We start from the raw sequence: 56,753 nt of genomic DNA on the forward strand, positions 1-56,753 counted from the left end.
CGTGACATTGGCACGGCGAGCGAATGCGTCGAGCCGGCCTGACGCTTCGCAAACAGCTTCATGACGAACGAGTTCATGGAATTCCAGACGATGTTTCAGTCGATTGTAACGCGGTCGCTAAAATACCGGCACACTCGTCCCAGCAAGTCTCTCTCCAGAAAAATGCCCGAACTGCCGGAAGTCGAAGTCACCCGCCGGGGAATCGAACCGTATGTCGCCGGACGGCGCGTCGAGCACGTCGATGTCCGCACGCCCGCGCTGCGCTGGCCGATCCCGCAGCATCTTCCGAAGACGCTCGATCATCTGAAGATCGAGAAGGTCGAGCGGCGCGGCAAGTATCTGCTGTTCGAAACCGTCGAAGGATGGCTGATCGTTCATCTCGGCATGACGGGCACATTGCGCGTGCTGCGTCACGTGCCGAAGCCGCCGGAAGCGGCGAAGCACGATCACGTCGATATCGTGTTCGACGAATTCATCCTTCGTTTTCGCGATCCGCGTCGCTTCGGCGCGATCCTCTGGCATCCGCGCGCGGACGGCGACGTGCTCGATCATCCGCTGCTCGCGACGCTCGGCGTCGAGCCGTTTTCGCCGGAATTCTCCGGCGCGCTGCTGTTTCGCGCGACGCGCGGGCGCAAGGTGTCGGTGAAGCAGGCGCTGCTCGCGGGCGGGATCGTCGTGGGCGTGGGGAATATCTATGCGTCGGAGAGCCTCTTTCGCGCGGGCATCCGGCCGACGACCGCGGCGGGCCGAATCTCGCTCGTGCGCTACGATCTGCTGGCGGATGCGGTTCGCGTGACGCTCGCGGCCGCGATCGAGAAGGGCGGCAGCACGCTGCGCGATTTCGTCGGCAGCAACGGGGAGTCCGGCTACTTTCAGCTCGACTATTTCGTCTATGATCGCGCGGGCTTGCCGTGCCACGTCTGTGGAACGGCGATCAAACAAATCGTCCAGGGACAGCGCTCGACTTACTTCTGCCCGCGCTGCCAACGCTAATTTCCGATGCTCGCTCTCACCGATTTTTCGTCGCGCCTCATCGCGTGGCAACGCATTCACGGCCGCCACGAACTGCCGTGGCAGAACACGCGCGATGCGTATCGCATCTGGCTGTCGGAGATCATGCTGCAGCAGACGCAGGTTTCGACGGTCATCCCGTATTACGCGCGGTTTCTCGAACGCTTTCCGACGGTGACGGCGCTCGCCGACGCGCCCATCGACGACGTCATGGCGCTCTGGGCCGGGCTCGGCTACTACTCGCGCGCGCGCAATCTCCATCGCTGCGCGCAGGTCGTCGCGCACGAGCATGGCGGCGCGTTTCCGCAGACCGTCGATGCGCTCGCGATGCTGCCGGGCATCGGACGCTCGACGGCGGCGGCGATCGCGTCGTTCGCGTTCGGCGCGCGCGCGACGATTCTCGACGGCAACGTGAAGCGCGTGCTCGCGCGTGTCTTCGGCGTCGAGGGATTTCCGGGGGAAAAGCGCGTAGAGAATGCGATGTGGGCGCTCGCCGAATCGCTGCTGCCGGACGCGGCGAACAAGGACGATGTGACCGCCTACACCCAAGGCCTGATGGACCTCGGCGCAACGCTGTGCGTGCGCGGCAAGCCGGATTGCGCGCGCTGTCCGTTCGCATCGGATTGTGTGGCGAAGGTCGAAGGACGCCAGCGCGAGCTGCCCGCCGCACGCCCGAAGAAAGCCGTGCCGACGCGCAAGACATGGATGCTGATCCTGCAGGACGGCGATTCGATTCTTTTGCAAAAGCGTCCGTCGATGGGCATATGGGGCGGACTGTGGAGTCTGCCCGAGGCCGCCGACGAAGCCGCGCTGGCGGAAGTCGCGCGCGATCTCGGCGCCGACGAACATCTTCAGCGTCTCGCGCCGCTCTCTCACACCTTCACGCACTTCAAGCTGGATATCGAGCCGCGTCTCGGCGAAGCGCGCAACGCGCCGCGCGAGTTGATGAGCGCGGAAAGCGTCTGGGCGCCGCTAGCCAAGATCGACGCCTACGGCGTGCCCGCGCCCGTGCGCAAGCTGATCGACGCGCTGAGCGGCTCGCTCATCTAAAGCAGTTGATGATGCTGCATGTAGTGATGCACCACGTCGATACGCGCGCCGGCGTCCGTCAGTTCCATGAGCTTCTGGCGGGCGCGCATCGGGATCGGCAGGATTTCGGCGAGGCGGTTGGATACCCAGGTGGGATCGTCGAATAGATATGGCTCGACGAACGGCAGGTTTTGCGGCTCGCGCTCCCTGATCGTATCGATGATGCGCTCCAGCACTTCCGCGCACGCGCCGAACTTCGCGAGCGCTTCCACGCCGCGCAGCGGCTGATCGTCGCCCAGCAACTCCGCCGTGCCGACGAGCAGATTGCTCGGCTCCACACGATGATCCGTCAGCCTGAAGCGCTCGGTGCCGCGTGCCTGAACGAGCAGTAGGCCGAAGGTATCGACATCGCATTCCGAAATCTCGGCAAGACAGCCGATGTTCTCCGGCACCGACGGATCGCCCGGCGACGCGACTTCGTGCCCGCTCTTTAGCAGACACACGCCGAACGGCGTTTTCTCGCGCAGACACTCGCGCGCCATATCCAGATAGCGCGCTTCGAAAATCTTGAGCGGCAGCAGGCCGCCGGGAAACAGCACGGTGTGAAGCGGAAACAGCGGCAAGTCAGCCAGAATGGGATTCGAAGACATCGCGCCCCTCCAGGGTGGACCGCCGGCGCGGCGATCGGGTTCGCGTGTGAGGCGCGCTGTCACCCAGCCGGGATGGGCGCGTCACGATGCCGCACGATCACATTTGCCGTCTCGCAAAAGCGCGCGGCGAGCGCCTCCGCGATGAACACCGAGCGATGCTGCCCGCCCGTGCAGCCGATCGCGACGGTGAGATAGCTGCGGTTGTCGTCGCGAAAACGCGGCAGCCATTTGCCGACGAACGCGCCGATGTCGTCGATCATCTCGCCCACGAGCGGCTGCGCGGAAAGGAAATCGATGATCGGCTTGTCGAGGCCCGTGAACGGGCGCAACTCGCGGTCGTAATACGGATTGGGCAGCGTGCGCACGTCGAACACGAGATCGGCGTCGAGCGGCACGCCGCGCTTGAAACCGAACGATTCGAACATCAGCGTGAGATCGGCAGCGTCCGTCTCGACGAAGCGCTTGACCCATGCGCGCAGCACGTTCGCGCGCAGGTTGCTCGTGTCGATCTGATGGCCGTACTCCGCGAGGCCCGCAACCAGTTCGCGCTCACGCTCGATCGCTTCGGCGAGCGAGTTCAGCACGCCGACATCGGCTTCGCGCATCGGCGGGCCGGACAGCGGGTGACGCCGGCGCGTCTCGGAGAAGCGCTGAATCAGCGACTGCGTGCTCGCGTTGAGGAACAGCACGCGCAGGTCGTAATCGTCCGAAAGCTTGCGGATGATGGCCGGTACGTCGTCGAGCGAGTGGCTCGAACGCGCGTCGATCGCGACGGCGAGACGCGTCTGGCCTTCTTTCGCCAGATAGCCGGCGAGTTCGGGAAGAAAGCGCGGCGGCAGGTTGTCGACGCAATAGTATCCGCCGTCTTCCAGGGCGTTCAGCGCGACGGACTTGCCGGAACCGGATATGCCGGTGATCAGGATGATACGCATGGGTCTCGAGGGATTCGCTTTCTCTTAGCTTAGCACCTGCGCCCGATTCGTTTCGGCACGCGCGACGTTCCGCGGTCAGATCAGCTTGCCGGGAAACTGGCTGTCGGGGTCCTGCATCGCGAGGCGCTGACGGTCCATGAAGTCGCGCAAAGTATCGATGCCGCGCAGTTGCAGGATCGTGTTGCGCACCGCCGCCTCGACCAGCACGGCGAGGTTGCGGCCCGCCGCGACCTGAATCGTCACCTTGCTGATCGGCAGGCCGAGCACATCGACGGTCTGACTTTCGAGCGGCAGGCGCTGGAATTCGCCATCCGGCCGGCGCACGAGCTGCACGATCAGTTTGAGCTTCATCTTCCGGCGCACGGCGGTTTCACCGAAGATCGTCTTGATGTCGAGCAGGCCCAGGCCGCGCACTTCGAGCAGATTCTGCAAGAGAGGCGGGCAGCGCCCTTCGACGAAATCGGGGCCGAGGCGCACGAAATCGACGGCGTCATCCGCCACGAGACCGTGGCCGCGGCTGATGAGTTCCAGCCCGAGTTCGCTCTTGCCGAGACCGGAGTCGCCGGTGAGCAGCACGCCCATGCCGAGGATGTCGATGAACACGCCATGCAGCGTCGCGCGCGGCGCGAGAATGCGCGACATGTACGCGCGCAGGCTGTCGATCACGGCCGCCGCGGACATGCGCGTCGTGAAAAGCGGCGTCGACGAACGCGTGCAGCGCAGAACGAGTTCCGGCGGCGCGCCGACTTCGCCCGCGACGACGAGAAACGGCGGTTCGAGCGCGATCAATTCGGCCATGTGGCGCGAACGGTCTTCGTCGGACTGGCGTTGGTAGTAGTTGATCTCGGCGTCGCCGAGCACCTGGATACGGTTCGGGTGAATCAGGTTCAGGTGGCCGACGAGATCGGCGCTCGACGTCGCGTTTGCGACCGTCTCGCTCGAAAAGCCGCGTTCCCAGCCTTCGTGCCCGGTGAGCCAACTGAGCTTCAGAGCGGCGGCGTTGTCGTCAAAAATGCTTTGAGCGTTGATGCTGGACGTATCCATGAGACCGGAACTCCGTTGGAAGCCGGGAGCAGCCTTTGCGTAACGACGAAGCGGGTCGCTTCAGTACGCCGCATGGCGCCGCGTTTGACCGATTGTGCCCCAGAAGCTCTACGTAAGCGAGGCGCGCCCGGCGCGAAAGCTGCACGGACGCGCCTCCGACGCGTATCGCTAGATTCGGGTGGCTGTTACGGTTGCCATTGCGTGAGCACTTGATAAAGCGCCTCACGATTTTCTTCCTTGTGCAGGCGCTCGCGCGCCTCGCTGTCGGAGAGCAGTTGCGCGATCTCCGAGAGAATTTCAAGATGCTGCTGCGTTGCCTGCTCGGGCACGAGCAGGAAGATGAGCAGAGAGACCGGCTGGCCGTCGGGCGATTCGAACGCGACGGGTTCGGCCAGGCGCACGAAGGCGGCGAGCGGTTGCTTCAGCCCCTTGATGCGGCCGTGCGGAATCGCGACGCCTTCGCCGAGGCCGGTCGAGCCGAGACGCTCACGCGCGAAGAGATTGTCGGTGACGGTACTGCGTGCGATGCCGTTCTGGTTCTCGAAAATCAGGCCCGCTTGCTCGAATACGCGTTTCTTGCTGGTAACGGACAATCCGAGAACCACGTTCTCGAGGGGAAGAAATTTGGCTAAACGATTCATGTTGGCAGGCTGATGCGTGGCCTGATAGCTCCTCATCGTGGCCGCTGTCTGAAAGCGCTCACGGCGATGGTGATACGGAAAGTGCGCTGGCGGCGTTCCCTGCAGCGTGCCTGTCGTGCGACCCCGAAAATAACCGGATCATTATAGAACAGGGTACTGCCCGATGGTGCGCCGCGCAATTGCACCGATTTGCGATCCAATGTGCAGGACAAAGCCCTGAAAATCAATGTCTTGCGGCTCTCTACGGCGAAAATCCAACAAAAAAGCCGCCAGTCGGGGGCGGCTTCGGTTTGGTGCATGCCCGGATCGATCGTTTCCGGATAGTCGAGGACTTCCTCGAATCATGCCCGCCGTCCTGTGGCGGCGGGTGTCGCTGTCATCCGCGGATCAACCGGCGAGCGTGCGTGCGCTCAGGGCGACGGTGCTTCCAGTTCCTGCGGCTCGCCGCGGTACTTGACCGATTCGTGAGCGTGGCCTTGAATCTTGTCCTTGTGCTTGATGACCTGCCGATCCAGCTTGTCGACCATCAGATCGATGGCGGCGTACATATCAGCGTCACAACTCTCGATAAAAATGTCCTTGCCCTTCAGATGCAGGTTGATTTCAGCCTTCTGCCTCTTTTCCTTTTCCCTATGATTGTCGACCGAGAGGACAACGTTGCCATCGATCACTTGATCGAAATGACGGAGCACCCTGTCCAGTTTCGTGATCACGTACTCGCGCAACGCAGGCGTCAATTCGAGGTGGTGTCCACTGATCTTCAGATTCATAGTTGCTCTCCAAGCTAATGGCCGTGAGATCACGTCGGCTCGTCCGAAACCGGGCGGCGATGCGTCCCGTCAGCGCGTCATCCTGGCGCGACTGAAAAACGGGATGCATCGGCCGGCACGTCCGCGCTCTCGCGATGCGGCCGGTAAACGCCCATCGCAACACGCGATGGACTACAGAGACGGGTCATAGAGACTTGCGCAGATTCACTGCCGGGATCTTGAGGGCTTCGCGGTACTTGGCGACGGTGCGCCGCGCGACCACGAATCCTTGTTCCGCCAGCAGTTCGGCGATGCGGCTGTCTGAAAGAGGAGTTTTGGGGTCTTCCGCTCCTATCAGTTGCTTGATGAGGGCCCGGATCGCCGTTGACGATGCCGCGCCTCCTGTGTCGGTCGAAACGTGCGATCCAAAGAAGTACTTAAATTCAAGCGTCCCGAATGGGGTGAGCATGTACTTGCCTGTGGTCACACGAGAAACCGTCGATTCGTGTAATCCCAGCGTATCAGCAATCTCCCGCAAAACCAAGGGCCGCATGGCGATTTCGCCATGTGCAAAAAAGTTCTTCTGACGCTCCACGATCGCCTGCGCGACACGCAGAATCGTCTCAAACCTCTGCTGAATATTCTTGATGAGCCAGCGCGCTTCCTGGAGTTGCTGACGCAGCGAGCCGCTGCCCGGATCGCCGCGATTGTTGCGCAGGATGTTCGCGTACAGATGGTTGATGCGCAGCTTCGGCACGATCTCCGGATTCAGCTCCGCCGTCCATCCGCTCGCCGCCTTTCGCACGAGAATGTCCGGCACGACATAGTCCGCTTCGCTTTTGCCGTACGCCGCGCCTGGGAAGGGTTCGAGCGATCTGATCAGCACATGCGCGTCGCGCAGCGCGTCGTCGTTGGCCTTCAGTTGCTTGCGCAGACGCGTGAAGTCGCGCGCCGCGAGCAGTTCAAGATGATTCGTGACGATATCGAGCGCGAGCGTGCGCGTGGGCGAGCCGTCGAGCCGCAGCAACTGCAGCTTCAGGCATTCCGATGCCGATCGTCCGCCCACGCCGGGCGGATCGAAGCTTTGCAGCAGCGCGAGCGCCGCGCTCAACTCGTCGAGATCGACTTCGAGCTCTTCGGGAAGATCGGTCTGAACTTCATCGAGCGATGATGTCAGATACCCGTCCTCGTCCAGCGATTCGATCAGAAACGTGACGAGCGCACGATCGCGCTGATTCGCCGCGGTCATGCGCAACTGCGAGGTCAGATGGTCGCGCAGCGTCGTGGTCGATTCGTGGATTTGCAGCGGCGGGAGATCGTCGTCGTCGGACGCGTTGTTCGAACGGCCGTAGTCCTCGAGGTTCCACGAACTGGAATCCTGAGCGCTGTCCGAACCCATTCCGTTGTATTCGTCGACGCCCTGCGGTTCGCTATTTTCCGAACGTTCGGAACTGGAACTGCTCGATGACGAGCCGTTGCTCATCATCGAATCGGGCGGCGTGCTCGGCGTGTTCGGCGCCGCGATCAGCGAGCCGTCCGCCGCGACGCGCAGCGGGCTCGTGATCCAGTCGTCGTCATTCTCGAGCAGCGGATTCTGAGCGACGGCCATCGCGACTTCCTGCTGCAGTTCGAGCGTCGACAACTGCAGCAGCCGGATGGACTGCTGAAGTTGCGGGGTCAGCGCAAGATGCTGCGAGAGGCGAAGTTGGAGGCTGGCTTTCATGGCAAGGTTTTATTTCATTGTAGAGAGTTTGCCACGCGCGCGAAACCTCGCGGGGATTCCAAAAAAGCGCATGCCGCCCGAAGGGGCGGCACGTAAGTTTTGCTGCTGTCGCATGATGCGGCGCACGATACTCGCCGTTTTTGCGAGCGTGTTTCACATGCGGAAATGCTCGCCGAGATAGACGCGGCGTACGCTCTCGTTTTCGATAATTTCGCCCGGCGCGCCTGCCGCGAGCACGCTGCCGTCGCTGATGATGTACGCGTGATCGCAGATGCCGAGCGTCTCGCGCACGTTGTGGTCCGTGATCAAAACGCCGATGTTGCGCTGCTTCAGAAACTTCACGATCTTCTGGATTTCCAGCACGGCGATCGGATCGACGCCCGCGAACGGTTCGTCGAGCAGAATGAAGCTCGGATTGGTCGCGAGCGCGCGCGCAATCTCGACGCGACGGCGCTCGCCGCCCGACAGAGACAGCGCCGGATTCTCGCGCAGATGCGCGATCTGCAACTCGTCGAGCAAGGCTTCTGCGCGCTGTGTTATGGCGTCTTTTGACAGGCGTTTGCCCGCTTCGTCGCTCTGCAGTTCGAGCACCGCGCGAATGTTCTGCTCGACGGTGAGCTTGCGAAACACCGAGGCTTCCTGCGGCAGATACGACAATCCGAGGTGCGCGCGCTGATGGATCGGCAAAAGGCTGATCGAGTTGCCGTCGAGGTCGATTTCACCGGCATCGAGCGGCACGAGACCGACGATCATATAGAACGACGTGGTCTTCCCCGCGCCGTTCGGACCGAGCAGGCCGACCACTTCACCGCTCTTTACATCGAGCGACACATCCTTCACCACGGTGCGCGACCCGTATCGCTTCTTCAGATTGCGGACGACGAGCGAACTCGATTGGCCTTCCGGCTTGCGGTGGGGCATGGAGGTCGAATTCACTGCTGCGGGTTTCCTTGAATGGTGTTCGACGGAGAAAGCGTGGCCGGCGAGCCGTTCAGCGGCGCGGCGCCGCCCGAGCGCGGCGCGAGCATTGCGCGCACCCGGCCGTTCGGATTGCCGGGACCGGCCTGGTCCTTGCCCGCGGTCGCCGTGTAGAAGTCCTTCTGGCCGTCGTAGGTGATCACGCTGCCGTGCACTTCGTCCTGAACTTTGGTCAGGCCTTGCAGGCGGCGCACGACGGCGCGTGTCGTGAGCTTCGTGAAGTCGTTCTTGCCGTCGTAGTCGATGCGGACCGCGTTGCCGTCGATGTATTCGTCGAGGCCGTCACGCTTCTGGCGGAAGTACGAGAGATTGTTGCCGCTCGACGTGCCGGTCGCGTACTGATAGCCCTGCGGGTCCTGCGTGACTTCCACGCGGTCGGCCTTGATGACGATCGTGCCTTTGGTCGCGACGACGTGGCCGGTGAAGATGTTCTTCTGGCCGAGATCGTCGTAGGACATGTTGTCCGCTTCGATGTTGAGCGGTTTGTCGCGGTCGGCCTTTTCGGCGTGCGCGGGCAGCGCGGCCAGCGCAGCGGCGATGGTCAGCGCGGCGGCGAGCCCGGCCCGCGAGGCGTGCACGGCGCGGCGCGCGGGCGTTGCGCGCGCATGGCCGCCATCGGGACGAGGGTACCTTTCGTTCATGCAGTCACAATTCGGATGGGAGTGCCGGGATTACTTGGACGAGCCGCCGTTGATATCCGTGGCGGCGATTGCACCGCGCACGTTACCGAAGAGCTTCATTACCCGGGTCACGTTGTTGTAGTTCATGCCAGAGGCGGTCATCACGGACGGGCCGCGCTGAAGTCTAACCGGTTTTTCCGTTTCGATGACATCGTCGTTCACCAGCACGCGAAAATGCTGCGAATCGGCCTGCATCTGCGGATCTCCGTAGCCGGCCGCGCGCACGATGCGTGCGTCGTCGTAAAGATCGACGATCGAGACGTCGCCGTTGACCGTGCCGCGCAGGGCTGTCGCCGTGACGGTCGGCTTCAGCGGCTGGAACATGCGCATTGCGGGCAGCGTCAGGTCGCTGTTCTCGTCGTCTTCGTAATGCACCATCGATTTCGCCGTCAGACGATATTGCGTCGTGCCGGTGGCGTCGAGCTCGGAAACGGAAAAGTTGTTGGCGAAGTAGTCGGGCGTGTGGCGCTTCTCCGGTGCGGGCGCCTGCTGCGCGGGAGGCAGCGTGGCTTGCAGCAGCCAGTAGGTGATGCCGGCCAGCGCCGCCATCGCGACGAGCGGCAGGAGCGAGGCGAGCTTTCCGGGGCGTTGCATGGGCTTCAGCCTCCGAGCGCCGCGGCGAGCAGTTCGTCGTAGCGATGTTGCGCGCGCAGGATCGCGTCGCAGACTTCGCGCACGGCACCGTGTCCGCCGCGCGCTTCCGCGACCCAGTGCACGCGCTGGATCACTTCGGGATGCGCGTTCGCGGGCGCGGCCGCAAAGCCGCAGCGGCGCATCACCGCGAGGTCGGGCCAGTCGTCGCCCATATAGCCGCATTCGTCGGCGGCGATGCCTGTCGCATCGAGCAGTTCGGCGAGCGCGACGGTTTTGTCGGCGACGCCCTGATAGAGATGCGTGATGCCCAGTTCGCGCGCACGCGCCGCGACGATGCCCGACTGCCGGCCCGTGATGATGGCCGTCTGCACGCCGACGGACTGCAGCATCTTCACGCCGTGGCCGTCGAGCGAATTGAACGACTTCATCGCGTCGCCGTCGGCGGTGAAGAAGAGGCTGCCGTCGGTGAAAACGCCGTCGACGTCGAATACCATCAACTTGAGGCGGCTCGCGCGTTCGGCGGCGGTGAGAGGCTTCTGCGCCATCAGATTACCTTCTTGGAGAAGAGGTCGTGCATGTTCAGTGCGCCGATCAAAGTGGCATCGGCGTCCACGACCAGCATCTGATTGATGCGATAGCGCTCCATCAGTTCCACGGCTTCGACCGCGAGATGATCCGGCGCGATCGTGCGCGGATTGCGCGTCATGACATCCACGAGCTTCAGCGCTCGGAAATCGCCGTCGCGCTGCAGGATGCGGCGCAGGTCGCCGTCGGTGAAAATACCGTGGACGTGACGGTTTTCGTCGATGACCGCCGTCATGCCCATGCGCTTGTCGGTGATCTGGAAGAGCGCGTCCGAAACGGTCGCGTCGAGCGATACGACCGGCACTTCGTCGCCCACGCGCATGACGTCGCGCACGTAGGTGAGAAGACGTCGCCCGAGCGCGCCCCCCGGATGCGAGCGCGCGAAGTCGTCGGGGCCGAAGCCGCGCGCATCGAGCACGGCGACGGCGAGCGCGTCGCCGAGCGCCATCGCGGCGGTCGTGCTGGCCGTGGGCGCGAGATTCATCGGGCACGCTTCCTTTTCGACGCGTGCGTTGAGGTGCATGTCGGCCAATTGCGCGAGACTCGATTCGGGACGGCCGGTGATCGCGATCAGCTTCGCCCCGAGCCGCTTGATGAGCGGCAGAATGGCAACAAGCTCCTCGGTTTCGCCCGAATTGGACAGCGCGATGAAGATGTCGTCGGCGGTGACCATGCCGAGGTCGCCGTGGCTCGCTTCGGCCGGATGCACGAAGAACGCGGGCGTGCCGGTGCTCGCGAGCGTCGCGGCGAATTTGCGCGCGACATGGCCCGACTTGCCGATGCCCGATACGACCACGCGGCCGCGACAGGCGAGCAGCGTTTCGACCGCGCTCGTGAAGTTTTCGTCGAGAAGTTCGGAAAGCCCGCGAACGGCGTCGGCTTCGATCTGGATTACGTTGCGAGCCAGCGCCAGTGCCCGGTCGCCATTGATTTTCGCTATCATGCGCGGAGTATAGCAAAGGCGTTTCTCAGCCGCCCCGCCGGGAGCGCGGCGCGCCGCCGCCTATCCGCCCCCGCAAGCCCTGTCGTCAGGGGCCTTTTTAAGATGCCGGAGCGCCTGAAGCACGCGCCTCGGAACACTGACGAACGAGGACGCTAGCCGGATGACCTCTCCGCTCGAAATGACGCTGTTGCTGCTGCTCTGCTCCGTGGCAGGCGTCGTCGTATTTCGCTATTTCAACCTGCCGCCGATGCTCGGCTATCTGACGGTCGGCATCATCGTGGGACCGCATGCAGCGGGTATCGCGCCGGATTCTGACCGCGCGCAGCATCTCGCCGAATTCGGCGTCGTCTTCCTGATGTTCTCCATCGGGCTCGAATTCTCGCTCTCCAAACTGCGCTCGATGCGGCGCATCGTGTTCGGCCTCGGCGCGAGTCAGGTCGCAGCGACGATCGCGCTCGCGCTGATCTTCGGCTGGATCGCCAATTTCTGGATGGAGATGTCGTGGCAGGCGAGCTTCGCGCTCGGCGGCGCGATGTCCATGTCCTCCACCGCCATTGTCAGCAAGCTGCTCGCGGAGCGGCTCGAACTCGAATCGGAGCATGGCCGCAACATCTTCGGCGTGCTGCTGTTCCAGGATCTGGCGGTCGTGCCGCTGCTCATCATCATCGCGGCGTTCGGCAACGGCAATTCGTCTCAGCTCGCGATGTGGCTCGGCATCGCGGCGGTGAAGATCGTCGTCGCGTTGACGGTCCTGCTCTTCATCGGCCAGAAGTTCATGACGCGCTGGTTCGATCTCGTCGCGCGACGCCGCTCGCAAGAGCTGTTCATGCTGAACCTGCTGCTGGTGACGCTGGGCGCGGCGTTCATCACCGACAAGTTCGGCCTGTCGCTCGCGCTCGGCGCGTTCATCGCGGGCATGCTGATCGCCGAGACGCCGTATCGGCATCAGGTGGAAGAAGACATCAAGCCGTTTCGCGATGTGCTGCTCGGGCTGTTCTTCGTGACCACCGGCATGCTGCTGAATCCGCGCGTGATCTGGGAACATCCGCTTCTCGTGCTCGGCTTTTTCGTCGTGCCGATCCTGCTCAAAGCCGTGATGATCACCGGTCTCGCGCGTGCGTTCGGCGCGGCGCCGGGCGTCGCGATGCGCACGGGCCTCGGGCTTGCGCAGGCAGGCGAATTCGGTTTCGTGCTGCTGAACCTGATCCTCGATTCGCATCTCGTCAACTCGACCATCCTGCAGGCGATTCTCTCCGCGATGCTGCTCTCGATGCTCGCCGCGCCGTTCATCATCCAGAACGCGGACCGGATCGTGCTGCGGCTGTCGTCGACGGAATGGATGCTGCAATCGCTGCAGATGACGAAGATCGCAACGCAGAGCCTCAAGCAGAGCGGCCACGTGATCATCTGCGGCTACGGCCGCGCGGGGCAGAACCTCGCGCGCATGCTGGAGCAGGAAGGCATTTCGTATGTCGCGCTGGATCTGGACCCGGACCGCGTCGCGGCGGCCGCGGCGGCGGGCGAATCGGTCGTGTTCGGCGATGCCGGGCGGCGCGAGTCGCTGCTCGCGGCGGGGCTGCATCGCGCGGCGACCGTCGCGATCACCTACGCGAACACGCCGTCCGCGCTGCGCGTGCTGCACAACATTCACGAGCTCGCGCCGACCTTGCCCGTGATCGTGCGCACGGTCGATGACGCCGATCTCGAAAAGCTCACCGCCGCGGGCGCGACGGAAGTGATTCCGGAGATCGTGGAAGGCAGTCTGATGCTCGCGTCGCACACGCTCGTGCTAATGGGCGTGCCGATGCGGCGCGTCGTGCGGCGCGTCGAGGAAATGCGCGACGCGCGCTACAGCCTCCTGCGCGGCTACTTCCACGGCGCCGACGATGTCGACGACGACGATGGCCACGAGCAGGTGCGGCTACAATCCGTACCGATCGACGCAAATTCCGAAGCCGTCGGGCATTCGCTCGACGATCTCGGACTCGTCGGCAATGGAGTCGAGGTGACCGCGATCCGGCGCCACGGCATCCGGGGCGTCGAACCCGACCCCGAAACCAAGCTGCGCGCGAACGATATCGTCGTGCTGCGCGGCCTGCCCGAAGTGCTTGCGCAAGCCGAGGAACGGCTCTCGCGCAACCGCCGGGCGGCGTAGTCATCCTCTTTTGTCACCAAGGCGAACGCGCGGCCTCACGGCGCGGACTCCGGAGAAGTCATGTCCATTACCCCCTCGAACGCACCGCTCGACGCCGCGCGTTTCATCAAGGAGCGCGTGCGCACCGTCGAGAACTGGCCGCAGCCCGGCGTGCAGTTCCGCGACATCACGACGATCCTGCAAGACCGTAAGGCGCTGCGCATGCTGATCGACCTGTTCGTGCAGCGCTATATCGACGAGAACGTCAACGTGATCGCCGGCATGGATGCGCGCGGCTTCATCATCGGGCCGATTCTCGCGTACGAACTGAGTCTCGGCTTCGTGCCGATCCGCAAGAAGGGCAAGCTGCCGCACAAGACGCTCTCGCAGTCGTACGACCTGGAGTACGGCAGCGCGACCGTCGAGATTCACGAGGATGCGTGCAAGCCGGGCGATCGCGTGGTGATCGTCGACGATCTGGTCGCGACAGGCGGCACGATGATGGCCGGCAAGATTCTGCTCGAACGGCTAGGCGCGGAAGTGGTGGAAGCGGCCGCGATTATCGATCTGCCGGATCTCGGCGGCTCGAAACTGCTGCGCGCGAACGGCGTGCCGCTCTATACCGTGTGCGAATTCGGCGGACATTGAGATGCCCAACTTTCTGCTCTTTCTTGCAGCATCGGTCGCGATCACGGTTGCGCCCGGCCCGGACAATCTGCAAGTGCTCGCGCGCGGCATCTCGCAAGGACGTCTCGCGGGCGTCGTCGCCGCGCTCGGCTTCGCGTTCGGCGTGATCTTCCATACGACGCTCGCCGCGCTCGGCATCGCGGCGCTGCTGCGGTCGTCGCCGGTCGCGTTTCAGGCGGTGAAGCTCGCGGGCGCGGCGTATCTCGTCTGGATCGGCATCAAGGCGCTGCGCAGTCATGGTCTCTCGACGGCGCACGCGCGCCCGAGCCAGCCGCTTTCGACCGTGTTCCGCCAGAGCGTGATCGGCAACATGCTGAATCCGAAAGTCACGCTGTTCTTCATCGTGTTCCTGCCGCAATTCGTCGATCCACACGGCGCGCAGAGCGTGATGCTTCAGATGTTCGAGCTCGGCGGATTGTTCATGTTGCAGACGGTCGTCGTGTTTTCGCTCTTCGGCATCGGCGCGGGGATGATCGGCGTATGGCTGAAGCGCCGTCCGCGCGTCGGCGTATGGCTCGACCGGCTCGCGGGTGCGACGTTCATCCTGCTGGGCGTTCGCGTCGCCTTGCGCTGACCGGGGTTTGTGCATGACGCTGCCTGCCATTATTTCCGCGCGCCATTTCGATGCCGCCGCGCACGCGCCGTTTTTCATCGGCGATGAACGCGTCGGCTGGATTCGCCGCACCGATGTCGACGCGCTGCGGCGCTGGCCCGACGTCTTCGAGATCGACGAAACATCGGTTCGGCTGAACGCCTCGCTCGCCGATGTGAATACGCGCAGCGCCGCGCTCGGCGCGGTCATCGGCGCGTTGTACGCGGAAGGCCGGATTCCCGGCTGGCGCGACGAAACCTACGCGATCCGCAACGACTTCGACGCGCCGCCGCTCGCGTTCATCGAGCGTGCGGCGTCGCGCTTCTTCGGCACGATGACCTACGCGGTGCATCTGAACGGCATCGTAAAATATCGCGATAAGGCGCCGCAGTTGTGGATCGCGCGTCGCAGCGAGACGAAGGCGACCGATCCCGGCATGCTCGACAACATCGTGGCGGGCGGCATCGGCTGGGGCTTCGAGCTGATGCCGACGCTCGTGAAGGAATGCTGGGAAGAGGCGGGCATGAGCGCCGCGCTCGCGCAAACCGCCGAGCGCGGCCGCACGCTCCATGTGCTGCAATCTTTGCCCGAAGGCACGCAGGCCGAGCAGATCTTCGTCTACGACGTCTCGCTGCCACCCGATTTCGCGCCGCACAACCAGGACGGCGAAGTCGGCGAGCATCGTCTTGCACGTATCGAAGAGGTCGCGCGCTGGATCGAGGAGGGCAAGCTCACCGTCGACGCCAGTCTCGCGACGCTCGATTGCATGCTGCGCCACCAGTGGATCGACGAAGACGCGTGCGAAGGTATCGACACGCTCTTCGATCCGCCGCCGCTCTGAACACAAAGAATCAAACGAACGAGGAAAGGTCATGTCGACCGAACATAGTTTCTATCTGAAGTTGTCGTGCCCGGACCGGCCGGGAATCGTGCATGCCGTGTCGGGTTTCCTGTTCAACCTCGGCGCCAATATCCTCGACTCCGCGCAGTTCGGCGACAGCCGCACGGGCGAGTTCTTCATGCGCGTGCATTTTCAGCAAGTCGGCGGCGATCCCGGTATCGACGCGCTGCGCAAGTCGTTCAGCGACCTCGCCGATGAATTCGGCATGCGCTGGGAACTGCACGACGCTTCGGTGAAGCCGCGTGTCGTCATCATGGTGTCGAAGATCGGGCACTGCCTGAACGATCTGCTGTTCCGCTATCGCACCGGCCAGTTGCAGATCGAGATTCCGGCGATCATCTCGAATCACAAGGATTTCTATCAACTCGCCGCGAGCTACGACATTCCGTTCCATCATCTGCCGCTGCTGAAGTCGACGCCGGATGCAAAGGCTGCGCAGGAAGCGCGCGTGCTGGAAATCGTCGATCAGCACGACACGGATCTCGTCGTGCTCGCGCGTTACATGCAGATTCTGTCGGCGAACATGTGCGAGAAACTCGCGGGCCGCGCGATCAACATCCATCACTCGTTTCTGCCGAGCTTCAAGGGCGCGAAGCCGTACTATCAGGCGTTCGACCGCGGCGTGAAGCTGATCGGCGCGACCGCGCACTATGTCACGTCCGATCTCGACGAAGGCCCGATCATCGAGCAGGAAGTGGAGCGGGTCGATCACAACATGACGCCGGATCAACTGACGGCGATCGGCCGCGACGTCGAATGCGTGACGCTCGCGCGCGCGGTGAAATGGCACGCGGAGCATCGCATTCTTTTGAACGGGCACAAAACGGTCGTGTTCCGTTAATCGCCCTTCAAATGCAGAAACGCCCGTAAGAAATTGCGGGCGTTTTCGTTTATGGCGATCGGATCGAATCAGACGAGCCGCAGATAAATCAGCTCACGCTTGATATACGCGTAGAAAATCGGCGCGGCGACCACGCCCGGAATGCCGAATGCGGCTTCCATTGCGAGCATCGCGAGAAGCAGTTCCCACGCGCGCGCCTCGATCTGGCCGCCGATGATGCGCGCATTCAGGAAGTATTCGAGCTTGTGGATGACGATCAAGAACGCGAGCGACGCGACCGCCGTGCCGAACGACACCGACAGCGAAATCCCGACGATGATCGTATTGGAGATCAGATTGCCGATCACCGGCAGCAGCCCGACGATGAACGTCACCAGCACGAGCGTCTTGGAGAGCGGCAATCGCTCGTGAAAGACCGGCAGCGCGACGAGCAGATAAAGCGCGGTGAAGACCGCGTTGATCGCCGAAATCTTGATCTGCGCGAACACGATGCGGCGAAACGCGTCGGCGAAGCGCGACACGCGCGCGATGAGCGCCGTGGACAGCGGCAAGCGATGATTCGACGGCCGCGGTGCGCTGACCGCGATGATCGCGCCGATGATCATGCCGATCAGGATATGCCCGAAGCCGCGCGCCATCTCCTTGCCGCCTTGCTGAAGCATTTCGGCGTGCCTGTGCATCAGCTCGGTAGCTTTGTCCTTCATCTGGCCGGCATCGACCGGCAGATAGTTCGCGATCCAGTCTGGCACGCGCAGGCGCGCGCTCGACGTGATGGTCATCAACTGGTCGAGCAGCTTTTGCAGGCTCGGCACGTCGTGCTCGAAATGCTCGATGGTGGCGACGGTCGCGCCCGTCAGCCCGCCGACGATGATCGCGGAAATCAGCCCGACCGCAATGAGCCGGGCGCCCTTGCTCACCACGTGACGTTCGATGACCGGCGAGATCATGTGGACGAGCTGGAACACGAGCATGCCGGCGAGAAGGCCGCCCAGCAGTTTCAGATCGAGGACCAGCCACATCGCGAAGAGCGCGAGGATATAGCTGCCGATCTCCACCGCCGACAGCTTCGGCAAGCTCATGTCGCTCGTCAGCCTGACGTGGCGTGTGGGCAGGTCCCGTACCCGCGCCTCCTCGTTGGCAGCTTCGTTGCGCTTCGGCATGACTGCGTTCCTTTCCCCTGCTGCGTACGACGGTTATTCGTGCCGCGACACGCGGCGCATTCCAACAGTCCGGCTGGCAGCGCCCGGCCACGAGGCCCGGCGCCGTGGTTCAGGCCGCCGATTTGGCCCGTTGCAGCAAGGGTGCCAGATATCTGCCGGTAAAACTCGCTTTTGACTTCGCGACCTGCTCCGGCGTGCCCTGGGCGATGATCTGGCCGCCGCCCGCACCGCCTTCCGGACCGAGGTCGATCACCCAGTCGGCGGTTTTGATCACGTCGAGATTATGCTCGATGATGACGACCGTGTTGCCCTGATCTCGCAGCCGATGGATCACTTCGAGCAGCAGCGCGATATCGTGGAAGTGCAATCCGGTCGTCGGTTCATCGAGGATATATAGCGTCCGACCGGTATCGCGCTTGCTCAGTTCCAGCGAAAGCTTCACCCGCTGGGCTTCACCGCCCGACAGCGTGGTCGCGGACTGGCCGAGCCTGATGTAGCCGAGACCGACATCGAGCAGCGTTCTCAGCTTGCGCGCGACCACCGGCACCGCCTTGAAGAACTCGTGCGCCGCCTCGACCGTCAGATCCAGTACTTCGCTGATGTTCTTGCCCTTGTACTGGACTTCGAGCGTTTCGCGGTTGTAGCGCTTGCCGTGGCATACGTCGCAGGGCACGTAGACGTCCGGCAGAAAGTGCATTTCCACCTTCAGCACGCCGTCGCCCTGACAGGCTTCGCAGCGTCCGCCCTTCACGTTGAACGAGAAGCGGCCCGGATCGTAGCCGCGCTCCTTGGCCGCCGGCACGCCCGCGAACAGTTCGCGGATCGGCGTGAAGAGGCCCGTGTAGGTGGCCGGATTCGAGCGCGGCGTACGGCCGATGGGCGATTGATCGACGGCGATCACCTTGTCGAAATGCTCCAGACCTTCGATCGACTCGTACGGCGCAGGCTCCGTTGCCGAGCCGTACAGATGCTGCGCGACCGCGTGCTGCAGCGTGTCGTTGATGAGCGTCGACTTGCCCGAGCCGGACACGCCCGTCACGCAGGTCAAAAGTCCGACAGGCAGGTCCAGCGTCACGCGTTTCAGATTGTTGCCGTGCGCCTCGACGATGCGCAGCATGCGCTCGTCCGGCGCGGTGCGCTCGGTCGGGTAACTGATCGTGCGCTTGCCGGACAGATACTGGCCGGTGATCGAGTTCGCGTCTTTCTGCACCTGAACCGGCGTGCCCTGCGCGACGATCACGCCGCCATGCACGCCCGCGCCCGGTCCCATATCGACGACGTAATCCGCCATGCGGATCATGTCCTCGTCGTGCTCCACCACGATCACCGAATTGCCGATATCGCGCAGATGCTTGAGCGTGTCGATGAGCCGGTCGTTGTCGCGCTGATGCAAGCCGATGGACGGCTCGTCGAGCACGTACATCACGCCGGTGAGCCCGGAGCCGATCTGCGACGCGAGCCGGATGCGCTGCGCCTCGCCGCCGGAAAGCGTTTCGGCGCTACGTTCCAGCGACAGATAATCCAGCCCGACATTGTTCAGAAACGAGAGCCTCGCGACGATTTCCTTGATCACCTTGTCGGCGATTTCGCCCTTCGCGCCTTCGAGGCGCAGCGTCTGGAAATAGCCGAGCGCATCGCGCAGCGGCCAGCCGCTGATTTCGTAGATGCCGCGTGCCTGATCGTCGGCGCCGACTTTCACGAAGCGCGCCTCGCGCCGCAGACGCGTGCCTTCGCAGGCCGGGCAGGGCTGATTGTTCTGGTATTTCGCGAGTTCCTCGCGCACGGCGGCGGAATCCGTCTCGCGATAGCGCCGCTCCAGATTCGGGATGATGCCTTCGAACGCATGCTCACGAACCGACGCGCGCCCGCGCTCGTTGATGTAGGAGAAGGGAATCGCCTGCTTGCCCGAGCCGTACAGGAGGATCTTGCGCACTTTCTCGGGCAGGTCTTCGAACGGCGCGTCGATCTCGAATTCATAGAACGCCGCGAGACTCTGCAGCATCTGGAAATAGAACTGGTTGCGCCGGTCCCAGCCCTTCACCGCGCCCGCCGCGAGCGACAGCGACGGATGCGCGACCACGCGCTTCGGATCGAAGAACGTGATCTGGCCGAGGCCATCGCACTCGGGGCACGCGCCCATCGGATTGTTGAACGAGAAAAGGCGCGGCTCCAGTTCCGGCAGCGAGTACGAGCAGATCGGGCACGCGAACTTCGAGCTGAAGAGCTTTTCCTTGTCCGTGTCCATTTCGAGCGCGATCGCGCGGCCATCGGCCAGACGCAGCGCGGTTTCGAACGATTCCGCGAGGCGCTGCTTCATGTCCGGGCGCACCTTCAGGCGGTCGATCACGATGTCGATCGTGTGTTTGTCGTTCTTCTTGAGCTTCGGCAGCGAATCGACTTCGTAGATTTTCGCGACGCCCTCGTTCGCCGTGCCGCCGCCCGAGCGGATGCGAAAACGGATGAAACCCTGCGCCTGCATTTCCTCGAACAGTTCGACGTGCTCGCCCTTGCGATCCGCCACCACCGGCGCGAGGATCATCAGCTTGGTTTCTTCGGGCAGCGCGAGCGCGGCATCGACCATTTGCGAGACGCTTTGCGCCTCCAGCGGGATCAGATGATCCGGGCAGTAAGGCGTACCGACGCGCGCGTACAAAAGACGCAAATAGTCGTGGATTTCCGTGACGGTGCCGACAGTCGAGCGCGGATTGTGCGACGTGGCTTTCTGCTCGATCGAAATGGCGGGCGACAAACCTTCGATCAGATCGACGTCCGGCTTTTCCATCAACTGCAAAAATTGCCGCGCATACGCCGAGAGGCTTTCCACATAACGGCGCTGGCCTTCCGCATAAAGGGTGTCGAACGCGAGCGACGACTTGCCCGACCCGGACAGCCCCGTGATCACGATCAGCTTGTGGCGCGGCAAGTCGAGATTGACGTTCTTCAGATTGTGGGTGCGAGCCCCACGAATGCGAATTTCTTCCACGAGTTCGTTCCGGCGTTTTTCGGGTGCTTTCGGATGATTTCAGCGGCGCTTTCATCTGCACGGACGGGCCATACAGCCATTGCCGGGCGGAAAGAGAGAGGGCCAAACCTGCTACTATAACGACTTTTAAAGGGCGCAGCTCCCGGGCCCAAGGGCCGGATGCACGCCAATCGGCCGGCGCGGGGACTTGCTGGCCATCTGCGGGGCGAGCGCCGGCGCGACGAGCTGTACGCGCACACGATGCGTTCCATATAGTGCCGTTTCGAGCAAGAACAAGGCGACCGCGCCTGGCTGCGCCGCAGGCCAGGCCATACGCGACCCTCATCCTTTTCCCGTTTCTGATGTCCAATCCGTCTGCCACGTCTACACGTCTCTCCGCGCCGGAGCTGCGGGCGACCGTGTCGCTCGCCGCCATCTTCGCGCTGCGGATGCTCGGTCTTTTCATGATCATGCCGGTGTTTTCCATCTATGCGAAAACCATCCCCGGCGGCGACAACGTGCTGCTCGTCGGCATCGCGCTCGGCGCGTACGGCGTCACGCAGTCCATGCTCTACATCTTCTACGGCTGGGTTTCCGACAAGTTCGGACGCAAGCCCGTCATCGCGTTCGGCTTGCTGGTGTTCGCGATCGGAAGCTTTGTCGCGGCCATCGGGCATTCGATGGCGTGGATCATCGCCGGGCGTGTGATTCAGGGCATGGGCGCGGTGTCGTCGGCGGTGATCGCGTTCATTGCCGATCTGACCCACGAGGAAAACCGCACCAAGGCGATGGCGATGGTCGGCGGCAGCATCGGCGTGTCGTTCGCGGTGGCGATCGTCGGCGCGCCCATCGTGTTTCACTGGGTCGGCATGAGCGGGCTATTCACGGTCATCGGCGTGCTGTCGATCCTCGCGATCGGCGTGGTGTTCTGGATCGTGCCGGATCCGCCGGCGCATCCGGTCCACGTGAAGGCACCGTTCGCCGAAGTGCTGCACAACGTCGAGTTGCTCCGTTTGAACTTCGGGGTGCTCGTGCTGCACGCCACCCAGACGGCGCTGTTTCTCGTCGTGCCGCGCATTCTGGAGGAAGGCGGACTGCCGGTCGCGTCGCACTGGAAGATTTACCTGCCGGTGATGGCGCTCGCTTTCGTGATGATGGTTCCGGCAATCATCGCCGCCGAGAAACGTGGAAAAATGAAGAGCGTCATGCTGAGTGCGATCGGGCTTATCCTGATCGGCCAGTTGTTATTGGGCGCCGCTCCCCATACGCTGTGGTCCGTGGCTGCCATTCTGTTCGTGTACTTTCTCGGCTTCAACGTGCTGGAGGCGTCGCAGCCGTCGCTCGTGTCGAAGCTCGCACCGGGCACGAGAAAGGGCGCGGCGGCGGGCGTGTACAACACGACACAGTCGATCGGCCTTGCGCTTGGCGGGGTGATCGGCGGCTGGCTGCTGAAGCTCGACGGGCCGAGCGCGGTCTTCTACGCTTGTTCGGTGCTGGTGCTCGCGTGGCTCCTCGTCGCGGCATGGATGAAACCGCCGCCGCGCAGAACCGGGCGCGCCGCCTGAGAGATATTTGAATCATCGAATCAAGCCGGCATGGTGTGGACGAATTACGTCTGAAGACGGAATCGGTCCGATTGCAGCATTCGGCTGACAGTTAGCAAGGAATCTACCGGAGAAATCATGGCATCAGTCAACAAGGTCATTCTCGTGGGCAATCTGGGCGCCGACCCGGAAACCCGCTACCTCCCGAGCGGCGACGCCGTGGCGAACATTCGTCTCGCGACGACGGACCGATACAAGGACAAGGCCTCCAACGAGTTCAAGGAACTCACGGAGTGGCATCGCGTGGCGTTCTTCGGCCGACTCGCGGAGATCGTGAACGAATATCTGAAGAAGGGCTCGTCGGTGTATATCGAAGGGCGTATCCGCACGCGCAAATGGACCGACCAATCGGGCCAGGAACGCTATTCGACGGAGATCGTCGCGGATCAGATGCAGATGCTCGGCGGCCGTGGCGGCGCGGCCGGCGGCGGCGATGACGGCGGCTACAGCCGCAGCGCGCCGATGGAGCGTTCCGGCGGCGGCGGGCGCGCACCCGCGGGCGGACGCCCGAGCGGCGGCGGCGCGGGCGGCGCTGGTGGCGCCGGCGGCGGTTCGAGCCGTCCGAGTGCGCCGGCAGGCGGCGGCTTCGACGACATGGACGACGATATCCCGTTCTGACCCACCGATAACGATTCGCGCATCGAAAGATGGGCCTCCGGCTGACACAGCCCGAGGCCCATTTTTTTCGTCCCGGCAGGGCGTTTTCTGAATTATGTTGCCCGCTCACCCTTTTCCCGCCTGCGCATATTAATCTCTCGGAATCGCATGGACGACGGGTGCGCCCGGATTGAAACCGAGAGGCTTCGAAGCCTAATCGGACTTCTCCTATGGTCTGTTAAATATTCGCAATCTATTTTTAAAGTGATTTTTCAAGAAAATACAAGAGTAGTAATTATTTGCTTGCCGTCATTGATTTAGGTATTTGTAAGCGAATTTGTTCGTCGTATTTAACTAAACACAAATTCGGACGAAACATGCCTATGTCGATTGGCCTCGGATTAATCCCCCGAGCAAGGCCGACCCAAGCAAACTCACCAAGACCAACAACCTGAACGGGGGCCCCTTGAAGCTTCGAATCGTATTGGCTGACGATCATCCTTTCGTACTCCTAGGGATGAAAGGGCTCTTTGCCGCAGACCACGGAATGGAGGTCGTCGGCGAGGCGAATAATGCGAGCACTTTGCTGGCCGAGCTCGCCGTCACGCCATGCGACGTTTTGGTCACAGACTTCGCCATGCCCGAGCCGGGAGTCGATGCAAATGACGGCCTTCGTCTCATCCGCAAGGTGCGTCAGGAGTTCGCGGACATTAGCATCGTCGTGCTCACCAGCGTAAGCAACGTCGCGATCCTGCGCTCCATTCTGAACGCTGGCGCCATGAGTCTCGTCAGCAAGGCCGAGCCGATCGAACTCGTGGGGACGGCCGTGCGGCATGCGAGCGTCGGACGGCGCTTCGTCAGCGCGTCGTTTGTCGCCGCGCTCGCGGAGGCGGGAACGGAGACCGACTTTTCCGATGAGGAACCGCGGCTTTCTCCGCGAGAGATCGAAGTCGTTCGCTTGTTTGCCAAAGGTCATTCAATTACGGAGATCGCGAAAGAACTCGAGCGCGATGTCCGCACCGTTAGTCGTCAGAAACGCGATGCGATGAATAAGCTCGGTGTAAGAAATGACCCCGGATTGTTCGCCTTTGTTCGCGCACGCGGACTGGGATGATTATTTCGATTTGCTTTTTTCATTTCGGATGCCTCTTATGTATCTAAATGCTTCGATATCCGATGCTTCCGTTTCATTTTTGGATTCTGAGTCGAATCCGCAATACGAGAAGAGGTTTGAGTCAATGGAGTTCGGGAACGGGAGCCAAGTGTTCTCGCACGCTAAACGGATAAGACTGGCGATAGCGGATGATCATCCCCTCGTCATCCTTGCAATCGAGCGATTTGCCGGGAATTTTCCCAGTGTGGAAGTGGTAAGTCGCAACGCAAATTCGACACAGCTCGAAGAGTCGCTCGCTCGCGGCGAATGTGACGTAGCGATTATCGACTTCTTCATGCCGGGCGGGCGCTATGGCGACGGCATCGAGTTGATACAGCATATTGCGAACCGGTATCCCGAGGTCCGCATTGTCGTCCTGTCTCGCAACGACGACGCCACGGTCGTCAAACGTGCACTGGAAGCGGGCGCGCATGCGTTCCTGAGCAAAGAGGACAGACTCGACCTGATTTACGTAGCCATCGTTTCGGTCATCGCCAATGAGACTTACCTCGGACCAGGAATTCGTAGAACGCTGGCGCTGGCTGACGCCGAAAGCCACGCACGTTTCATTCGGCAGAAACTAACGAGCCGCGAACTGGAAGTGATTGAACGTTATGCGCGAGGCGCGAACGTCACAGAGATCGCCAAGGACCTCGGCCGTAGCGTGAAGACGATCAGCGCACAAAAGTGCGCGGCCATGCGAAAGCTCGATTTATCGACTGACGCTGATTTGTATCGATTTATCTCGGACAGCGGATTGATCTAGGCGGATTGCGCCGCGCAGAGGGCGCGTAGTCAATCGAGGCCGGCAAGGAGACAGCGCGCAGTCGATTGACGACTGTTGCGCACCGGACCAACCTCAACAGAACGCACAAACAATGAGAACAAAAACGCTTAAAAGGGCGATTGTTGCGGACGACCATCCGGCCGTCATCAAGGGCATTCAAAGCTTCCTGGAGCGCCACGGCGCGATACGCGTGGTCGCGACGGCTCGGGACACATTGGAGCTTGCCGAAGCAGTCGATACGACCCCGTGCGACTTCGTCTTCTCTGATATCGGCATGCACGGCATCGACGGCGAAAGCAGTTCGATCGGCTTTCTCCGGCGGTTGGCGTGGCAGGAGAGTCGCCCGAAGGTCATCGTCCTCACGATGATTTCGCACACGCGAATGTTGGCGGGCCTCGTTCAACTCGGGGTGGACGGCGTGATCGACAAGCGCGACGGACTCGAATATTTGCTCGACGCGATATCGGTGGTCGAGGCGGGTGGCTGCTTCCTTTCACCCTGCGTGGAGGCGGCGGTCAGGCATATGTCGGGGACGTCGCCGGCGCGCGCGGGCGTATTGAGCCGACGCGAGTGGGAAGTGTTCCAACTCTACGCGCGCGGCCTTCTGATTCAGGAAATCGCGGATCACTTCGGGCGAAGCCGCAAGACGATTGCAACGCAAAAGCGAAGCGGCATGCGCAAGCTGGGCCTCGAAAGCGAAGAGGAACTGGTTGCATATCTGCAGAAGGTCTGCCTGATCTGAAACGTCGCGGCCACCGGTCGTGCGGAATCTCGGAGCAAATTGGGACGGTTCTGATTCGATTCTGACAGGTTGCGGGTCAGACTCAACTCATTTGGTTTGACAGGCAGGCGCGAAGCGCAGGGGCACTCATCCGCCAATAAACGGCGAATTGACTTCTTCGTGGGCTTGCCCAGCCGGCCAGGTAACTTTTTGTGGCCGGAGTCGCCGTACCGAGGGGTTCGAATTGAGATTTTTGTTCGCGCGTTGTTTGCTTCTTCTCAGCTTGATGGGCATGATCGCGCCGCTGTCCAGCCAAGCGGCCGAGCCGCCTAGTCACACCAGCACGTCGCAGCTAACCGCTGACGTCCGCCCCGAACCGAAGAGCGCGGCAGTCCCGTTCAAACTCGATGAACCGGAGCGCAGTTACTTGCGGACGCTGGAGCCGATCGTCGTCGGGTTGGTCGAAGCGTCGGGCGAGTCCGCCGATGAGTCGCTTCAGCGGCCAGAAGCGCCACTGGAAGCAGTCGAGAAAATGCTGGGCGTCACGTTCAAACCGCAGCACTTCAACGATTGGGCGAAGGCCGCGTCGGCATTTCAACGGGGCGAGATCGATATGATCGTCGCGTCGAGCACGCCGGGAAAGCTGAACTATGCGATGCACTCCGAGTTACAGCCGCTCGACCTGCTGATCAGGCGAGCGTTGGCGCAATCCTCGGCGACGCAATCGGCCACCGTGCAAGCGGCTGAACCAGCCGTCTGGAGCATCACGGCATTGCGTCTGATGCCAGCGCTCATCGGCATTGCCGCAGTGTTGTTCGTCACGCTGCGCGCCTTTATTCGACTGCAACAGGAGATGAACCGGCGCGTGGAAACGGAGCAGCGTCTCGGTACGCAACTCAGTTTCCAGCAAACGATGATGGAGGTGGTTCCGTATCCGCTCGTCGCGAAGGACATGCAAAACCGCTACATCACGGTGAATCGTGCCTTTGAGGAGGCGCTCGGGGTGCGGCGCGAAGACGTCATCGGGCGCACGAGTCTCGAAGTGACGGCGTGGGGCGACGCACATAGCCGCGTGCTACACGAACTGACCAGTATGACGCTGGCCTCCGGCCAACGACATGAAGTCGAAGCGGAATTCTCCGACAACCAAGACCACCCGCGCTGCGGCCTTTTCTGGACCGGCGCGTTCACGGAGTTGAACGGAGAGCGAGCGGGTGTCGTCGGCACGATGATCGACATCACCGATATCCGCGATGCCGAAACTCGCGCGCGGCAAACCGAGCGCCGACTTCACGACGTGACGCGGTCGCTGCCAGCCGTCGTGTTCCAGTTGCGCCGCGCGAGCGATGGCACGTACAGCCTTCCCTATATTGACGGCGATACCCGGCAGTTGCTCGCTTTGGACGTCCTCGCTCTGGCCGATGATCCGATTCACGCATTGACGCGCATTCACGCCGAGGACAGCGCACGTCTGCTCGAAGAAATCGAAACGTCGGCGCGCACGCTCGAGCCGCTGCATACCGAGTTCCGCTCGACCGTAGAAGGGATTACGCGCTGGATTCGCGCGGACCTCGTCGCGCACCGTGAAGACGATGGCGCCGTCGTATGGAGTGGGTATTGGGCCGATGCCAGCGTCGAGCATGCCCGTGCAGACGAACTCGCTCGCGCGCGGGATATCGCCGAAGCGGCATCGCGCGCGAAGGACGACTTCCTGGCCATGATGAGTCACGAAATCCGCACGCCGATGAACGGCGTTCTGGGGCTCGTCGAAGTACTCGAGAACACATCGCTGAATTCCGATCAGTCCCAGATGCTCGGCATGATTCAGGATTCCGCGAGTGCGCTCCTGCAGATCCTGGACGACCTCCTCGACTATTCGAAGATCGAGGCCAACCGGTTGACGATCGAATCGACTCCGATCGATTTGCGCGAACTCGTGGATGGCGCCGTAGGTCTGCTCGCCGGAAGGGCACATGAAAAGGGTCTGCGCGTGCGTGTCGACGTGGCGCCGGAAGTAGCAGCGACAGTCAGAGGCGATAGCGTGCGCCTGAGGCAGGTTCTCTTCAACCTGATGAGCAACGCGATCAAGTTCACGATCAGAGGCGATGTCGCCCTCCACGTGCGCGCGGTCGAGCAACGCGCGTCGGAACAGGTCATCGAACTGTGTGTAAAGGACACCGGCATCGGGATTGCCGCGGAGGCTCAGCAAAGCCTGTTCGAGCCATTCGTGCAAGCGGAGGCTTCCACGACGCGCCGTTTCGGCGGTACCGGGCTCGGACTGACTATCTGCAATCGTCTAGTCGCGTTGATGGGCGGCACGATGAGTCTCGAAAGCGCGGTCGGCGTCGGGACTGCGATGACCGTTCGCCTCACGATGCCGGTCGAAACCTTGCGGTATCAGATCGACGGATTGCGGGGCAAGCGCGGCATCGTCGCGATCGAAGACGACCACGTGGCGGCTGCGCTCATGCATTACGGCGAGGCGCTCGGTCTGGAGTTTCAGCGTTACACGCCCGATGAACTCGCGCGATCGGAGCCTGAGTCGCTCAAATACATCGAGATCGTCTTTCTGAGCGATACGCGCACGCTCGCGTCTCCGCTCGGATCGCGCGTGATTCACGTCACCGAAAAACCAAAGCCGACCGGATACCGAATCCTCGAAGACGACATCCGCGTAAGCGTCAATCCGATATCGTGGCATGGGCTCGGCGCGGCTTGCGTTGCCGCATTGACCGGCATGCCGCAGATCGCATCGGGACTCACGCTCTGCCACGAAGCGAAGATGGCGGCGCCGGACCGGGAAGACGCGCTGCGCAGCGGCAAACTCGTGCTCGTGGCCGAAGATCATCCGGTGAACCAGGAACTGATCCGCAATCAGCTTTCGCTACTCGGATTTGCCTGCGACGTCGTGCACGATGGCGCTGAGGCGCTCGCTGCGTTGGCGGACACGCGCTATGGTTTCCTGATCACGGACTGCCACATGCCGAACATGACGGGCTACGAACTCGCGCGTCGCATCCGGGCCGATGAAGTTGGCACGGCGCGCCGCCTGCCGATTCTCGGCATCACGGCGAGCACCGCGCCCGACGAGTTGCAGAAGTGCCGCGATGCGGGCATGGATGACCGTCTCGTGAAGCCGACCCGGCTCGCTACTTTGCGCGAGCATCTGAACCGCTGGTGGGTGAACGCTAGCGCCGCGCCTGACTCTCGCACGCAATCACCGCAAGTTGCCATCGTGCGGCCGCGCGATGATGACGAACTTGATCTGAGCGCGATGGCTCAACTCTGGGGTAGTGAAACGACAGTGAAGGCGTTGCTGGACGCGTTCGTATCGTCGTTCCGCGAAGATCTCGTGGCGCTTCGGTCGTTGCTGGATCGTGGCACGGTGGATAATCTGCGGGATTGGCATCATCGCGTCTTCGGTGCGGCCAGTGTTCTGCAGTATCGGCCGCTGCTTGCCGCACTGGAGGAATTTCGTCGCGATCTGCACGTGAAGACCCGCGACGCGCGCCGTCGCGAAGGATTTGCGCTGATCGCACGATGCGAAGAACTCGTCGAGCGTATCCACGCGCAAGGCGCCGCGATTCTTTGATCGGGCCACGCCGCGTGGCGCCGCCGTCTTCCTATTTCGGAAATGCTCCGGAATCCGCCTCGACTGGTTCGCGGTCGCGGAAGTAGGCCAGCGCGAAATCCACAAATGAGCGCGTCTTCGCAGGCACATGTCGGCGTCCCGGGTAGACGATCGATACTTCCTTGTCTGCGTCCTTGAGCGTGTAGCCCGGCAGCAGGCGCACGAGTGATCCGGTTTCGACGTCCTGCGTTACATAGCTCTCCGGCAGTACCGCAATGCCCATTCCGGAAAGCGCCGCTTGCCGCAACATGTGCGAGCTGTTCACGGCGTATGCCGGATCGAGCGCGACGCTTTCCTCCACACCCGATGGTCCGACAAAAGACCACGTCGATCCGTGTATGTCCGCGGACGGCGCAAGAAACTCGTGCGATGCCAGCAATGCCGGCCGGACAGGCGTGCCGCGCCGCGAAAGATACGCCGGCGATGCAACGAGCACTGACGCCACTTTGACCAACGGGCGGTTGATCAGCATGCCGCTGTTGACGAGATGCGGCACGACGATGCCGACGTCGAAGCCTTCCGCAACGAGATCGACCGGACGATGCAGCAGCGTCAGACGCAGCTTCACGTTCGAGTAGCGCTCCATGAATTCTCGCAGCATCGGCGTGAGTCCAAGCAACGAAAAAGACGCCGATGCCACCAGCTTGAGCGTGCCTGTGGGATCCACGGAACTGGTCCCCACCGATGCCTCTATCGCCTCGATTTGCTCGAATACCGCGCGGCAGCCTTCTGCATACGCGCGACCGGCTTCTGTCAACGAGACGCTGCGCGTCGTCCTGTTCAGCAAGCGCGTGTTGAGATGCACTTCGAGCAGCGACACGTAGCGCGTTATCACGGCGTTGGAGAGATCGAGCGCGGCGGCGGCGCGGCCGAACGACTCGGTTTCCGATACCTTCAGAAAGACGCGCATCGCTTGAAGTTGATTCATTGAGAGAGCGATGTGAGAAGCGCCTTTCGACGCTTCGAGTATGTGAATCGATGCAAGCGGCTGGATCGCAGCCTCGCGTGCGCGATCTTAGAGCGCGGTGACACGCCTGAAAATCGGAAGGTTCTGATCCGGACCCACTGTCTCAATGCAGCCACTGTCGCATCTATGCAACTCAGCGGTCTCAAGGCGCTGGCGGTACGCGAGTGATGTGATCTGTAAGTCCTCGTGGCCTAAGTGTTTATCCATATTGAAATTGCACTTTTCGAATTATTCAAAAAGGCTTTTGTGTTTCGTTCGGCGGTTTCTCAAAAAGACCGGGCAATAAACTTTGTCGTGCCGAATATCGGTGCTGAGCTAAACGAGCGAAGAGGCAAATTAAGCTCGACAGGCGTTCGGCCTGAAGCAACCCATCGAGTCCTACGACTCAGCAAAGGAATACGCATGAAAAAGAATTTGATCGTCACGGCCATCGCAGCTTTGGCCGCATCGTTTGCGGGCGCTGCCAACGCGCAGAGCAGCGTCACGCTGTATGGTTTGATCGACGCAGGCTTCACGTACGTGAACAACGTTCAGGCTCCGGAAGGTGCTGATCACTTCAAGAACAACTCGTTCAGCATGACGGGCAACAATGTTCAGATGAGCCGTTGGGGTCTGCGCGGTGCGGAAGACCTGGGCGGCGGCATGAAGGCGATCTTCACGTTGGAGAATGGCTTCGACGTGGCAAGCGGTTCGAGCATCGGCAGTGGCTTTAGCCGTCAGGCATTCGTCGGTCTGTCGACGAATGCAGGTACGGTGACGCTGGGTCATCAGACCGACTCCGTGGTCGACTACCTCGGCCCGCTGAGCGCGACCGGCACTTGGGGCGGCACGTACTTCGCACATCCGGGCAATCTGGATAACCTGAACGGCGATGCGTTCCGTGAAAACAACTCGATCAAGTTCCAAAGCGCGAACTACGCTGGCTTCTCGTTCAGCGGTCTGTACGGCTTCTCGAATGCCGCAGGCAGCTTCGCGGCAAACCGCGCGTACAGCATCGGTGCAGGCTACGCAAACGGCGGCCTGAAGCTCGGCGCAGCATACATGCAAGCGAACGGCATGAACACGAACGCAGGCCCGACCGCGGGTGCGATCGTTGGTGGCCCGACGACTGTGCCGAACCAAGACCTCATCTTCGCCGATCGTCAGCGCACGTTCGGTGCAGGCGGCAGCTATTCCGTCGGCGCTATGACGTTCGGTGCGATTTGGACGCAGATCCGCCAGAATGACAATGTGCCGGGCACTGGTTCGAACATCGTCAACAACTACGAAGTGAACGGTCGTTATGCTCTGACGCCGGCGCTCTCGCTTGGCGCCGCCTACACGTTCACGAACGCCAAGTTCGCGCAAGAGGAAGGCGACTCGACCCGTGTTCGCTTCCACCAGTTCGGCGTGCAGACGGACTACGCTCTGTCCAAGCGCACGGACATCTATGCTGAAGGCTTGGTGCAAATCGCCAGCGGCTTGCCGGAAGGTGTAACGCCGAACGCAGGCATCAGCGGCGTCGCCTTGTCGTCGAGCAGCCGTCAGGTTGTCGTGTCGACGGGTATCCGTCACCGCTTCTAAAGCCATCGGAGCAGTACCGAGCTTTAGCTAGTCAGAAAAGGGCGCCGCGAGGCGCCCTTTTCGCATGTGTATCTCTCGCAACCCAAAGCGAAATGCACCCCGCATCCGGATGCTCTACCATGGCGATGCGGTCATCGCACTGAAAGACGCGCTGTCCGCCAAACCAGGAGAGGAACAATGACCTCGACATGCAGACCACATGTACGCTGGATGACCGTTCTGATGCTCGCCATGCTCGCCACCGGTGCCGCGCGAGCCGACACCGTCGCCCTGAAAGCCAATCTCCAGCCTTCGAGCGAAGTCCCGCCGCGCGTAAGCAAAGGCCACGGCACCGTGGACGCGACCTTCGACACCGACACCAAAGTCTTCACCTGGACCGCAACTTACGCCGAGTTATCGGGTCCCGTGACGATGGCTCATTTCCACGGCCCCGCGCCGGTCGGCCAGAACGCGAAAGTGCAGGTGCCTATCGACAAGAAGGCGCTCGCGAGCCCCATGAAAGGACAGACGACGCTATCGGAACAACAAGTCAGCGATCTGATGACAGGGCAGTGGTACTTCAACATCCACACGCAGGAAAATCCGACCGGCGAGATCCGTGGTCAGGTAATGCCGGCGAATTGACGCGCGCAGGCGAGATCGACCGACGATGAGCTGGCAAAGCGCCCTCGCTTGCTGGGCAGTACGTAGGCGCATGCGCCCGCACAGCGCGAAGCCCGAACTCGATGTCGAATTGGCGCGAAGTTACGCGTCCCGTCGAATCTGGTCGCCGCGCGTGCCGAAAGGCTGGCGGCTCGATATCCGCGAGACGAGCACCAATGGCGCATCGCGCGGCGAATGGCTCATACCGCCGACGAATCCACGCTCAACCATCCTCTATCTGCATGGCGGCGGCTATTATTTCTGCTCGCCGCGCAGTCATCGCGCGATCACGTTCGGATTGGCCACGCGGTCAAATGCGAGTGTCTTCTCGCTCGATTACCGTCTAGCGCCCGAAGATCGCTTTCCCGCTGCGCTCGACGATAGCGTTGCCGCATACCGTCGATTGCTTGGAGACGGCGTTCCCGCGCAATCAATTGCGATTGCGGGGGACTCTGCCGGCGGCGGGCTCGCGCTTGCGACGCTTCTCGCGCTACGCGACGCGGGCGATCCGCTTCCCGCGGCCGCAGTCCTATTTTCTCCGTGGACCGATCTGACCTGTAGCGGCGAGTCGATGCGAACCAACGACGGCCGCGATCCGATGTATCACGCGTCGGTATTTCCTCGGGTGGCCGCGCAGTATCTCGGTTCAGCCGATGCGCGAAATCCCTACGCATCGCCGGTATTCGGCGAGTTCGAAGGCTTGTCGCCTCTGTTGATTCAGGTCGGCGACACCGAACTCTTGCTGGATGATTCGACTCGCATCGCGACGAAAGCGCGCGCGGCTGGCGTGCACGTCGAACTGGATATCTGGCGCAACGTTCCGCATATCTTCCAGATCTGGGCGCCGTTCATGCCCGAAGCACGCGATGCGCTCGCGCGCGCCGCCGCGTTCATCGACGGCGCAATCTCGGCGCCCCGGACTCATCTTCCGCCCATGACCTCGATCGTCTGATAGGCCCGCTCGACGGCCGATGCGCCATAGCGCCGCTCCAGCCTGCGCACGGTGAAATGTCCATGCGCCATCTGCTGAAAGTGGTCGATGAACACCGTGTTGACCATCGCGCCGAGCACCGCGCCGATCGCCGGAATGGACTTCGCGGCCACTTGCTCGCTGACCTGCACCGAGAACCTCGACGCGATCGTCTGCAAGAACTTGAGCAGCGCCGTCGATCCATGACTGCCGAGTCCCTTCGCGGCGATTTCGTTGGTCGCGCGGGAAACGGACTGCGCGAGCGCGCCGCGCACGATGAAATAGCCGATATCGGCGTTGTCGTCGCTGGCTTTGGCGCCGCCCATGCCGAGCACCATCATGCATTGCAATTGAGTCTCCACGCGATGCACGTCCTCGCCCTCGCTACGCGCAATATCGCAGATCGAGCGGAACATCAGCGTGGTCGTGACCGGCAATTCGACCGGCAATGCGAACAGCCCGAACGCGCCGCCCGCCGCGCCGGTCGTCGCGACGGCCAGCTTGTGCATCAGGTTGTGCGGCTTGTCGGGCGGCGGCGCGAGCAGAGAATCGGACGGCGCGCTCTTGCCTATCGTGCGCAACGCGAGCTGGAGGCACTTTTTCAGCGCGAGTTGCGTCGCTTCATCGACTTTGTCCTGCGCGGCGGCCGGCATGCGTCCCATCAGCTTTTCGATGGGCGCGCCGACGACGCTCGCCAGCTTCATCGTCAGCGACGGGCTTTCCAAGGCTTCCTTCGCGCGGGTCAGGGCCGCGAAATCTTCGGTCGTGAGCGGCGAGGTAATGATCGGCGTCGGTTCCATGCGATGTCTTCTGTCCGGTAAATGGTGAATTGCCACGAAAATTAGAGTGCCTCACCGTGCTATGATTCCATTTCCGTTGACTAGTCAATTATTGCGCTTACAAAAATGGCCGTTCACACAGCCGCGCATCATTCCAGCGGACAGGTTCTGCCTTTCCGCGAATCCCTCATGGCGATGCTGGGCGTCTCGTTCGTCACGATGCTCGTCGCCCTCGATCAAACGGTGGTCGGCACCGCGTTGCCGACGATCGTCGCCGAGCTTAAAGGCTTCGATCTCTACGCGTGGGTCGCCACGTCGTATCTCCTGACTTCCGTCATCACCGTGCCGATTTTCGGCCGGCTCGGCGATTACTACGGCCGCAAGCCCTTCGTGATCGCGTCGATCGTCGTGTTCACCGTCGCGTCCGTGCTCTGCGGCCTCGCCAACAGCATGATGTTCCTCGTGCTCGCGCGCGGGTTGCAGGGCATCGGCGGCGGGATGCTCGTCGGCACTGCTTTCGCGTGCATCGCCGATCTCTTTCCCGACAACGTCGTGCGCCTGCGCTGGCAAGTGCTGATGAGCTCGGCGTTCGGCATCGCCAACGCGGTCGGGCCGACGCTCGGCGGTTTTCTCACGCAATACTACGGCTGGCGCTCGGTGTTTTACGTGAACCTGCCGGTGGGCGTGGTCTCGCTCTTTTTCGTGTGGCGCTTTCTGCCGCATCTGCGCCACGTTGCGCATGAAGGCAAGATGCGCCTCGACTGGCCCGGCGCCGTGCTCATCGCGGTGGCGCTCGGCGCATTGCAATTGTTCGTCGAAATGCTGCCGAAGCATGGCGTAAGTGCCGAGAGCGTCGCGCTGCTCGCGATGAGCGTCGCTGCCGGCATCGCGCTATGGAAGTGGGAAATGCGCTGCGACTACGCGATTCTGCCCGTCGACATGTTCCGCAACAAGGCGCTCGCCGCGCTCTTCACGCTCGCGATTCTCGGCGGTTTCACGATGTTCTCGCTGCTGTTCTATGCGCCGTTGCTGTTCCAGGGCGGCTTCGGCATGTCGCCGAAGGACGCGGGCATCGTGATCACGCCGCTTGTCGTGTTCATCACGATCGGCAGTATCGTGAACGGGCGCATCGTCACGCGTCTGAAGAACGCCAATCTGATGCTGTATGTCGGCTTCGCGTTGCTCGCCGTGTCGTGTCTGGGTATCGTCGTCGCCACACACAACATGCCGCGCTCGATGTTGCTCGCGATCATGGTGCTCGGCGGCCTGGGCCTCGGCTTCGTGATGCCGAATCTCACCGTGTTCGCGCAGCAGACGGCAGGGCGCGCGCATCTCGGAATCGCGACCGCGTTGCTGCAATCGCTGCGCATGATCGGCGGGATGATCGGCACCGCGCTCACGGGTACGCTCGTGAGTCATCTGTACGCGAGCGGCGTGAATCTCGCGCTCGAACGAGATCACGCGCTGCGCTGGGCCGGCGATCTCTCCGATCCGCAGATTCTCATCAACCGCGAAGGACAGCAGGCGCTGCTTTCGCAACTGACCGCTGCTGGCCACAACGGCGCGATGTTGCTCGAAGCCGCGCGCGAGGCGCTCGTCGCGGCTATTCACATCGGCCTGGCGCTGGCGGCGCTGGTCGCGGTGGTGTCGCTGTGGCAGTCGCGCCGCGTGCCGCCGGTGCGCCTGAAAGGGCCGCAGGAACCCGTCATCCTCGCCGAATGACTACGGAAATCGAAAGCATGAATGAACAGGACCGTATCGCCGTGGTGCAGCAGTTCGGGCGCACGTATCGCGCGTTCATGTCGGCGTTCGAAGCGGCCGTCGGCCAGCCGATGCCGCGCTGGCGCATTCTGCTCGCGTTGCACGAGCACGCGGGCGTGCTGTCGCAGAAGCGACTCGTCGAACGTCTGAAGGTGGACCCGGGCGCGCTGACGCGGCAACTGAAGACGCTGGAAGGACTCGGCTGGATCGTGCGCAGCGTCGATGCACGCGACAACCGCGTATCGAATGTCACGCTGACGGCGCAAGGGCGCGCGATGGCCGAAGAGAGCCTGCCGCGTCGCAACGCGTTTCTGCACGACACGATGGCCTCGCTGCCCGATGAGGCGATCGAAGCATTGTCGAGCGCGCTTCACATGTTCGAGCGACGCATTCAGGAAGTCGCGGCCGCGAATGCGTCACAAGCGGCCGCCGTCGAAGAAAAAGCTTAAAAGAACGTTTCGATCACTTCGGTGACGCGATACTTCGGATCGACGACGAGAACCTGACGCCACTTGTCGAAGGTCAGGCACGGGTGCGAGATGTCGAACGCGATCATGTCGCCGACCTTCACGTCGTCGCCCGGCTTGATCCGCAGGTACGCGTGCTGGTCCATCAGACCGAAAATCTCCCAGCCTTCGTCGGGCGAAACGTCGCGCGGCGCTTCATTGCCCGGACGATAATGCTTCGCCGGCTCGGGCATGCCTGCATCGAACGCGGAGTCGCGCTTGCCGAGCCCGATGATCGCGCGATCCGGCTCCGGAATCGACTGCACGTACGCCCACAACTGCAGCGCCGGCTTCAAACCTTGCCCCATCTTTTTCGCGATCGGATTGCGCGCGAAGATTTCGTTCTGCGCCTTCTTGTAGATGCCGACGTCATGCGTCAGATAGCAGCCCGGACGCAGCACGACTTCGATCGCGTCGCTATTGGCCTTCGCGAATTCGTCGGCGACGACGTCATACCACGCCGATCCCGCGCCCGAGAGAATCGCGGGCTTGCGCGCGATCTTGCCTTCCGCGATCAGCTTGCGCGTCGTATCGACGGCGCTTTGCAGGAACTCGCGAACTTTCGTTTCGTCCTGCAGCACGCCTTCATACAATTCGATGCCCGCGAGCTCGATCGTGCCCTGCCAGCGCGTGATCGCGGCGAGCACCGCATCGCGCTGCGCGTCGTCGCGCACGCCGGTGCGTCCGCCCGGCACGCCGAGCTCGATCAGCACGTTCAGCTTCTTGCGCACGGAGCTGAAAAATTCGCCGAGCTGGTCGACGCCATCGGCTGAATCGACCAGACAGAAAAACTCGAAATTCGGATCGGTGAGCAACTCGGCGATCATGCCCATGTTGCGTTTGCCGACGAGCTGATTCGCCATCAGGATGCGATGCACGCCGCCGCGATACGCCGCGCGCACCTGATGCGCGGTCGCGAGCGTGATACCCCACGCGCCGGCGTCGAGCTGACGGCGAAAGAGCTGCGGTGCCATCGTCGTCTTGCCGTGCGGCGCGAGCTTCACGCCGTACTCGCCGACGAACGCCTGCATCCATTTCAGGTTGTGCTCGATGCGATCGGAATAGAGCACGGCGGCGGGCAGACTCACGTCCTCTTCGAGCAGACTCCATTGCAGGCGCGACGCGTCGTTCAACTGGATGCTCGTGCCCGGCACCATGCCGAGACCCTTGCCGAACGGGTCGATCGTCGCGTTCTGATAGTTTGTAACTTTCATGTGCTACTACTCCATCGTCCGTTTAAATAAGCCCTGTGCACGACTCGATGCGCATCAGAGTTGACGGTGCTATGTTAACCAAAGTAGCATCCGCGATGGAAATGTTATTTAGTAACACGGCCATCACGTAAACCCGCAATCCGATATGAACGGCCACGCCGACATGCTCAGTTTCGACATCGTCGCACGCATCGCGGAGCGCGCGCCCGAGTTGCGCAGCGCCGAGCGCAAGGTCGCCGCGCTGATTCTCGACGACCTGACGGGCGCATCGCGCGCGAGCATCGGCGCGCTGGCCGACAAGGCGGAAGTGAGCATCGCCACCGTGACGCGTTTCGCGAAGGCGGTCGGCTGCGTGGACGTGCGCGAACTGAAGCTGCGGCTCGCGCAGGCGGCCGCGGTAGGTCAGCGCTTCCTGAAGCGCGAGCCGGATGCCGTGCCCGATTCGCTCGCCGCGCGCATCTTCGAGGAAGTGCAGGCGACGCTGGCGCAGAATCAGGGCGCGCTTGCGGCGTCGCCGATCGCCGAAGCCGCGGACGCGCTCGCCGCGGCATCGATGATCTATGTGTTCGGCATGGGCGGCGGTTCGACCGCGCTCGCCGACGAGATGCGCTTTCGTCTCGTGCGGCTCGGCCGGCCGGTCGCGTCGTATCAGGATGGGCTGTTGCAGCGGATGGTCGCGTCGACGTTATCGAAGGAACATGTCGTGGTGGCGCTATCAGTGACGGGGCAGACGCCGGAGATGGTCGAAAGCTGTCAGCTCGCGAAGCAGTACGGCGCGCGCGTGATCGCGCTCACCGCGCCCGCGTCGCCGCTGGGCGCGCTCGCGGACTGGCTGATTCCGGTGATCGCGATCGAATCCGATTTCATTTACAAACCGTCGTCGTCCCGCTACGCGATGATGATGGCGCTCGATTTGCTCGTCACCGAACTGGCGGTCAAGCAGGCCGACCACAGCCGCGAACTGTTGCGCCGCATGAAACACGCGCTCGATTCGCATCGCGGCGGCGGCGAGCGTCAACCCTTGGGAGACTGATCATGGAATCGTTGAAAGCCGACACACTGATCGTCGGCGCGCGCCTGATCGACGGCACGGGCGCGCCCGCCGTCGAACGCGATGTTGCCGTGCGCGACGGGCGCATCGTCGCGATCGTTGCGCCGGGCGGCCTGTCCGGCTGGAGCGCCGACGAAACCTTCGACGCCGAGGGCAAAGTGCTCGCGCCCGGTTTCATCGACGTCCACACGCACGACGACACGCACGTGATCCGCTCGCCGCAGATGATGCCGAAGATCACGCAGGGCGTGACGACGGTGATTGTCGGCAATTGCGGGATCAGCGCGTCGCCGGTGACGCTGAAGGGCGATCCGCCCGATCCGATGAACCTGCTCGGCGACGCCGCCGCGTTCAAGTATCCGACCTTCGCCGCGTATGTCGATGCGGTCAACGAAGCGCGTCCGGCGGTGAATGTCGGCGCTTTGATCGGGCATACGGCGCTGCGCAACAATCATATGGACCGGCTGGATCGCGCGGCGAGCGGCGATGAAGTCGCGGGTATGCGCGCGCAGCTCGAAGAAGCGCTGGATAACGGCGCGCTCGGCTTGTCGAGCGGGCTCGCGTACGGATCGGCGTTCAGCGCGCCGCCGGAGGAAGTGCAGGCGCTGGCCGAGCCGCTGGCCAAAGCGGGCGCGCTCTACACGACGCACATGCGCACCGAATTCGACGCGATTCTCGACGCGATGGACGAGGCGTATCGCGTCGGCCGTCATGCGCGCGTGCCGGTGGTGATTTCGCATCTGAAGTGCGCGGGGCCGTCGAACTGGGGGCGCAGCACGGAAGTGCTGAAGTCGATCGAGACGACGCGCGATGGCCAGCCGGTCGGCTGCGATTGTTATCCGTACAACCGGAGTTCGTCGACGCTCGATCTGAAGCAGGTGACCGGCGACATCGACATCACGATCACATGGTCGACGCCGCATCCGGAAATGGCGGGCAAGCTGATCCGCGAAGTCGCCGACGAATGGAAAGTCAGTCAGCAGGAAGCGGCGAAGCGCCTGCAGCCGGCGGGCGCGGTGTATCACAACATGTCGGAAGACGACGTGCGGCGCATCCTCTCGCATCCCGCGACGATGATCGGCTCCGACGGCCTGCCGAACGATCCGCTGCCGCATCCGCGTTTGTGGGGCGCGTTTCCGCGCGTGCTTGGCCATTACGCGCGCGATACGGCGTTGATGCCGCTCGAAGAAGCCGTGCGCAAGATGACGAGTCTGACGGCGCGGCGTTTCAGTCTGGCCGAGCGCGGCGAGGTGAAGGTCGGATATCACGCGGATCTGGTCGTGTTCGATCCGGAGCGTGTGCGCGATGCCGCGACGTTCGCGAAGCCGCAGCAGGCGGCGGACGGCATCGACGCGGTTTGGGTGAATGGCGTTTTGACGTATCGCGAGCAAGCCGTGACCGGCGCGCGCGCGGGACGTTTCGTGGCGCGCGGGGCGGCATCGAAGCTCGATGCGCAGGGCGCGTTTTGAATTCTTGGGTTATTGAAAAAGGAGCAGGACGATGAAGCGTTATGGCGTGGAAGGTGGCAAGGGACAAGGCGGCGCGCATATGCCGTTCGCACGCGCGGTTCAGGCGGATGGCTGGCTGTTCGTGTCGGGCCAGACGCCGATGGAAAACGGCGAGGTGATCAACGGCGGCATCGTCGAGCAATCGCATAAGGCGATTCAGAACGTGATCGCGATTCTGAAGGAAGCGGGTTACGGCACGGAAGATGTCGTGCGCTGCGGCGTGTGGCTGGACGATCCGCGCGATTTCGCGTCGTTCAACAAGGTGTTCAAGGAGTACTTCGGCGCGAATCCGCCGGCGCGGGCTTGTGTGGTGGCGTCGATGGTGATCGACTGCAAGGTCGAGGTGGATTGCGTGGCTTATAAGAAGCCCTGAACTGCTGAGCGCGTGTTCCGGCTTTTCGAAGGCGGAACACGCGTGCACTGCCCCTATGATTCGACGTTCTTTCTGATGCCACGCGTTGGTCTTGCGTCGTCATTTAAGAATTTGTCAGCGGATTTTTTCAGCACCTCAGCGGTATTCTTCATCTCTCGGTGAATTTTGATGTTCATCGGGGAACTTCCATAAAAAATTTTGGCATCCTGAGTAATCAGGCCGTCAAACGACTTGATGTGGTGATTAATCAAGTCCAAAAAAGAGAAAATCAGGAATGAAGAAGAAAATCTGGAGCGCTGGGCTGGCCGCGCTGGCGATTTGCTCGTCGGCACAAGCTTTGTATATCGATGAGGCAACCTTCAAATCTTACGGCGGCGATGTATCGAACGTAGCGAACAGCATCAAGACGCACAACAACACATTGCGCTCGTTCAGTTACCAGGCGCCGTGGAGCGGCGTCGGTGATCTTGGCGGATGCACCGGAACGTGGCTCGGCGACAAGGCTGGCTGGAGTTACATCCTGACCGCCGCGCATTGCTCCGGGTATTCCGCAACCGAAACCTCGGTCAACAGGACGTTCACGGCGCCGGGTGGACGCGTGATCGCATCGGGCCAGGGCACCGCTTATGTACCGCCGCAGCGCGTCAACATACCGCAAGGCCTGGGCGGCGCGTCGACCGATATCGCCATTCTGAAATTGCCTTCACGCAATCCATTGCTCGACGCCGCGGGCAGGCCACTCGAGCGGCCCATTCTGAACGATGCGATGGATGAACAGGGCCGCGACGTCATCTACGTCGGTTACGGGGCCTGGGGTGTGGGCATGCAAGACAATGGTTTCTGGCCGCAGGACGGCGAGCGGCGCCTGTATGGCCGCAGTCGGATCGATCGCGTCTTCGAGTCGGACTACGGAATCGGCGCGGCGTACCAGCCAGTCGGGCCTTCACCGAGTTGGGCGCGCGTTGCGTCGGGCGACAGTGGATCGGCCGCGTGGCAGATTCGCGACGGCAAGGCGGTGATCGTCGGGGCGATCAATACCAACAGCGAATATGTCTCGAATGCCGCGCGCGTTTCGAAATGGGCGGGCTGGATCAAGTCGGTCTATCCGGACGCGCGCTTCCTGTCGAGCGAACAGCCGGAAGGCTGCATCGTCAGCCTCAATACGGGTGCGCGGTATTGCTTGCCGGTGGGGGCTTCGTCGGGCTACTCGCTACCTTCGTGGATCTACGCGAACGATGTCTACGTCGATGCCTCACCGGGCGCCGCGGTCACGCTTTCGGATTGGGACAACCTTTCCTACGCCCGGGTTGCGAACTTTATCGGGACTGTGGAGAACAGTGGGCTGAAAAGCGTGAAGGCGGCGAACGGGCAAATGCTCGATTTCTCGCAACCGCGTTCCATGGCTGTCGTGCGCGATACGACACCGGTCGGTTGTATCGTCAGCCTGGCGAGCGCCGCGAAGTATTGTTTGCCCGCGGGGCAGCGGTCGGGTTACGCGTTGCCCGCCTGGATCTATGCGCAGGAAGTGCAGGTGGAAGCTCCGCCGGGACTTGGGGTGATGCTATCGGACTGGGACAACCTTTCGTATAACCGGGTTGCGACGTTTCCCGGCCTGGTCCAGAACTGGGAGCTGAAAAAGGCAAGAGCATGGAACGGTGAGGACCTGGACTTCTCGCGGCCAAGGTCGATGCGAGTCGTTCAGCAGTAACACCGGATTGACGACGGGCCACGCGGCGCGCGCCGAGATGCGCGCTGGCTGCATGGCCCGAAGCGGTGGCGCGCTAACGACCGCGAATCACGCTACCTACCCATTGGCCAAGCCGTCGCAGAATTACTGCCGCGCGAGCCGCGCATTATCCGGCATCGGCAAATTGAAGTTCGTCCGAAACGGATTGATATCGAGCCCGCCACGCCGCGTATACCGCGCATACACAGCAAGCCGCTCCGGCTTGCACTCCCGCATGATGTCCATGAAGATGCGTTCCACGCATTGCTCATGAAACCCCGTATGTCCGCGGTACGAAACGATATACCGCAGCAACCCCGCATGATCGATCTGCCCGCCGTAATAACGGATCTGCACGCTGCCCCAATCCGGTTGTCCCGTCACCGGGCAATTCGATTTCAACAGATTCGAAAACAGCGTCTCATCCGTCGGTGCTTCGTCATGAGTCGCCTTCAGCAAGGAAGGATCGGGCGAGAAAACATCGCAATCGAGATCGAGACGGTCCAGCGACAAACCCTCGAATTCCTCCATCGCCAGCTTGCCGAAATCGCCGGGCGCCGCGAGCTGCACCGATACCGTCGCGCCGCAGATCGCGGACACATCGCGCTTGATGGCGGCGCGCACTTCATCGATGGAATCGAACGGCGTCTGCGCGAACGAGCCCAGATACAGCTTGAACGACTTCGACTCCACGATATTCGGCGAGTCCGCCGGCACGAAGAACGTCGCGACCGCGATCTGCGGCTTGCCGCGCCGGTTCAGCCACGACAATTCATAGGCGTTCCAGATATCCGTGCCGAAGAACGGCAGCCGCGCAGGCACGCCGATCGAATCGCGCGCGCGCTTGCGGTCGATCGGGAACAGCAGCGATGCGTCGTACTGTTCGGTGTAGTGGACGGGCTTGCCGAGCGGAGATTGGTCGGGTGTCATGATGCGTTCGCAATGCCGCTGAGAACGTGCCCCGTCGCAGTCACGACGCGAGCCGATTCGCAGTGGCGAATTTGATCGTCGAAGAAAAAGTCGGGCTCGAATTCGCGCAGGAATTCGCCCTTGTCGAGGCCACCCAGAAACATCGCTTCGTCGATTTCGATGTCCCAGGCCATCAGCGTGCGGATCGCGCGTTCGTGTGCGGGCGCGGAGCGCGCGGTGACGAGCGCGGTGCGGATGTGCATCGGCGACTTGCTTTCGTTGTCGTCGGCGATGCGCTGCAGCTTGTTCAACGCCGCCAGCAGCGGCTTCAACGGTCCGCCCGGAAGCGGCGAATCCTTCTTCTTCGTTTCGTGGCCGACGAACGCGCCGAGCCCTTCGCTTTGAAACACTCGCTCGGCTTCGTCGGAGAACAGAACGGCGTCGCCATCGAACGCGATGCGAATCTCGTCCGCATAACGGCTCGCTGCACGTGGCGTTTCCGGCAGCACGCGCGCAGCGGGAAAACCGGCGGCGAGCGCGGCCCGCACATCGTCCGGATTCGCCGACAAGAACAGCGACGCACGCAGCGGCTTCAGATACGCGAACGGCGAACGGCCGCGCGTGAACACGCCACGCTCGATCGCGAGACCATGTTCTCGGCACGAATGAAACGCGCGCAGACCGCTGATCGGATCGCTGCGCGAAAGAATCACCACTTCCACGCGCTGCTCGTCCGCGTTCAGCGCGAGCAGCTTGCGGATCAGCCCGAACGCGACGCCCGGTTTCGCGGGCGTCTCCAGCCGCGAGCGTTGCAACGCTTCGTATTGCGCGAGATCGCCCGTCTCGAAGACGCGGTTCTCTTCCTCGAAATCGAAGAGCGCGCGCGACGAAATCGCGACGACGAGCTTGTCTTCGAGCGTGAACTTCGGCATTGCCGCTTACGCCAGGAACAGCTTGTACACCGGGTTCGCGCCTTCGTCCCACCACGGATAGCCGAGCGTCGCGAGGAAGCGCTCGAACTCCGCGTTGTCCGACTGCGGCACCTGAATGCCGACGAGAATCGAGCTATAGTCCGCGCCCTGATTGCGATAGTGGAACAGGCTGATGTTCCATTCCGGCGCCATCGACGACAGGAATTTCATCAGCGCACCCGGGCGCTCAGGGAATTCGAAGCGCAGCAGGCGTTCGTCCTGCGCGAGCGGCGAACGGCCGCCGACCATGTAGCGGATGTGCTGCTTCGAGAGTTCGTCGTGGGACAGATCGACGGTCGCGAAACCATGCTCGATGAACGACGTCATCATCTGCGCCGTTTCTTTGCGCGACTTGATCTGCACGCCGACGAAGATATGCGCCGCGCTCTGATCGGCGATGCGGTAGTTGAATTCGGTCACGCTGCGTGTGCCGACGAGCTCGCAGAAGCGCCTGAAGCTGCCGCGCTCTTCGGGAATCGTCACGGCGAACACGGCTTCGCGCGCCTCGCCGACTTCCGCGCGCTCCGCGACGAAGCGCATGCGGTCGAAATTCATGTTCGCGCCCGACGTCACCGCGACGAGCGTCTTGCCTTCGATGCCTTCGCGTTCCGCATAGAGCTTCGCGCCCGCGACGGCGAGGGAACCGGCCGGTTCCAGCACGCTGCGAGTGTCCTGAAACACGTCCTTGATCGCGGCGCAGAGCGCGTCGGAATCCACGGTGACGACTTCATCGAGCAGTTCGTTGCACAGCCGGAATGTTTCCTCGCCAACGAGCTTCACCGCCGTGCCGTCCGAAAACAGGCCGACTTCGCTCAACGTGATGCGCTCGCCCGCTTCGATCGACTTCGCCATCGCGCAGGAATCCTCGGTCTGCACGCCGATCACCTTGATCTCCGGCCGCACCGCCTTGATGTACGCCGCGACGCCCGCCGCGAGTCCGCCGCCGCCGATCGGCACGAAGATCGCGTGAATCGGAGCCTGGTGCTGGCGCAGGATTTCCATCGCGATGGTGCCCTGTCCGGCGATCACGTCAGGATCGTCGAACGGATGCACGAAAGTCAGGCCGCGCTCTTCCTGAAGCTGCACCGCGCGCGCATAGGCGTCGCTGTACGACTCGCCCGCGAGCACCACTTCGACGGTCGGCCCGCCGTGCGCGCGGATCGCGTCGATCTTGACTTGCGGTGTCGTGGTCGGCACGGCGATCACCGCGCGGCAGCCGAGACGCGCCGCCGACAGCGCCACGCCCTGCGCATGATTGCCCGCCGACGCCGTGATCACGCCGCGCGCAAGCTCGTCCGCCGACAGATTCGCCATCTTGTTGTACGCACCGCGAATCTTGAAGGAGAACACCGGCTGGTTGTCCTCGCGCTTCAGGAACACGGAATTGCGCAGACGCGCCGACAGGATGCGCGCGGGTTCGAGCTCGCTCTCCCGCGCGACGTCGTACACGCGCGCGGTCAGCACTTTCTTCAGGTAGTCGGGATGTGTCATGCGAGGAATCGTCACGCGGCAATGGTGCGCGCGGTTTTTTGAGGGCGAAAGCATCAATCATAGCGCCAACCGCGCGCTTTCCGGGCACGCCATGCGTTTCGACCGTCCGGACGGTCGTGCAAAACAGCGTCGAAAATGACACGAACGCGTCGCGAATGCGCACGCAAATGCCCCTTCTCGCTGCTAGCAACCGCGAACGCGCGCCACCGCGATGGGTTAGAATTTCCTTTTACGAATCAGCAATCAGGATCGGCAGATGCACCGGCAGCTTCGGATCGATTTTTGGGCGCATGTCTCCCGCGCGTCGCACCCGGCGGCCGAGCGGCATGCGCGCCACGCGCGATCGTGGCGTTGATCCAGGGCACATCGAAGGCGCCGTGAATGGAGTTCACCTCGCTGAGTTCCGCGCTGCGTGACCCGGCGGCCTTCGCCAAGATAAGTTTCATTCGAAAATTTGCGCCCCCACGCGCATCGTCGGCGTTTCCGCTTTTCGAAGCGCGAGCGCCGGCACACCGAACCGTCGAACATGAACGCACCTCAAGCCTTCGATCCGAACGGCGCCCATGCCGCCTTGGCGCTCGATGCCGAGCCCCGTCTGCGCGAAATTCCCTATAACTACACGTCGTTTTCCGATCGTGAAATTGTCATGCGGCTCTTGGGCGACGAAGCCTGGGCCGTGCTCGACGAACTGCGCAACGAGCGCCGCACGGGCCGCTCGGCGCGCATGCTGTACGAAGTGCTCGGCGATATCTGGGTCGTGCGCCGCAATCCGTATCTGCAGGACGACCTGCTCGACAACCCGAAGCGACGCGCGCTGCTGGTCGAGGCGCTGAATCACCGGCTCGCGGAGATCGAAAAACGCCGCAGCGCCGATCTCACCGCCCACAGCGACGAAGCCGGCAGCCGCGAGCGCGCCGGGCGCGTGCAGTTGCTGATCGCCGCCGCGCGCCGCGCCGTCGACGATTTCGCCGCCGAGTTCGGCCGCATGGCCGACTTGCGCCGCCGCGCGTCGCGCGTATTGGGCCGCGAAACGCAGAAGGACAACATCAAGTTCGACGGCCTGTCGCGCGTGTCGCACGTCACCGACGCGACCGACTGGCGCGTCGAATATCCGTTCGTCGTGCTGACGCCGGACACCGAAGGTGAAATCGCCGGTCTGATCAAGGCGTGCTTCGAACTGGGCCTGACCGTGATTCCGCGCGGCGGCGGCACCGGCTATACCGGCGGCGCGATTCCGCTCACGCCGTTCTCCGCCGTCATCAACACGGAAAAGCTCGAGCAACTCGGTCCCGTCGAAATGACTGATCTGCCGGGCGTCGATCACAAGGTCGCGACGATTTTCTCCGGCGCGGGCGTCGTCACGCGGCGCGTCACGGAAGCGGCGGAGCAGGCGGGTTTCGTGTTCGCCGTCGATCCGACTTCGCTCGATGCATCCTGCGTCGGCGGCAATGTCGCGATGAACGCGGGCGGCAAGAAGGCCGTGCTGTGGGGCACGGCGCTCGACAACCTTGCGTGGTGGCGCATGGTCGACCCGGAAGGCAACTGGCTCGAAGTCACGCGTCTGGATCACAACTGCGGCAAGATTCACGACGTCGAAGTGGCGCGCTTCCGGCTCGACTGGTTCGACGGCAATCGTCCGCCGGGCGAGAAGCTTCTGCGCAGCGAAAACCTCGACATCACCGGCCGAACGTTCCGCAAGGAAGGGCTCGGCAAGGACGTCACCGACAAGTTCCTCGCCGGCCTTCCGGGCGTGCAGAAAGAAGGCTGTGACGGGCTGATCACGTCCGCGCGCTGGATTTTGCACAAGATGCCCGCGCACACGCGCACCGTCTGCCTCGAATTCTTCGGCCAGGCGCGCGACGCGATTCCGAGCATCGTCGAGATCAAGGACTATCTGTTCGAAACGTCGAAAGAGGGCGGCGCAATCCTGGCCGGTCTGGAGCACCTCGACGAACGCTATCTGCGCGCGGTCGGCTATGCGACCAAGAGCAAGCGCAATGCTTTCCCGAAGATGGTGCTGATCGGCGATATCGTCGGCAATGACGCCGATGCCGTCGCCGCCGCGACCTCCGAAGTCGTGCGCATGGCGAACGGCAAGAGCGGCGAAGGCTTCGTCGCGGTGAACGCCGAGGCGCGCAAGCGCTTCTGGCTCGACCGCTCGCGCACGGCCGCGATCGCGAAGCACACGAACGCGTTCAAGATCAACGAAGACGTCGTGATTCCGCTCAATCGCATGGGCGAGTACACGGACGGCATCGAGCGGATCAATATCGAGCTGTCGATCAAGAACAAGCTGCAACTCGTCGATGCGCTCGAAGCGTTTTTCCGCACCGGCAAGCTGCCGCTCGGCAAGACCGACGACGCGAACGAAATTCCCAGCGCCGAGCTGCTCGAAGATCGCGTGCAACAGGCGCTCGATCTGTTGAAACGCGTGCGCGAGCGCTGGACCTTCGTCGGCGAAAAGCTCGACATGCCTTTGCGCGAGGCGCAGCACTATCTCGTCAATCTCGGCTACGCGGCGCTTGCGGAGAAGTTCGCGGATCGCGTCGACGTGCAGCCGGACGCGAACATCTTCCACGTCGCGCAGGACCGCACGGTGCGCATCTCGTGGAAGCAGGAGATTCGCGGGGAACTGCGCCAGATCTTCAACGGCGGCGAATTCAAGCCGATCCTCGACGAAGCGCAGGCCATCCACAAGCAGGTGTTGCGCGGCCGCGTGTTCGTCGCGCTGCACATGCACGCGGGCGATGGCAACGTGCACACCAACATCCCCGTCAATTCCGACAACTACGCGATGCTGCAGGACGCGCATCACGCGGTGGCGCGCATCATGAAGCTCGCGCGTTCGCTCGACGGCGTGATCTCGGGCGAGCACGGCATCGGCATCACCAAGCTGGAGTTCCTGACCGAAGAGGAAATCGGCGATTTCCGCGCGTACAAGCAGCGCGTCGATCCGCACGGACGCTTCAACAAGGGCAAGCTGTTCGAAGGCGCGGACCTGCGAAACGCGTACACGCCGAGCTTCGGGCTGATGGGGTACGAATCGCTCATCATGCAGCAGTCGGATATCGGCGCGATCTCCGATTCGATCAAGGACTGTCTGCGCTGCGGCAAATGCAAGCCGGTTTGCGCGACACACGTGCCGCGCGCGAACCTGCTGTATAGCCCGCGCAACAAGATTCTCGCGACTTCGCTGCTGGTCGAAGCGTTCCTGTACGAAGAGCAGACGCGCCGCGGTGTGTCCATCAAGCATTGGGACGAGTTCAACGACGTCGCCGATCACTGCACGGTCTGCCACAAATGCGTGACGCCGTGCCCGGTGAAGATCGATTTCGGCGATGTCACGATGAACATGCGCAATCTGCTGCGCAAGATGGGCAAGAAGAAGTTCAACGCGGGCAACGCGGCGGGCATGTTCTTCCTCAATGCGACCAATCCGCAGACCATCAATCTCGCCCGTACCGCGATGATGGGTGTCGGCTACAAGGCGCAGCGTTTCGGCAACGACGTGCTGAAGAAATTCGCGAAGAAGCAGACGGCGAAACCGCCCGCGACGGTCGGCAAGCCGCCCGTGGTCACGCAGGTGATCCACTTCATGAACAAGAAGATGCCGGGCAATCTGCCGAAGAAGACGGCGCGCGCGCTGCTGGATATCGAAGACAACAAGATCGTTCCGATCATCCGCAATCCGAAGACGACCACCGTCGATTCGGAAGCCGTGTTCTATTTCCCCGGCTGCGGTTCGGAGCGTCTGTTCTCGCAAGTCGGGCTCGCGACGCAGGCCATGCTGTGGGAAGCGGGCGTGCAGACCGTGCTGCCGCCAGGCTATCTGTGCTGCGGTTATCCGCAGCGCGGCTCCGGGCAGTACGACAAGGCCGAGAAGATCGTCACGGACAATCGCGTGCTGTTCCATCGGGTCGCGAATACGCTGAACTATCTCGATATCAAGACCGTGGTCGTGTCGTGCGGAACCTGCTACGACCAGCTCGCGGGATATGAATTCGAGAAGATCTTCCCGGGCTGCCGGATCATCGACATTCACGAATTCCTGCTCGAGAAGAACATCAAGCTCGACGGCGTGACGGGCACGCGCTACATGTATCACGACCCGTGTCACTCGCCGATCAAGACGATGGACCCGGTGAAGCTCGTCAACGATCTGATGGGTTCGCAAAACGACGGCTACAAGATCGAGAAGAACGATCGCTGCTGCGGCGAGTCGGGCACGCTCGCGGTTACGCGGCCCGATATTTCGACGCAGGTGCGTTTCCGCAAGGAAGAAGAGATCCGCAAGGGCGCGGCCAGGCTGCGCGGCATTCCGCTCGTCGCGGAAGCGGGCGCGAACGCGATCAACATGTCGAACGCGGCGGCCGGCGCGGCGGGCGCGCAACCGGGCTCGGTGCTCAAGGCCGGCGACGGCCCGCAACCGAATGGTCAGGACGTGAAAATTCTCACGAGCTGCCCGTCGTGCCTGCAAGGCCTGTCGCGCTACAACGAGGACGCCAACATCGAGGCGGACTATATCGTCGTGGAAATGGCGCGCAAGGTGCTCGGCGAGAACTGGATGGAACAGTACGTCGAACGCGCGAACAATGGCGGTATCGAGCGCGTGCTGGTGTAATAGCGAAATCGAGGTTTGATTCGCTAGAGGTTTGAGATGGACTGTGTGTTTTGTCGTGAAGACGGCGGCGAGGTACTCTGGTCGGACGACGCGTTGCGCGTCGTCCTTGCCGATGAGCCCGACTGGCCGGGCCTGTGCCGCGTGATCTGGGGCGCGCATGTCGCCGAAATGTCCGATTTGTCGGATGGCGACCGCGCGCGCGTGATGACGGCGGTGAACGGCGTCGAGCGCGCGATGCGCCGCGTGCTGGTGCCGGAGAAGATCAATCTCGCGAGCCTCGGCAATCAGGTGCCGCATGTCCACTGGCACATCATTCCACGCTTTTCCAACGACTCCCGCTTCCCTCTGCCGATCTGGGCGCCGCGCCAGCGCACGGTCTCCGAATCGCAGCTATCGAAGCGCCGCGCGCAGGCGACGCTCTTGCGCGAACAGGTGCGCAACGAGCTGAACCAGGCGTTCGGCCATCAATAAGGCAAGACCATGAGCGGACTCACTTCAACGACGCCGATTCCCACCGGCGTCGTCGTGCATTCGAAATCCCGCGTGCTCGAACTGCAATACGGCGACGAGTCGTATCGCGTGCCGTTCGAGTTGTTGCGTGTCTACTCGCCTTCCGCCGAAGTTCAGGGCCACGGACCGGGCCAGGAAACGCTGCAGACCGGCAAGCGCGAGGTGACGATCATCGGCATCGATCCGGTGGGGCATTACGCGCTGCAACTGAATTTTTCGGACGGCCACAATACGGGCATCTATTCTTGGGACATCCTGCACGACCTGGCGACGCGCCAGGAAGACTTGTGGCGCGAGTATCTGGGGAAACTGGAAGCCGCGGGCGTGGACCGCGATACGCCGATGGCCGCCAAGCCGTCCGGCGGCCATTGCCACTGAGCATCAACGCCGCGGCATAACGCCGCATGGGCGGCGCGACGATTGCGCATACATAGAACGAACAACAGGCGAGGAAAGAGCGCGATGAGCAAGACCCACTTCGGATACGAAACGGTCGACGAGCAGGACAAGGCGAAGAAAGTGGCGGGCGTGTTCCACTCCGTCGCGGGAAACTACGACTTGATGAACGACCTGATGTCCGGCGGACTGCATCGGATCTGGAAGCATTTCACGATCGGGCAGGCCAAGGTGCGGCCGGGCTACAAGGTGCTGGATATCGCGGGCGGCACGGGCGATCTGGCAATGGCCTTCGCCAAACAGGCAGGCGAAACGGGCGAAGTCTGGCACACGGACATCAACGAATCGATGCTGCGCGTGGGCCGCGACCGGCTGATCGACAAAGGCGTGCTGACGCCCGCGCTGCTGTGCGACGCCGAGAAGATTCCCTTCCCGGACAATTATTTCAATGTCGTTACGGTTGCTTTCGGACTTCGTAATATGACGCACAAGGATCGTGCGTTGGCGGAAATGACGCGTGTGCTCAAGCCGGGCGGAAGATTGCTGGTTCTGGAATTCTCGAAAGTGTGGGAACCGCTCAAAAAGCCGTACGATATCTACAGTTTCAAGATTTTGCCGTGGCTTGGCGAAAAAGTGGCCAAAGATGCGGACAGCTACCGGTACCTGACGGAGTCTATTCGCATGCACCCGGACCAGGAAACTTTGAAAACAATGATGGAACAAGCGGGCCTGGATCGAGTCGAATATTACAATTTGTCAGGTGGCGTGGTAGCGTTACACGTCGGGACAAAATTTTGATGTTCCACTCTCAAAAGGATTCGATATGTTCGATTCGCGCAAACCCCAATCCCGGGGTTTCCTGAACCTCTTCTTCAGGAAGGCCGGAATCTTGGCGCTGGCTGGCGTTATTGCGGCCGGCGCAATCTTCGCGGAAACGGCGGAAGCCAAGCGCATGGGCGCTGGCCGCAGCATGGGCCGGCAGTCGGCCACGGCGACGCAGCAGCATCAGGCGACGCCGCCATCGCAATCCATGCAGCAGGGGCAGGCCGGTCAGGCGGCGCAGGCTCAGCGCGCGCAACCCGCACCGGCTGCGCCAGCAGCGGCGCAACCCGCGCGTAATCGCTGGTTGGGGCCGATCGCCGGTCTCGCGGCGGGTCTGGGTATCGCGGCGCTGCTGTCGCACTTCGGGCTGGGCGAAGCGTTCGCCGGCGCGATGGCCAACATGATCATGATCGCCTTGATCGTGCTGGCGGCCGTCATGCTGTTCCGCTTCATCATGCGCAAGCGTCAGGGCAATAACACGCCTGCGTACGCCGGCGCCGGTTCAGCCTCGGGTTCGCCGTATGGCGCGACCACGCGCACGAGCCTGAATCAGGATCCGCCGCAAGTGCCGCAGCAGCCGACGGGCTTCGGCGCGAATTACATCGAATCTCCGGTGCAGCAGCAGGCCGTGAATCCGAACGTGCCGGCCGGCTTCGACACAGACGCATTCGTGCGTAACGCGAAGGTCTACTTCGTGCGGCTGCAGGACGCGTGGGATCGCGGGAACGTCAACGACATCCGCGAATTCACGACGCCCGAAATGTTCGCCGAAGTGAAGCTCGACGTCGATGCCCGCGGCAGCGCGCCGAATCGTACGGATGTGGTGCAGCTCAACGCCGATCTGCTCGGCGTCGAGGATCGCGCGAACGAGTATCTCGCGAGCGTGCGCTTCCACGGGCTCATCCGCGAGTCGGAAGGTGCGGCGGCCGAGCCGTTCGTCGAGGTATGGAACCTGTCCAAGCAGAAGTCCGGCAACGAAGGCTGGCTGCTGGCAGGGATTCAGCAGGTCAGCTGAGCCTGACCGCGCCCTCGGCCGAATGGCCGGGTGTCGGCAACCGTCAGTGTGTTTGCCGGTTGCGGCGGTAGAATAGAAACCCGCGCGAGAAGCGTCTCGCGCGGGTTTTTTCATCTCACAGCCGATGACGAACGCAGACGAATCCGCCCGTCCCGCAGCAAATCCCGCCTTGAAGACCGTATCCAGTGGATTCGCGGCCGCCGTGAATCATCTGCTCGTGCGCGAGCCATGGGCGCTCGAGCGCTTGAAGCCTTATGCAGGCAAGCGAGTGAAATTGTCGTGCACGCCGGTTTCGATCGCGCTCGTGGTGCAACCCGACGGCCTCTTCGCGGCAACCACCGACGCCGAGGCGGGCGCATTCGATGTGACGATCGCCGTGCTGCTCGATGCGCTGCCTGTGTTTCTGCAGGGCGGGCAAGCGGCGGTGATGAAGCATGTGCGGATCGAAGGCGACGCGGAATTCGCAACGACGCTCGCAAAACTCGCGGAGCATCTGCGCTGGGATCCCGAAGAAGATCTGGCGCGCGTGATCGGCGATGCACCCGCGCATCGCGTGGGACTCGTCGCGCGGGCGGTGCAGGAGCAGGCGCAGCGCACCGGGCGGAATCTGCTGGACACTTTCACCGAATATTTCCTCGACGAGCGCCCGCAACTCGTGCGCAAGAGCGCGCTCGACGCGTTCAACGCCGAGCTTTCGAGAACGCGCGATGCGCTTGCGCGCGTCGAAAAGCGCATCGAGAGGATCGAACAACAAACCGGACAACCGTCCGGACAACCACGGCCGGCGAGCGGCGCCTCAGCGCGATCCGGCGGCGAGTCAGTGCGCGACTCGCACGAATAACGAGCTGAAGCGAATTCGAACCATGCGTTTTCTGCGTTTTCTCAAGATTTTTTTCACGATCGTCCGCTTCGGGCTCGATGAGCTGGTGATGAGCGGTATCGACGATCGTCGCGTGCGCCTTCTCATGCGCATCACGACCTTCGGCCGCAGGTTCGACATCGAACGCGGAATCCGTCTGCGGCTCGCGCTGGAAAGCCTCGGACCCATCTTCGTGAAGTTCGGCCAGGTGCTGTCGACGCGGCGCGATCTTTTGCCCGTCGATGTCGCCGATGAACTCGCCAAGCTTCAGGATCAGGTTCCGCCGTTCGATTCGGCGGTGGCGGTGTCCATCATCGAAAAGTCGCTCGGTGCGCCGATCGACGAACTGTTCGACGATTTCGAGCGCGTGCCGGTGGCGAGCGCGTCGATCGCGCAGGTGCATTTCGCGAAGATCAGGAACGGCGAGCATGCGGGCAAGGCCGTCGCGGTGAAAGTGCTGCGTCCGGGCATGCTTCCCGTGATCGACTCCGACCTCGCGCTGCTGCGCGATATTGCGACGTGGGCCGAGCGTCTGTGGGCGGACGGCCGGCGCCTCAAGCCACGCGAAGTCGTGGCGGAATTCGACAAATATCTGCACGACGAGCTCGACCTGATGCGCGAGGCCGCCAATGGCAGCCAGTTGCGCCGGAATTTCCAGGGCCTCGATCTGCTGCTCGTGCCGGAGATGTACTGGGATTTGTCGGCGCCGACGGTGCTCGTCATGGAGCGCATGGTCGGCGTGCCGATCAGCCAGGTGGAGACCTTGCGCGCGGCCGGCGTGGATATTCCGAAGCTCGCGCGCGAAGGCGTCGAGATTTTCTTCACGCAGGTGTTCCGCGACGGCTTCTTCCACGCCGACATGCACCCCGGCAACATTCAGGTGAGCCTCGATCCGGCGACCTTCGGGCGTTATATCGCGCTTGACTTCGGTATCGTCGGGGCGCTGTCGGACTTCGACAAGAATTATCTCGCCCAGAACTTCCTCGCGTTCTTCAAGCGCGACTATCACCGTGTCGCGACGCTGCACCTCGAATCCGGCTGGGTGCCGCCGAGCACGCGCGTCGAGGAACTGGAGAGTGCGATTCGCGCGGTTTGCGAGCCGTATTTCGATCGCGCGCTGAAGGACATCTCGCTCGGGCAGGTGCTGATGCGCCTGTTCTCGACGTCGCGCCGCTTCAACGTCGAGATCCAGCCGCAACTCGTGCTGTTGCAAAAGACGATGCTCAACGTCGAAGGGCTGGGGCGCTCCCTCGATCCCGAGCTCGATCTGTGGAAGACGGCCAAACCGTATCTCGAACGCTGGATGAACGAGCAGATCGGCTGGCGCGGCTGGTACGAGCGCCTGCAGATGGAAGCGCCGCAGTGGAGCAAGACCATTCCGCAGTTGCCGCGGCTGATTCACCATATCCTGGCGGAGCAGCACGATTCGCCGAAGAGCGGCAGCGACGAACTCATGCGGATGCTTCTCGCCGAGCAGAAGCGCACGAACCGCCTGCTCGTGACGCTGCTCGTCGCCGGTCTGGTCGCGATGGCGGGCGCGGGTGTCGTGGTCGCGCAGTTCTTTCTTCATCCCTGAAGGCCGACATCATGAGCGATCCGACGAATCCCGATGTTCCCGATTTCGAAAACCGCGATCCGAATTCGCCAGGGTTCTGGGACGAACGCTTTGGCCAGCAGTTCACGCCGTGGGATCAGGCTGGCGTGCCCGAAGCGTTCAAGGCCTTCGTCGCGTCGCGCAATGCGCAGAATGTGCTGATTCCCGGCTGCGGCAGCGCATACGAAGCGCTTTATCTGGCCGAGCGCGGCTGGCCGGTGCGCGCGATCGATTTCTCCGCGGGCGCCGTCGAGGCGGCGCGCGCGCAACTCGGCGCGCATGCGGGCGTCGTCGAAGAGGCGGATTTTTTTGCTTACGAGCCGCCTTTCTCACCCGATTGGGTCTACGAGCGGGCCTTTCTGTGCGCGCTGCCGAAAGTCCGCTGGCAGGATTACGCCATCCGGATGGCAGCCTTGCTGAAACCGGGCGCGCTGCTCGCCGGTTTCTTTTTCATCGGATCGACACTGAAAGGGCCGCCGTTCGGCATCGAGCGTGGCGAACTGGACGCGCTGCTGACGCCGCACTTCGAATTGATCGAAGACCGGGAGGTGAGCGGCTCGATTCCCGTATTCGCCGGCCGCGAACGCTGGATGACCTGGCGACGTATCTGAACCGGCCATCTTGAAATCCTTCGACGGCGCCCCGATATATGGGGCTCAAGCTTGCGCGCGTCGTCCCGAGATTGGCGGGTCGAGTTTGCGGCTATAATTCAAGGCTTTGCAAGCGTCGACAGATCATTGTAGGAAGAGTGCCATGCCGATTTACGCGTACCGCTGCGCACACTGCGGCCACGAAAAAGACGTGCTTCAGAAACTGAGCGATGCGCCGCTCACGCAATGTCCCGCCTGCGGAAAGGACGCTTTCTCGAAGCAGGTGACCGCCGCCGGATTCCAGTTGAAAGGCTCCGGCTGGTATGTCACCGATTTCCGAAGCGGCAACAACGGCGCGAAGGGCAACGCGGCGAACGCGCCGGCGGCGAAATCGGATGACGCTTCTTCGTCCGGCTCCGGCAGCTCGAATTCGGGCGACGCAACGCCGGCCAGTACTACGTCATCGTCGGATGCCGCCAAGCCTGCTGCGGGCGCGTCCGCATCGTCGGACGCAGCCTGAAACGCCGGGTCGCCACGTCCGCCTGGCCATATGTCGCGTAGATGACCTCGCCGACCGCGCAATTGG

The 56,753-nt window shown here is 62.5% G+C and carries 53 protein-coding genes (1 of these 53 cut by a window edge); 31 read left to right on the forward strand and 22 right to left on the reverse strand.

The window, feature by feature from the left end; translation table 11 throughout:
• On the reverse strand, positions 1–77 hold the start of the coding sequence (locus IAG25_RS26175; protein ID WP_035497585.1) for a tetratricopeptide repeat protein. 1,783 nt of this gene lie to the left of the window's left edge; only the first 77 of its 1,860 coding nucleotides appear in the window; it begins with the start codon at positions 75–77; the stop codon falls past the left edge of the window.
• Positions 78–162: 85 nt separating this feature from the next.
• Between IAG25_RS26175 and mutM the strand changes: the two genes are divergently transcribed.
• Positions 163–993: a bifunctional DNA-formamidopyrimidine glycosylase/DNA-(apurinic or apyrimidinic site) lyase gene (gene mutM / locus IAG25_RS26180; RefSeq protein WP_035497587.1), complete on the forward strand. Its 831-nt coding sequence runs from the start codon at positions 163–165 to the stop codon at positions 991–993.
• A 6-nt stretch (positions 994–999) separates the two neighbouring features.
• Entirely contained in the window at positions 1,000–2,061 is a 1,062-nt protein-coding gene (mutY, locus tag IAG25_RS26185) for an A/G-specific adenine glycosylase (RefSeq protein ID WP_187607431.1), read from the forward strand.
• On the opposite strand, the gene IAG25_RS26190 is transcribed toward mutY, so the two are convergent.
• The 12 genes from IAG25_RS26190 to kdsD all read right to left on the reverse strand — a co-directional run bounded on the left by IAG25_RS26190 (position 2,058) and on the right by kdsD (position 11,559).
• Positions 2,058–2,690, reverse strand: a complete 633-nt coding sequence (locus IAG25_RS26190; RefSeq protein ID WP_187607432.1) for an LON peptidase substrate-binding domain-containing protein — start codon at positions 2,688–2,690, stop codon at positions 2,058–2,060. The two genes, mutY and IAG25_RS26190, sit on opposite strands and share 4 nt — an antisense overlap.
• Positions 2,691–2,749: 59 nt before the next feature.
• Positions 2,750–3,622, reverse strand: coding sequence for an RNase adapter RapZ (gene rapZ, locus IAG25_RS26195; RefSeq protein WP_187607433.1), 873 nt, complete (start codon positions 3,620–3,622; stop codon positions 2,750–2,752).
• A 75-nt stretch (positions 3,623–3,697) separates the two neighbouring features.
• On the reverse strand, positions 3,698–4,666 hold the full coding sequence (gene hprK / locus IAG25_RS26200) for an HPr(Ser) kinase/phosphatase (protein ID WP_008351692.1): 969 nt from the start codon (positions 4,664–4,666) through the stop codon (positions 3,698–3,700).
• A 185-nt stretch (positions 4,667–4,851) separates the two neighbouring features.
• On the reverse strand, positions 4,852–5,307 hold the full coding sequence (ptsN, locus tag IAG25_RS26205; RefSeq protein WP_187607434.1) for a PTS IIA-like nitrogen regulatory protein PtsN: 456 nt from the start codon (positions 5,305–5,307) through the stop codon (positions 4,852–4,854).
• Between the two features lie 32 nt (positions 5,308–5,339).
• Positions 5,340–5,606 (reverse strand): hypothetical protein, encoded by a 267-nt coding sequence (locus tag IAG25_RS26210; RefSeq protein WP_187607435.1) that lies wholly within the window; start codon positions 5,604–5,606, stop codon positions 5,340–5,342.
• Positions 5,607–5,717: 111 nt separating this feature from the next.
• Positions 5,718–6,077, reverse strand: a complete 360-nt coding sequence (hpf, locus tag IAG25_RS26215; protein WP_014190335.1) for a ribosome hibernation-promoting factor, HPF/YfiA family — start codon at positions 6,075–6,077, stop codon at positions 5,718–5,720.
• A 184-nt stretch (positions 6,078–6,261) separates the two neighbouring features.
• Positions 6,262–7,779, reverse strand: a complete 1,518-nt coding sequence (locus tag IAG25_RS26220; RefSeq protein WP_187607436.1) for an RNA polymerase factor sigma-54 — start codon at positions 7,777–7,779, stop codon at positions 6,262–6,264.
• A 153-nt stretch (positions 7,780–7,932) separates the two neighbouring features.
• Entirely contained in the window at positions 7,933–8,700 is a 768-nt protein-coding gene (gene lptB, locus IAG25_RS26225) for an LPS export ABC transporter ATP-binding protein (protein WP_187607615.1), read from the reverse strand.
• 11 nt (positions 8,701–8,711) lie between these two features.
• Positions 8,712–9,398 carry a lipopolysaccharide transport periplasmic protein LptA gene (gene lptA / locus IAG25_RS26230; RefSeq protein WP_187607437.1) on the reverse strand — a complete coding sequence of 229 codons (687 nt, stop codon included), beginning with the start codon at positions 9,396–9,398 and terminating at the stop codon, positions 8,712–8,714.
• Between the two features lie 30 nt (positions 9,399–9,428).
• Positions 9,429–10,031 (reverse strand): LPS export ABC transporter periplasmic protein LptC, encoded by a 603-nt coding sequence (gene lptC, locus IAG25_RS26235; protein ID WP_187607438.1) that lies wholly within the window; start codon positions 10,029–10,031, stop codon positions 9,429–9,431.
• A gap of 5 nt (positions 10,032–10,036) precedes the next feature.
• Complete coding sequence (locus IAG25_RS26240; protein WP_187607439.1) at positions 10,037–10,576, reverse strand: KdsC family phosphatase; 540 nt, start codon at positions 10,574–10,576, stop codon at positions 10,037–10,039.
• A complete protein-coding gene (gene kdsD, locus IAG25_RS26245; protein ID WP_187607440.1) occupies positions 10,576–11,559 on the reverse strand; it encodes an arabinose 5-phosphate isomerase KdsD in 984 nt (327 codons plus the stop codon). The genes IAG25_RS26240 and kdsD overlap by 1 nt, the downstream gene beginning before the upstream one ends.
• A gap of 160 nt (positions 11,560–11,719) precedes the next feature.
• Between kdsD and IAG25_RS26250 the strand changes: the two genes are divergently transcribed.
• Genes IAG25_RS26250 through purU form a run of 5 tightly spaced genes read left to right on the forward strand, consistent with a single transcriptional unit; the run spans position 11,720 to position 16,714 of the window.
• Positions 11,720–13,714, forward strand: a complete 1,995-nt coding sequence (locus tag IAG25_RS26250; RefSeq protein WP_035497599.1) for a monovalent cation:proton antiporter family protein — start codon at positions 11,720–11,722, stop codon at positions 13,712–13,714.
• 60 nt (positions 13,715–13,774) lie between these two features.
• Entirely contained in the window at positions 13,775–14,341 is a 567-nt protein-coding gene (locus IAG25_RS26255) for an adenine phosphoribosyltransferase (protein WP_187607441.1), read from the forward strand.
• Between the two features lies 1 nt (position 14,342).
• Positions 14,343–14,954, forward strand: a complete 612-nt coding sequence (locus tag IAG25_RS26260; protein WP_187607442.1) for a LysE family translocator — start codon at positions 14,343–14,345, stop codon at positions 14,952–14,954.
• A 13-nt stretch (positions 14,955–14,967) separates the two neighbouring features.
• Positions 14,968–15,813 carry an NUDIX hydrolase gene (locus IAG25_RS26265; RefSeq protein WP_187607443.1) on the forward strand — a complete coding sequence of 282 codons (846 nt, stop codon included), beginning with the start codon at positions 14,968–14,970 and terminating at the stop codon, positions 15,811–15,813.
• 31 nt (positions 15,814–15,844) lie between these two features.
• A complete protein-coding gene (gene purU, locus IAG25_RS26270; protein ID WP_187607444.1) occupies positions 15,845–16,714 on the forward strand; it encodes a formyltetrahydrofolate deformylase in 870 nt (289 codons plus the stop codon).
• Between the two features lie 68 nt (positions 16,715–16,782).
• Here the strand turns inward: purU and IAG25_RS26275 are convergent, their stop codons facing one another.
• Together IAG25_RS26275 and uvrA are read right to left on the reverse strand one after the other, a co-directional pair.
• Entirely contained in the window at positions 16,783–17,874 is a 1,092-nt protein-coding gene (locus IAG25_RS26275; RefSeq protein ID WP_187607445.1) for an AI-2E family transporter, read from the reverse strand.
• A 109-nt stretch (positions 17,875–17,983) separates the two neighbouring features.
• Entirely contained in the window at positions 17,984–20,857 is a 2,874-nt protein-coding gene (gene uvrA, locus IAG25_RS26280) for an excinuclease ABC subunit UvrA (RefSeq protein ID WP_187607446.1), read from the reverse strand.
• A gap of 341 nt (positions 20,858–21,198) precedes the next feature.
• Between uvrA and IAG25_RS26285 the strand changes: the two genes are divergently transcribed.
• Both IAG25_RS26285 and IAG25_RS26290 read left to right on the forward strand, forming a co-directional pair.
• Positions 21,199–22,401: an MFS transporter gene (locus IAG25_RS26285; protein WP_187607447.1), complete on the forward strand. Its 1,203-nt coding sequence runs from the start codon at positions 21,199–21,201 to the stop codon at positions 22,399–22,401.
• 117 nt (positions 22,402–22,518) lie between these two features.
• Positions 22,519–23,058, forward strand: a complete 540-nt coding sequence (locus IAG25_RS26290; protein ID WP_187607448.1) for a single-stranded DNA-binding protein — start codon at positions 22,519–22,521, stop codon at positions 23,056–23,058.
• Positions 23,059–23,332: 274 nt separating this feature from the next.
• Here IAG25_RS26290 and IAG25_RS41210 read toward each other — a convergent pair whose 3' ends face one another.
• Positions 23,333–23,536 carry a hypothetical protein gene (locus tag IAG25_RS41210; RefSeq protein WP_222946670.1) on the reverse strand — a complete coding sequence of 68 codons (204 nt, stop codon included), beginning with the start codon at positions 23,534–23,536 and terminating at the stop codon, positions 23,333–23,335.
• Between the two features lie 18 nt (positions 23,537–23,554).
• Between IAG25_RS41210 and IAG25_RS26295 the strand changes: the two genes are divergently transcribed.
• The 4 genes from IAG25_RS26295 to IAG25_RS26310 all read left to right on the forward strand — a co-directional run bounded on the left by IAG25_RS26295 (position 23,555) and on the right by IAG25_RS26310 (position 29,290).
• The gene (locus IAG25_RS26295) at positions 23,555–24,151 is read left to right on the forward strand and encodes a response regulator transcription factor (protein ID WP_222946659.1); all 597 of its coding nucleotides are present in this window, start codon (positions 23,555–23,557) and stop codon (positions 24,149–24,151) included.
• Complete coding sequence (locus tag IAG25_RS26300) at positions 24,105–24,956, forward strand: response regulator transcription factor (RefSeq protein ID WP_255503943.1); 852 nt, start codon at positions 24,105–24,107, stop codon at positions 24,954–24,956. The genes IAG25_RS26295 and IAG25_RS26300 overlap by 47 nt, the downstream gene beginning before the upstream one ends.
• Positions 24,957–25,068: 112 nt before the next feature.
• The gene (locus tag IAG25_RS26305) at positions 25,069–25,719 is read left to right on the forward strand and encodes a response regulator transcription factor (protein WP_187607449.1); all 651 of its coding nucleotides are present in this window, start codon (positions 25,069–25,071) and stop codon (positions 25,717–25,719) included.
• Positions 25,720–26,125: 406 nt separating this feature from the next.
• Positions 26,126–29,290 (forward strand): ATP-binding protein, encoded by a 3,165-nt coding sequence (locus tag IAG25_RS26310; RefSeq protein WP_187607450.1) that lies wholly within the window; start codon positions 26,126–26,128, stop codon positions 29,288–29,290.
• 31 nt (positions 29,291–29,321) lie between these two features.
• On the opposite strand, the gene IAG25_RS26315 is transcribed toward IAG25_RS26310, so the two are convergent.
• Positions 29,322–30,257, reverse strand: a complete 936-nt coding sequence (locus tag IAG25_RS26315; protein ID WP_187607451.1) for a LysR family transcriptional regulator — start codon at positions 30,255–30,257, stop codon at positions 29,322–29,324.
• A gap of 441 nt (positions 30,258–30,698) precedes the next feature.
• On the opposite strand from IAG25_RS26315, the gene IAG25_RS26320 reads away from it, so the two are divergent.
• From IAG25_RS26320 to IAG25_RS26330, 3 genes are all read left to right on the forward strand, one after another.
• A complete protein-coding gene (locus tag IAG25_RS26320; RefSeq protein WP_187607618.1) occupies positions 30,699–31,859 on the forward strand; it encodes a porin in 1,161 nt (386 codons plus the stop codon).
• 210 nt (positions 31,860–32,069) lie between these two features.
• Complete coding sequence (locus IAG25_RS26325) at positions 32,070–32,483, forward strand: CHRD domain-containing protein (protein ID WP_255503944.1); 414 nt, start codon at positions 32,070–32,072, stop codon at positions 32,481–32,483.
• Positions 32,484–32,508: 25 nt separating this feature from the next.
• Positions 32,509–33,453, forward strand: coding sequence for an alpha/beta hydrolase (locus IAG25_RS26330; protein ID WP_187607453.1), 945 nt, complete (start codon positions 32,509–32,511; stop codon positions 33,451–33,453).
• Here IAG25_RS26330 and IAG25_RS26335 read toward each other — a convergent pair.
• Positions 33,423–34,271, reverse strand: coding sequence for an EcsC family protein (locus IAG25_RS26335; RefSeq protein WP_187607454.1), 849 nt, complete (start codon positions 34,269–34,271; stop codon positions 33,423–33,425). The genes IAG25_RS26330 and IAG25_RS26335 overlap by 31 nt on opposite strands.
• 105 nt (positions 34,272–34,376) lie before the next feature.
• On the opposite strand from IAG25_RS26335, the gene IAG25_RS26340 reads away from it, so the two are divergent.
• On the forward strand, positions 34,377–35,972 hold the full coding sequence (locus IAG25_RS26340; RefSeq protein WP_187607455.1) for an MDR family MFS transporter: 1,596 nt from the start codon (positions 34,377–34,379) through the stop codon (positions 35,970–35,972).
• A 17-nt stretch (positions 35,973–35,989) separates the two neighbouring features.
• A complete protein-coding gene (locus IAG25_RS26345; RefSeq protein ID WP_187607456.1) occupies positions 35,990–36,460 on the forward strand; it encodes a MarR family winged helix-turn-helix transcriptional regulator in 471 nt (156 codons plus the stop codon).
• Here the strand turns inward: IAG25_RS26345 and IAG25_RS26350 are convergent.
• Positions 36,457–37,731 carry an amino acid deaminase gene (locus IAG25_RS26350; RefSeq protein WP_187607457.1) on the reverse strand — a complete coding sequence of 425 codons (1,275 nt, stop codon included), beginning with the start codon at positions 37,729–37,731 and terminating at the stop codon, positions 36,457–36,459. The two genes, IAG25_RS26345 and IAG25_RS26350, sit on opposite strands and share 4 nt — an antisense overlap.
• 145 nt (positions 37,732–37,876) lie before the next feature.
• On the opposite strand from IAG25_RS26350, the gene IAG25_RS26355 reads away from it, so the two are divergent.
• The 4 genes from IAG25_RS26355 to IAG25_RS26370 all read left to right on the forward strand — a co-directional run bounded on the left by IAG25_RS26355 (position 37,877) and on the right by IAG25_RS26370 (position 42,371).
• Positions 37,877–38,764, forward strand: coding sequence for a MurR/RpiR family transcriptional regulator (locus IAG25_RS26355; protein ID WP_035497626.1), 888 nt, complete (start codon positions 37,877–37,879; stop codon positions 38,762–38,764).
• A gap of 2 nt (positions 38,765–38,766) precedes the next feature.
• On the forward strand, positions 38,767–40,251 hold the full coding sequence (locus IAG25_RS26360) for an N-acyl-D-amino-acid deacylase family protein (protein WP_187607458.1): 1,485 nt from the start codon (positions 38,767–38,769) through the stop codon (positions 40,249–40,251).
• A 31-nt stretch (positions 40,252–40,282) separates the two neighbouring features.
• Complete coding sequence (locus IAG25_RS26365) at positions 40,283–40,663, forward strand: RidA family protein (protein ID WP_187607459.1); 381 nt, start codon at positions 40,283–40,285, stop codon at positions 40,661–40,663.
• Between the two features lie 274 nt (positions 40,664–40,937).
• The gene (locus tag IAG25_RS26370; protein WP_187607460.1) at positions 40,938–42,371 is read left to right on the forward strand and encodes a trypsin-like serine protease; all 1,434 of its coding nucleotides are present in this window, start codon (positions 40,938–40,940) and stop codon (positions 42,369–42,371) included.
• A 123-nt stretch (positions 42,372–42,494) separates the two neighbouring features.
• On the opposite strand, the gene queF is transcribed toward IAG25_RS26370, so the two are convergent.
• The 3 genes from queF to ilvA are packed head-to-tail and all read right to left on the reverse strand — an operon-like array spanning position 42,495 to position 45,760.
• Entirely contained in the window at positions 42,495–43,319 is an 825-nt protein-coding gene (gene queF / locus IAG25_RS26375) for an NADPH-dependent 7-cyano-7-deazaguanine reductase QueF (RefSeq protein ID WP_187607461.1), read from the reverse strand.
• Complete coding sequence (locus tag IAG25_RS26380; RefSeq protein ID WP_187607462.1) at positions 43,316–44,230, reverse strand: 5'-nucleotidase; 915 nt, start codon at positions 44,228–44,230, stop codon at positions 43,316–43,318. Before IAG25_RS26380 ends, queF begins: the two co-directional genes overlap by 4 nt.
• 6 nt (positions 44,231–44,236) lie before the next feature.
• Positions 44,237–45,760, reverse strand: a complete 1,524-nt coding sequence (gene ilvA / locus IAG25_RS26385; protein ID WP_035497941.1) for a threonine ammonia-lyase, biosynthetic — start codon at positions 45,758–45,760, stop codon at positions 44,237–44,239.
• A 526-nt stretch (positions 45,761–46,286) separates the two neighbouring features.
• Here ilvA and IAG25_RS26390 point away from each other — a divergent pair.
• The 9 genes from IAG25_RS26390 (at position 46,287) to IAG25_RS26430 (ending at position 56,687) form a co-directional block, all read left to right on the forward strand.
• Entirely contained in the window at positions 46,287–50,381 is a 4,095-nt protein-coding gene (locus tag IAG25_RS26390; protein ID WP_187607463.1) for a DUF3683 domain-containing protein, read from the forward strand.
• A gap of 36 nt (positions 50,382–50,417) precedes the next feature.
• Positions 50,418–50,852: an HIT family protein gene (locus tag IAG25_RS26395; protein ID WP_035497633.1), complete on the forward strand. Its 435-nt coding sequence runs from the start codon at positions 50,418–50,420 to the stop codon at positions 50,850–50,852.
• Positions 50,853–50,861: 9 nt separating this feature from the next.
• A complete protein-coding gene (locus IAG25_RS26400; RefSeq protein WP_187607464.1) occupies positions 50,862–51,269 on the forward strand; it encodes a gamma-butyrobetaine hydroxylase-like domain-containing protein in 408 nt (135 codons plus the stop codon).
• An 84-nt stretch (positions 51,270–51,353) separates the two neighbouring features.
• Positions 51,354–52,085 carry a bifunctional demethylmenaquinone methyltransferase/2-methoxy-6-polyprenyl-1,4-benzoquinol methylase UbiE gene (gene ubiE, locus IAG25_RS26405; protein WP_187607465.1) on the forward strand — a complete coding sequence of 244 codons (732 nt, stop codon included), beginning with the start codon at positions 51,354–51,356 and terminating at the stop codon, positions 52,083–52,085.
• Positions 52,086–52,110: 25 nt separating this feature from the next.
• Positions 52,111–53,124, forward strand: coding sequence for a Tim44 domain-containing protein (locus IAG25_RS26410; RefSeq protein ID WP_187607466.1), 1,014 nt, complete (start codon positions 52,111–52,113; stop codon positions 53,122–53,124).
• A gap of 169 nt (positions 53,125–53,293) precedes the next feature.
• Complete coding sequence (locus IAG25_RS26415) at positions 53,294–53,965, forward strand: ubiquinone biosynthesis accessory factor UbiJ (protein WP_187607467.1); 672 nt, start codon at positions 53,294–53,296, stop codon at positions 53,963–53,965.
• 22 nt (positions 53,966–53,987) lie between these two features.
• Entirely contained in the window at positions 53,988–55,559 is a 1,572-nt protein-coding gene (gene ubiB, locus IAG25_RS26420; protein WP_187607468.1) for a ubiquinone biosynthesis regulatory protein kinase UbiB, read from the forward strand.
• Positions 55,560–55,570: 11 nt separating this feature from the next.
• Positions 55,571–56,188, forward strand: coding sequence for a methyltransferase domain-containing protein (locus IAG25_RS26425; RefSeq protein ID WP_187607469.1), 618 nt, complete (start codon positions 55,571–55,573; stop codon positions 56,186–56,188).
• A 142-nt stretch (positions 56,189–56,330) separates the two neighbouring features.
• Positions 56,331–56,687, forward strand: coding sequence for an FmdB family zinc ribbon protein (locus IAG25_RS26430; protein ID WP_187607470.1), 357 nt, complete (start codon positions 56,331–56,333; stop codon positions 56,685–56,687).
• Positions 56,688–56,753: the final 66 nt, after the last annotated feature.

The sequence above is a fragment of the Caballeronia sp. EK genome, assembly GCF_014384845.1.
GTDB classification, from domain to species: domain Bacteria; phylum Pseudomonadota; class Gammaproteobacteria; order Burkholderiales; family Burkholderiaceae; genus Caballeronia; species Caballeronia jiangsuensis.

Coding starts and splice junctions, on each gene's coding strand:
- mutM (WP_035497587.1), top strand. CDS start 163: ATGCCCGAACTGCCGGAAGTCGAAGTCACCCGCCGGGGAATCGAACCG.
- mutY (WP_187607431.1), top strand. CDS start 1,000: ATGCTCGCTCTCACCGATTTTTCGTCGCGCCTCATCGCGTGGCAACGC.
- IAG25_RS26190 (WP_187607432.1), bottom strand. CDS start 2,690: ATGTCTTCGAATCCCATTCTGGCTGACTTGCCGCTGTTTCCGCTTCAC.
- rapZ (WP_187607433.1), bottom strand. CDS start 3,622: ATGCGTATCATCCTGATCACCGGCATATCCGGTTCCGGCAAGTCCGTC.
- hprK (WP_008351692.1), bottom strand. CDS start 4,666: ATGGATACGTCCAGCATCAACGCTCAAAGCATTTTTGACGACAACGCC.
- ptsN (WP_187607434.1), bottom strand. CDS start 5,307: ATGAATCGTTTAGCCAAATTTCTTCCCCTCGAGAACGTGGTTCTCGGA.
- IAG25_RS26210 (WP_187607435.1), bottom strand. CDS start 5,606: ATGCACCAAACCGAAGCCGCCCCCGACTGGCGGCTTTTTTGTTGGATT.
- hpf (WP_014190335.1), bottom strand. CDS start 6,077: ATGAATCTGAAGATCAGTGGACACCACCTCGAATTGACGCCTGCGTTG.
- IAG25_RS26220 (WP_187607436.1), bottom strand. CDS start 7,779: ATGAAAGCCAGCCTCCAACTTCGCCTCTCGCAGCATCTTGCGCTGACC.
- lptB (WP_187607615.1), bottom strand. CDS start 8,700: ATGCCCCACCGCAAGCCGGAAGGCCAATCGAGTTCGCTCGTCGTCCGC.
- lptA (WP_187607437.1), bottom strand. CDS start 9,398: ATGAACGAAAGGTACCCTCGTCCCGATGGCGGCCATGCGCGCGCAACG.
- lptC (WP_187607438.1), bottom strand. CDS start 10,031: ATGCAACGCCCCGGAAAGCTCGCCTCGCTCCTGCCGCTCGTCGCGATG.
- IAG25_RS26240 (WP_187607439.1), bottom strand. CDS start 10,576: ATGGCGCAGAAGCCTCTCACCGCCGCCGAACGCGCGAGCCGCCTCAAG.
- kdsD (WP_187607440.1), bottom strand. CDS start 11,559: ATGATAGCGAAAATCAATGGCGACCGGGCACTGGCGCTGGCTCGCAAC.
- IAG25_RS26250 (WP_035497599.1), top strand. CDS start 11,720: ATGACCTCTCCGCTCGAAATGACGCTGTTGCTGCTGCTCTGCTCCGTG.
- IAG25_RS26255 (WP_187607441.1), top strand. CDS start 13,775: ATGTCCATTACCCCCTCGAACGCACCGCTCGACGCCGCGCGTTTCATC.
- IAG25_RS26260 (WP_187607442.1), top strand. CDS start 14,343: ATGCCCAACTTTCTGCTCTTTCTTGCAGCATCGGTCGCGATCACGGTT.
- IAG25_RS26265 (WP_187607443.1), top strand. CDS start 14,968: ATGACGCTGCCTGCCATTATTTCCGCGCGCCATTTCGATGCCGCCGCG.
- purU (WP_187607444.1), top strand. CDS start 15,845: ATGTCGACCGAACATAGTTTCTATCTGAAGTTGTCGTGCCCGGACCGG.
- IAG25_RS26275 (WP_187607445.1), bottom strand. CDS start 17,874: ATGCCGAAGCGCAACGAAGCTGCCAACGAGGAGGCGCGGGTACGGGAC.
- IAG25_RS26285 (WP_187607447.1), top strand. CDS start 21,199: ATGTCCAATCCGTCTGCCACGTCTACACGTCTCTCCGCGCCGGAGCTG.
- IAG25_RS26290 (WP_187607448.1), top strand. CDS start 22,519: ATGGCATCAGTCAACAAGGTCATTCTCGTGGGCAATCTGGGCGCCGAC.
- IAG25_RS41210 (WP_222946670.1), bottom strand. CDS start 23,536: ATGATCGTCAGCCAATACGATTCGAAGCTTCAAGGGGCCCCCGTTCAG.
- IAG25_RS26295 (WP_222946659.1), top strand. CDS start 23,555: ATGAAAGGGCTCTTTGCCGCAGACCACGGAATGGAGGTCGTCGGCGAG.
- IAG25_RS26300 (WP_255503943.1), top strand. CDS start 24,105: ATGACCCCGGATTGTTCGCCTTTGTTCGCGCACGCGGACTGGGATGAT.
- IAG25_RS26305 (WP_187607449.1), top strand. CDS start 25,069: ATGAGAACAAAAACGCTTAAAAGGGCGATTGTTGCGGACGACCATCCG.
- IAG25_RS26315 (WP_187607451.1), bottom strand. CDS start 30,257: ATGAATCAACTTCAAGCGATGCGCGTCTTTCTGAAGGTATCGGAAACC.
- IAG25_RS26320 (WP_187607618.1), top strand. CDS start 30,699: ATGAAAAAGAATTTGATCGTCACGGCCATCGCAGCTTTGGCCGCATCG.
- IAG25_RS26325 (WP_255503944.1), top strand. CDS start 32,070: ATGACCGTTCTGATGCTCGCCATGCTCGCCACCGGTGCCGCGCGAGCC.
- IAG25_RS26330 (WP_187607453.1), top strand. CDS start 32,509: ATGAGCTGGCAAAGCGCCCTCGCTTGCTGGGCAGTACGTAGGCGCATG.
- IAG25_RS26335 (WP_187607454.1), bottom strand. CDS start 34,271: ATGGAACCGACGCCGATCATTACCTCGCCGCTCACGACCGAAGATTTC.
- IAG25_RS26340 (WP_187607455.1), top strand. CDS start 34,377: ATGGCCGTTCACACAGCCGCGCATCATTCCAGCGGACAGGTTCTGCCT.
- IAG25_RS26345 (WP_187607456.1), top strand. CDS start 35,990: ATGAATGAACAGGACCGTATCGCCGTGGTGCAGCAGTTCGGGCGCACG.
- IAG25_RS26350 (WP_187607457.1), bottom strand. CDS start 37,731: ATGAAAGTTACAAACTATCAGAACGCGACGATCGACCCGTTCGGCAAG.
- IAG25_RS26355 (WP_035497626.1), top strand. CDS start 37,877: ATGAACGGCCACGCCGACATGCTCAGTTTCGACATCGTCGCACGCATC.
- IAG25_RS26360 (WP_187607458.1), top strand. CDS start 38,767: ATGGAATCGTTGAAAGCCGACACACTGATCGTCGGCGCGCGCCTGATC.
- IAG25_RS26365 (WP_187607459.1), top strand. CDS start 40,283: ATGAAGCGTTATGGCGTGGAAGGTGGCAAGGGACAAGGCGGCGCGCAT.
- IAG25_RS26370 (WP_187607460.1), top strand. CDS start 40,938: ATGAAGAAGAAAATCTGGAGCGCTGGGCTGGCCGCGCTGGCGATTTGC.
- queF (WP_187607461.1), bottom strand. CDS start 43,319: ATGACACCCGACCAATCTCCGCTCGGCAAGCCCGTCCACTACACCGAA.
- IAG25_RS26380 (WP_187607462.1), bottom strand. CDS start 44,230: ATGCCGAAGTTCACGCTCGAAGACAAGCTCGTCGTCGCGATTTCGTCG.
- ilvA (WP_035497941.1), bottom strand. CDS start 45,760: ATGACACATCCCGACTACCTGAAGAAAGTGCTGACCGCGCGCGTGTAC.
- IAG25_RS26390 (WP_187607463.1), top strand. CDS start 46,287: ATGAACGCACCTCAAGCCTTCGATCCGAACGGCGCCCATGCCGCCTTG.
- IAG25_RS26395 (WP_035497633.1), top strand. CDS start 50,418: ATGGACTGTGTGTTTTGTCGTGAAGACGGCGGCGAGGTACTCTGGTCG.
- IAG25_RS26400 (WP_187607464.1), top strand. CDS start 50,862: ATGAGCGGACTCACTTCAACGACGCCGATTCCCACCGGCGTCGTCGTG.
- ubiE (WP_187607465.1), top strand. CDS start 51,354: ATGAGCAAGACCCACTTCGGATACGAAACGGTCGACGAGCAGGACAAG.
- IAG25_RS26410 (WP_187607466.1), top strand. CDS start 52,111: ATGTTCGATTCGCGCAAACCCCAATCCCGGGGTTTCCTGAACCTCTTC.
- ubiB (WP_187607468.1), top strand. CDS start 53,988: ATGCGTTTTCTGCGTTTTCTCAAGATTTTTTTCACGATCGTCCGCTTC.
- IAG25_RS26425 (WP_187607469.1), top strand. CDS start 55,571: ATGAGCGATCCGACGAATCCCGATGTTCCCGATTTCGAAAACCGCGAT.
- IAG25_RS26430 (WP_187607470.1), top strand. CDS start 56,331: ATGCCGATTTACGCGTACCGCTGCGCACACTGCGGCCACGAAAAAGAC.